This window comes from Streptomyces sp. 1-11, assembly GCF_007176755.1.
GTDB lineage: Bacteria > Actinomycetota > Actinomycetes > Streptomycetales > Streptomycetaceae > Streptomyces.
Map to the genome: position 1 here is coordinate 56,076 of NZ_BJTV01000002.1, position 57,671 is coordinate 113,746.

Annotated in this window: 37 protein-coding genes and 1 pseudogene (2 of these 38 cut by a window edge); 16 read left to right on the forward strand and 22 right to left on the reverse strand. The window is 74.5% G+C overall.

The features are described from left to right. Positions 1–834, forward strand: partial view of an RNA polymerase sigma factor SigF gene (locus tag TNCT1_RS04590; protein ID WP_143628480.1) — the 3' portion only. It extends 54 nt beyond the left edge of the window; the window shows 834 of its 888 coding nt (coding positions 55–888); the start codon falls outside the window, past its left edge; its stop codon occupies positions 832–834. A gap of 132 nt (positions 835–966) precedes the next feature. Here TNCT1_RS04590 and TNCT1_RS04595 read toward each other — a convergent pair whose 3' ends face one another. Next, entirely contained in the window at positions 967–1,419 is a 453-nt protein-coding gene (locus TNCT1_RS04595) for an ATP-binding protein (protein WP_143628483.1), read from the reverse strand. Between the two features lie 217 nt (positions 1,420–1,636). On the opposite strand from TNCT1_RS04595, the gene TNCT1_RS04600 reads away from it, so the two are divergent. Then, positions 1,637–2,950 carry a streptophobe family protein gene (locus TNCT1_RS04600; protein ID WP_143628485.1) on the forward strand — a complete coding sequence of 438 codons (1,314 nt, stop codon included), beginning with the start codon at positions 1,637–1,639 and terminating at the stop codon, positions 2,948–2,950. Positions 2,951–2,953: 3 nt separating this feature from the next. Here TNCT1_RS04600 and TNCT1_RS04605 read toward each other — a convergent pair whose 3' ends face one another. Together TNCT1_RS04605 and TNCT1_RS04610 are read right to left on the reverse strand one after the other, a co-directional pair. After that, the gene (locus tag TNCT1_RS04605; protein WP_143628487.1) at positions 2,954–5,365 is read right to left on the reverse strand and encodes an FHA domain-containing protein; all 2,412 of its coding nucleotides are present in this window, start codon (positions 5,363–5,365) and stop codon (positions 2,954–2,956) included. A 97-nt stretch (positions 5,366–5,462) separates the two neighbouring features. Beyond that, the gene (locus TNCT1_RS04610) at positions 5,463–5,873 is read right to left on the reverse strand and encodes a hypothetical protein (RefSeq protein ID WP_143628490.1); all 411 of its coding nucleotides are present in this window, start codon (positions 5,871–5,873) and stop codon (positions 5,463–5,465) included. 311 nt (positions 5,874–6,184) lie between these two features. Here TNCT1_RS04610 and TNCT1_RS04615 point away from each other — a divergent pair, with 311 nt between their 5' ends. Then, a complete protein-coding gene (locus TNCT1_RS04615; protein WP_143628493.1) occupies positions 6,185–6,556 on the forward strand; it encodes a nuclear transport factor 2 family protein in 372 nt (123 codons plus the stop codon). A gap of 290 nt (positions 6,557–6,846) precedes the next feature. On the opposite strand, the gene mgrA is transcribed toward TNCT1_RS04615, so the two are convergent. Further along, positions 6,847–7,839, reverse strand: a complete 993-nt coding sequence (mgrA, locus tag TNCT1_RS04620) for an L-glyceraldehyde 3-phosphate reductase (RefSeq protein ID WP_143628496.1) — start codon at positions 7,837–7,839, stop codon at positions 6,847–6,849. A 111-nt stretch (positions 7,840–7,950) separates the two neighbouring features. Between mgrA and TNCT1_RS04625 the strand changes: the two genes are divergently transcribed. Continuing rightward, positions 7,951–8,841, forward strand: a complete 891-nt coding sequence (locus TNCT1_RS04625) for a LysR substrate-binding domain-containing protein (RefSeq protein WP_143628499.1) — start codon at positions 7,951–7,953, stop codon at positions 8,839–8,841. 71 nt (positions 8,842–8,912) lie between these two features. Continuing rightward, entirely contained in the window at positions 8,913–9,428 is a 516-nt protein-coding gene (locus TNCT1_RS04630) for a DinB family protein (protein ID WP_143628502.1), read from the forward strand. Here TNCT1_RS04630 and TNCT1_RS04635 read toward each other — a convergent pair. The 6 genes from TNCT1_RS04635 to TNCT1_RS35760 all read right to left on the reverse strand — a co-directional run bounded on the left by TNCT1_RS04635 (position 9,410) and on the right by TNCT1_RS35760 (position 13,799). Next, entirely contained in the window at positions 9,410–10,480 is a 1,071-nt protein-coding gene (locus tag TNCT1_RS04635; protein WP_143628505.1) for an adenosine deaminase, read from the reverse strand. The genes TNCT1_RS04630 and TNCT1_RS04635 overlap by 19 nt on opposite strands. A gap of 53 nt (positions 10,481–10,533) precedes the next feature. Continuing rightward, complete coding sequence (locus TNCT1_RS04640) at positions 10,534–10,926, reverse strand: VOC family protein (RefSeq protein WP_143628508.1); 393 nt, start codon at positions 10,924–10,926, stop codon at positions 10,534–10,536. 119 nt (positions 10,927–11,045) lie between these two features. Continuing rightward, positions 11,046–11,975 carry a M48 family metalloprotease gene (locus TNCT1_RS04645; RefSeq protein ID WP_143628511.1) on the reverse strand — a complete coding sequence of 310 codons (930 nt, stop codon included), beginning with the start codon at positions 11,973–11,975 and terminating at the stop codon, positions 11,046–11,048. After that, the gene (locus TNCT1_RS04650) at positions 11,972–12,343 is read right to left on the reverse strand and encodes a BlaI/MecI/CopY family transcriptional regulator (RefSeq protein WP_143628513.1); all 372 of its coding nucleotides are present in this window, start codon (positions 12,341–12,343) and stop codon (positions 11,972–11,974) included. The genes TNCT1_RS04645 and TNCT1_RS04650 overlap by 4 nt, the downstream gene beginning before the upstream one ends. Positions 12,344–12,519: 176 nt before the next feature. Then, complete coding sequence (locus TNCT1_RS04655; protein ID WP_143628515.1) at positions 12,520–13,425, reverse strand: aldo/keto reductase; 906 nt, start codon at positions 13,423–13,425, stop codon at positions 12,520–12,522. A gap of 206 nt (positions 13,426–13,631) precedes the next feature. Further along, entirely contained in the window at positions 13,632–13,799 is a 168-nt protein-coding gene (locus TNCT1_RS35760) for a hypothetical protein (RefSeq protein ID WP_174266149.1), read from the reverse strand. 177 nt (positions 13,800–13,976) lie between these two features. Between TNCT1_RS35760 and TNCT1_RS04660 the strand changes: the two genes are divergently transcribed. Next, positions 13,977–15,509 carry an SDR family oxidoreductase gene (locus TNCT1_RS04660; RefSeq protein ID WP_143628518.1) on the forward strand — a complete coding sequence of 511 codons (1,533 nt, stop codon included), beginning with the start codon at positions 13,977–13,979 and terminating at the stop codon, positions 15,507–15,509. An 85-nt stretch (positions 15,510–15,594) separates the two neighbouring features. Next, positions 15,595–16,971, forward strand: coding sequence for a deoxyribodipyrimidine photo-lyase (locus TNCT1_RS04665; RefSeq protein ID WP_143628520.1), 1,377 nt, complete (start codon positions 15,595–15,597; stop codon positions 16,969–16,971). Positions 16,972–17,342: 371 nt separating this feature from the next. Here the strand turns inward: TNCT1_RS04665 and TNCT1_RS04670 are convergent, their stop codons facing one another. After that, positions 17,343–18,815, reverse strand: coding sequence for an APC family permease (locus tag TNCT1_RS04670; RefSeq protein WP_143628523.1), 1,473 nt, complete (start codon positions 18,813–18,815; stop codon positions 17,343–17,345). A gap of 241 nt (positions 18,816–19,056) precedes the next feature. On the opposite strand from TNCT1_RS04670, the gene TNCT1_RS04675 reads away from it, so the two are divergent. Next, entirely contained in the window at positions 19,057–21,783 is a 2,727-nt protein-coding gene (locus TNCT1_RS04675) for a sugar-binding domain-containing protein (RefSeq protein WP_143628525.1), read from the forward strand. A 40-nt stretch (positions 21,784–21,823) separates the two neighbouring features. Here the strand turns inward: TNCT1_RS04675 and TNCT1_RS04680 are convergent, their stop codons facing one another. Further along, positions 21,824–23,278, reverse strand: coding sequence for a hydrolase (locus TNCT1_RS04680; protein WP_143628527.1), 1,455 nt, complete (start codon positions 23,276–23,278; stop codon positions 21,824–21,826). A gap of 214 nt (positions 23,279–23,492) precedes the next feature. Here TNCT1_RS04680 and TNCT1_RS04685 point away from each other — a divergent pair, with 214 nt between their 5' ends. Next, a complete protein-coding gene (locus TNCT1_RS04685; protein WP_143628529.1) occupies positions 23,493–23,756 on the forward strand; it encodes a GlsB/YeaQ/YmgE family stress response membrane protein in 264 nt (87 codons plus the stop codon). Between the two features lie 8 nt (positions 23,757–23,764). Here the strand turns inward: TNCT1_RS04685 and TNCT1_RS04690 are convergent, their stop codons facing one another. Next, on the reverse strand, positions 23,765–24,541 hold the full coding sequence (locus TNCT1_RS04690; RefSeq protein WP_143628531.1) for a GNAT family N-acetyltransferase: 777 nt from the start codon (positions 24,539–24,541) through the stop codon (positions 23,765–23,767). A gap of 119 nt (positions 24,542–24,660) precedes the next feature. Between TNCT1_RS04690 and TNCT1_RS04695 the strand changes: the two genes are divergently transcribed. Then, entirely contained in the window at positions 24,661–25,143 is a 483-nt protein-coding gene (locus TNCT1_RS04695) for a nucleoside deaminase (protein WP_143628533.1), read from the forward strand. A 152-nt stretch (positions 25,144–25,295) separates the two neighbouring features. Here the strand turns inward: TNCT1_RS04695 and TNCT1_RS04700 are convergent, their stop codons facing one another. Further along, positions 25,296–26,150 carry a GNAT family N-acetyltransferase gene (locus TNCT1_RS04700; protein ID WP_143628535.1) on the reverse strand — a complete coding sequence of 285 codons (855 nt, stop codon included), beginning with the start codon at positions 26,148–26,150 and terminating at the stop codon, positions 25,296–25,298. Between the two features lie 210 nt (positions 26,151–26,360). Beyond that, a complete protein-coding gene (locus TNCT1_RS36780; protein ID WP_235902338.1) occupies positions 26,361–27,023 on the reverse strand; it encodes a chaplin in 663 nt (220 codons plus the stop codon). Between the two features lie 307 nt (positions 27,024–27,330). On the opposite strand from TNCT1_RS36780, the gene TNCT1_RS04710 reads away from it, so the two are divergent. Both TNCT1_RS04710 and TNCT1_RS04715 read left to right on the forward strand, forming a co-directional pair. After that, positions 27,331–29,004, forward strand: coding sequence for an alpha/beta hydrolase (locus tag TNCT1_RS04710; RefSeq protein ID WP_143628540.1), 1,674 nt, complete (start codon positions 27,331–27,333; stop codon positions 29,002–29,004). Between the two features lie 105 nt (positions 29,005–29,109). Then, a complete protein-coding gene (locus TNCT1_RS04715) occupies positions 29,110–29,628 on the forward strand; it encodes a DUF4232 domain-containing protein (RefSeq protein ID WP_143628542.1) in 519 nt (172 codons plus the stop codon). Between the two features lie 228 nt (positions 29,629–29,856). Here the strand turns inward: TNCT1_RS04715 and TNCT1_RS04720 are convergent. The 5 genes and pseudogenes from TNCT1_RS04720 to TNCT1_RS04740 form a co-directional block, all read right to left on the reverse strand. Continuing rightward, a pseudogene (locus TNCT1_RS04720) lies at positions 29,857–30,621 on the reverse strand (alpha/beta fold hydrolase); the annotation flags it as partial. A gap of 96 nt (positions 30,622–30,717) precedes the next feature. After that, positions 30,718–31,857: an alpha/beta hydrolase gene (locus TNCT1_RS04725; protein ID WP_143628546.1), complete on the reverse strand. Its 1,140-nt coding sequence runs from the start codon at positions 31,855–31,857 to the stop codon at positions 30,718–30,720. Continuing rightward, a complete protein-coding gene (locus TNCT1_RS04730) occupies positions 31,854–34,625 on the reverse strand; it encodes a thioester reductase domain-containing protein (RefSeq protein WP_143628548.1) in 2,772 nt (923 codons plus the stop codon). Before TNCT1_RS04730 ends, TNCT1_RS04725 begins: the two co-directional genes overlap by 4 nt. Before the next feature lie 33 nt (positions 34,626–34,658). Further along, positions 34,659–48,908 carry a type I polyketide synthase gene (locus tag TNCT1_RS04735; RefSeq protein ID WP_143628552.1) on the reverse strand — a complete coding sequence of 4,750 codons (14,250 nt, stop codon included), beginning with the start codon at positions 48,906–48,908 and terminating at the stop codon, positions 34,659–34,661. A 145-nt stretch (positions 48,909–49,053) separates the two neighbouring features. After that, positions 49,054–50,775 (reverse strand): fatty acyl-AMP ligase, encoded by a 1,722-nt coding sequence (locus TNCT1_RS04740; protein ID WP_143628556.1) that lies wholly within the window; start codon positions 50,773–50,775, stop codon positions 49,054–49,056. Positions 50,776–51,217: 442 nt separating this feature from the next. Here TNCT1_RS04740 and TNCT1_RS04745 point away from each other — a divergent pair, with 442 nt between their 5' ends. Beyond that, positions 51,218–52,312 carry a chemotaxis protein gene (locus tag TNCT1_RS04745; protein ID WP_143628559.1) on the forward strand — a complete coding sequence of 365 codons (1,095 nt, stop codon included), beginning with the start codon at positions 51,218–51,220 and terminating at the stop codon, positions 52,310–52,312. A 146-nt stretch (positions 52,313–52,458) separates the two neighbouring features. Then, on the forward strand, positions 52,459–53,484 hold the full coding sequence (locus TNCT1_RS04750; protein WP_143628563.1) for a Gfo/Idh/MocA family protein: 1,026 nt from the start codon (positions 52,459–52,461) through the stop codon (positions 53,482–53,484). An 8-nt stretch (positions 53,485–53,492) separates the two neighbouring features. On the opposite strand, the gene TNCT1_RS04755 is transcribed toward TNCT1_RS04750, so the two are convergent. After that, positions 53,493–53,906 (reverse strand): SsgA family sporulation/cell division regulator, encoded by a 414-nt coding sequence (locus TNCT1_RS04755; RefSeq protein WP_143628566.1) that lies wholly within the window; start codon positions 53,904–53,906, stop codon positions 53,493–53,495. Positions 53,907–54,258: 352 nt separating this feature from the next. On the opposite strand from TNCT1_RS04755, the gene TNCT1_RS04760 reads away from it, so the two are divergent. Beyond that, complete coding sequence (locus tag TNCT1_RS04760) at positions 54,259–55,689, forward strand: PP2C family protein-serine/threonine phosphatase (protein ID WP_143628568.1); 1,431 nt, start codon at positions 54,259–54,261, stop codon at positions 55,687–55,689. A gap of 21 nt (positions 55,690–55,710) precedes the next feature. On the opposite strand, the gene TNCT1_RS04765 is transcribed toward TNCT1_RS04760, so the two are convergent. Further along, positions 55,711–57,204 carry a hypothetical protein gene (locus TNCT1_RS04765; protein WP_143628570.1) on the reverse strand — a complete coding sequence of 498 codons (1,494 nt, stop codon included), beginning with the start codon at positions 57,202–57,204 and terminating at the stop codon, positions 55,711–55,713. A 265-nt stretch (positions 57,205–57,469) separates the two neighbouring features. Between TNCT1_RS04765 and TNCT1_RS04770 the strand changes: the two genes are divergently transcribed. Then, positions 57,470–57,671 carry the beginning of an aminoglycoside phosphotransferase family protein gene (locus TNCT1_RS04770; protein WP_143628572.1) on the forward strand. Its footprint extends 944 nt past the window's final position, so the window shows 202 of its 1,146 coding nt (coding positions 1–202); the start codon lies at positions 57,470–57,472; its stop codon lies beyond the right edge, outside the window.

The following is a 57,671-nucleotide window of genomic DNA, read 5'->3' on the forward strand; positions in this document are numbered from 1 at the left end:
GACAGGACGGCAGAGGGGTCGCTGCCCGGTATCGCGGATCCCGCTGCCGTCGCGCCCCGTGACGCCCGGGAGCTGTCCCGCCAGTTCTTCCGCCGGCTGACGGAGCTGGAGGAGGGCACGCACGAGTACCAGTACGCGCGCAACACCCTCATCGAGATGAACATGTCGCTCGTGCGGTTCGCCGCGGGCCGTTTCCGCAACCGCGGCGACGACATGGAGGACATCGTCCAGACCGGCATGATCGGCCTGATCAAGGCCATCGACCGGTTCGAGCTCGCGCGCGAGGTCGAGTTCACCTCCTTCGCGCTGCCGTACATCGTGGGCGAGATCAAGCGGTTCTTCCGGGACACCACCTGGGCGGTGCACGTCCCGCGGCGGCTGCAGGAGATGCGCGTCGAGCTGGCGCGGGCCCGCGAGGAGCTGTCGAGCCGGCTGGACCGGGACCCGACGGTCGCCGAGCTGGCCACTCTCATGAACATCTCCGAGGACCAGGTGGTCGAGGCCCAGCTCGCCTCCAACGGCTACAACTCCGCCTCCCTGGACGCCGCGCTCACCGGCGACGGACCGGAGGACGGCGAGGCCGTGCTCGCCGACTTCATCGGCGTGGAGGAGGAGGGCCTGCGGCTCGTCGAGGACTTCCACGCGCTGGCCCCGCTCATGCACCAGCTCAGCGACCGGGACCGGCAGATCATCCACATGCGGTTCGTCGAGGAGGCGACCCAGGCGGAGATCGGGGAGCGGCTGGGCTGCTCCCAGATGCACGTGTCCCGGCTGATCAAGCGGATCATCACCCGGCTGCGCCAGGGGATGCTCGGCGAGCTCGGTTGCGCCTGACAGAACGCCACTACGTGAGCCCGGGCGCCTGGCGCCCGGGCTCACGTTTGTCATCCACCGGGACCGTCGCGGGGGCCCGTGTCCGAGGGGGTGTCCGGGGGTCCAGGGATCCGGGCCGGGGGCGCCGGAGGTTCACCGCTTCAGCTCGACCCGCGCGCACACCCGCTTGCCGACGGGTACGCGCTCCACGGTGACCTGCGCCGCCACGGCGTGCACGATCTCCAGACCGTGCCGGCCGACGCGCTCGGGGTTCTTCGGATAACGCCGGGGCAGGGTCGCGCTGCTGTCGTAGACCGCCACCGTGACCGCCGCGTCCGTGCCCTCCAGCTCCAGGATGTACGGGCCGCTGCTGTGCCGGTCCGCGTTGGTGACCAGCTCGCTCACGACGAGGAGCAGCTCACCGTCGGTGCGGCCGTCGATGCCCGCGCACCACTCGTGCCTGAGCTGCTCCATGAACTGGGCCGCGAAGGCGCGGGCCTCTGCGATGCAGCCGGGTTCGCCGGTGTAGTGCGCCGCCCGTCTCAGCGGCTCCACGGGTACGTCGAAACCAGTCGGTATCACTGCCCCGCCCAGGTGCTCGGTCATGCATGTCTCTCTCGGAAGGCCCGATCCGGCCGGTCAATGGTGCACATGTCCTCGTACCCAGAGCCGGGCCCGGCAGTCCCCCGGATGCGTTCGCCCACCGCGCACAGCCTGTCATGCCCGCTGATCACACCGCCGCCCGGGCCCCGGCGGGCCGTGAGGGCGCCGGACGGCTCATGCCGGCGGGCGGAGCGTGGCGGTCGTGCCTAGCCTGGCAAGGGTGAGCCCTGTGACCGCCGACGCGCCGCCCGCCGCCCGGCACGGCTGGCTGCGGGCGCTGCTGACGGTGCTGTCCGGGCTGGCCGCCATGTTCGTCCTCGCGGCGCTCGGGCTGTGGGCGGCCGGCGCCTCGCACCTGCCCGACGGCGCGTTCGCGCGGGTCGTCGTCGCGACCGTGGTGACTGCGGTCGGCGGCACCCTCGACCTCACCGGTGACGCGGGCCCGCTGGCGCGGACCCGGGCCGGCCTCACCGTCATGCCGCTCTCCGTCACCCTGGCCGGCGCCCTGCTGATCGGCGCCGGGTTCCTGCGTCCGCTGCGGCACCGGGCGGTCGCCTCGGCCAGGGAACTGGCCGGCTGGGCCGCCCGGCTCGCGGTGCTGTGGCTGCTCGCGCTGGTCGGCCTCGGCCTCGCCGCCCGCCAGACCTTCGCCGTGAACGTGGGCAACGGCGTGCTCAGCGACCTCACCGACCTGTTCGGCGGGGCGCCGACGATCGGCTTCGCCGCGAACGTGCCGCTGACCGTGCTGTTCGGGCTGCTGTGGCTGGCCGGCGTGCTGCTGCTCGCCCTGCTGGCCGCACCCGGCGCGCCGCTGCCCGCACGGCTGCTGCGGCTGAGCGGACCGGTGCGCCCGGCCGCCCACGCCATGATCCTGCTGCTGCTCGGGTACGTCGCCGTGGCGCTCGTGGTGGCCCTGGTGTCGGCGGCGACCCGCGGGCATCCCGCCGAGACGTTCGCGGTGATCCTGCTCGGCCTGCCCAACCTGGCCTGGCTCGCCCTCACCCTGGGCCAGGGCGCCACCTGGCACGGGCGGGTGGACGGCCCGTTCGGACTGCCGATGCCCCCGGTGCTGGACCACGTCCTGCGCACGCCGGACATCTCCACGCTGAACCTGCGCACCCTCACCGAGTACGACAGGGGCATGTGGTGGCTGCTGGTCGCCCAGGTGGTGCTGACCTCGGCGGTGGCCGTCGTGATGGCGGCACGGTGCCCGCCCGGGGTCCGGGCCTGGCAGCACGCGGTGCGGCTGGCCGTCGCTCTGGCCCTGACCGTCCTGATGGTCTGCCTGCTCTGCCGGATCTCGGCGCATTACGGCCTGTCGCTGCTCGGCATCGGGGATCTGGGCGGCGGCCTGTCCGGGGAGCTGCTCCTCAGGCCCCGGCTGTGGCAGGCGGTGGGCCTGGGCGCCCTGTGGGGGCTGGTCCTCGGCTTCCTGGGCGCCCTGCCCACCCGGCGGACGCTCCGGCGGGGCCGGGTCGACACGCCCGGGGAGCCGGCCGGACCGAGCGCGTCACCAGGGCCGGGTCCGCCGTAGCCGTCATCGGGCCGCCCGTCTGCGCATCACGGCGGGTTCCTGCCGGCGCAGCAGCAGGGCGACCACCACGCCGTAGGCGATGGAGAGCACCAGCAGCATGCCCAGGTCCAGCAGCCAGATCCCGGTGGAGTGCCGGAACAGCGGGTCGGAGGTGGCGGTGCCGGGCGCGATCCGGGCCAGCCCGAGCGTGCCGGCCATGGCGCCGAGCGCCCAGCGGGCGGGCACCAGCCAGGACACTTCCTCGAGCCCGAGCACCCCGTGCAGCGGCAGCAGGGCGCCGCAGAAGACGACCTGGACGATGGCGAGCAGCACCAGCAGCGGCATCGTCACCTCCTCCTTGCGCACCACTGCGGAGATCAGCAGGCCGAGCATCATCGCCGAGAAGGCCAGCAGCGCGACGGCGACGGTGATCTCGGCGAGCGGTGGGAGCAGGACGCCCCGGCCGCCGGGGGCGTTCAGGTCGACGCCGAGCAGGGCGACCTGGGTGAGGACGACGGCCTGGACCACCGTGACCGTGCCGAGCACCACCACCTTGGACATCAGGTAGGCCGTTCTGGGCAGGCCGACGGCGCGTTCGCGCCGGTACACCGCCCTTTCCTTGACGAGTTCGCGCACCGCGTTGGCGGCTCCGGTGAGGACGGCGCCGACGCACAGGATGAGCAGCGTGTTCACCGCGGTGTTCTGGGTCAGCCGGCCGCCCGCCAGCGCCCGGGCCATGGCGCCCATGACGAACGGCAGCGCGATCATCACGGCGAGGAAGGTGCGGTCGGCGGCGAGGACGGCGGTGTAGCGGCGGACCAGGGTGCGCAGCTGGGCGCCCCAGCTGCGTGGGTGGAGCCCGGGCACGGGGACGGCCGGTGCGGCGGACGGCAGCGGGGGCTGGGGGGCGGCGTCGGTGACGTACTGCCGGTGGAACGGGGAGCCGCCGTACTCCCCCGCCCAGTCGCGGTCCTGGTCGCGGTCGAAGGCCTCGAAGGCCTCCGGCCACTGCTCGAAGCCGAAGAAGGCGAGGGCGTCGGCGGGCCGGCCGTAGTAGGCGACCCGGCCGCCGGGGGCGAGCACCAGCAGGCGGTCGCAGACGTCGAGGCTGAGCACGCTGTGCGTGACGACGATGACGGTGCGGCCGTCGTCGGCCAGGCCGCGCAGCATGTGCATGACCGACCGGTCCATTCCCGGGTCCAGTCCGGAGGTCGGCTCGTCGAGGAAGAGCAGCGACGGTTTGGTCAGCAGCTCCAGTGCCACGCTGACCCGCTTGCGCTGGCCGCCGGACAGGCTGTGCACCGACTGACCGGCCCGCTTCTCCAGGCTCAGCTCGCGGATCACCTCGTCCACCCGGGCCCGCCGTTCGGCCGGCGCCGTGTCCCCGGGGAAGCGCAGCTCGGCGGCGTAGGACAGGGCGGCGCGCACGGTGAGCTGGGGGTGCAGGATGTCGTCCTGCGGGACGAGGCCGATGCGCCGGCACAGTTCGGCGTAGTCGTGGTAGAGGTCGCGGCCGTCGTAGAGCACGGTGCCGTGGTCGGCGGGCCGCTGCCCGGTGAGGGCGCCGAGCAGCGTCGACTTGCCGGAGCCGCTCGGCCCGACCACTCCGAGCAGGCACTTCTCCCCCACCGGGAAGGAGACGTGGTCGAGGATGACCTTTTCGCCGCCGTCGACGGTGACGGTGACCGTGAGGTCCTGCACGTCGAGCGAGACCTCCCCGGTGTCGACGTACTCCTGCAGTTCGTGGTCGACCAGGCAGTAGGTGACGTGGCCGATGCCGACGAGGTCGCCGGGGCCGATCGTGGCGCGGGTGACCGGGGTGCCGTTGAGGTAGGTGCCGTTGTGGCTGCCGAGGTCGGCTATCTCGTAGCTGCCGTCGGTGTGGTGCCGCAGCTCGGCGTGGTGGCGGGAGACGGTCAGGTCGTCGACGACGAGGTCGTTGTCCTCGCCCCGGCCGATGCGGACGGTGCGCACGGGCAGCGGACGGACACTGCTCGGGGCGCGGTAGGTGTGGGTGAGCTCGGGGTGCGACACGGTGGCGGGGCCGTGCTCGGCGTGCTCGTCGTGTTCCCCGTGTTCCTCGCGTTCGTCGCGCCCGGCATGCCCGGTGTTTTCGGACGGGCCCACGGGGACCGCGCGGGGGCCGTCGGAGGGGTTGCCGAAGCGGATGACGGTGCCGGGGCGGACGTCCCACTCCTCGATGCGGCGGCCGTCGGCGAAGGTGCCGTTGGTGCTCTGCGCGTCCCGCAGCGTCCAGCGGTCGCGGTCGCAGTGCAGCACCGCGTGGTGCCACGAGACCCGGTCGTCGTCGAACACGATGTCGCTCAGCGGGTCACGCCCGACGAGGTAGTCCTGCCCCGGGTTCATCACCGTGGAGCCCACGTCGGTCTCGAGCACGAGTTCGGGCGCCGTCGGGGCGATTGGCCGCTCCGCCATGTCCAAAATTGTACCGATTAGCCCATCCGTGTGCCCGGGCGGCCCACCCCCTCGACCCGGGCGGCCGGCGTCGCACGGGCGGGCGCCCCGGCACGGGTCAGGCGACGGGCATGACGAGCGCCGGGAGGGTGCGCTGCATCCGCAGCGCGTCCACCGACTCGGCGAGCAGTTCGTACTCGGTGGTGTCGTCGCTGGCGGCGATCCGCACCAGCCGCCCGCCCGCCAGTTCGTCCGCGATCAGCTCCTGCCGGGCGTCGTCCGCGCACCAGGCGCGCAGCAGGGCCGGCACGTCGGCCACCGTGTCCGCCACGGGGACCAGCGCGGCCGCCGGGAAGGCGGAGTCCTGGGGGCTCGGGTCGAGCCGCTCGGCGATCCAGGACGCCCGGTCCCGCAGCCACCACAGGGCCAGTGCCAGCGTCGGCGCGCGATAGGTGCCGAGCGGGACGCCGATGCGCCGCCCGTCGCACATGCCGTACGCGGTTACGTGGCACAGGAATTCGTCGTGCACGATCACTCCCCCGTCGCCTCGCTGGTGTGCCGGCCGGCCCTCGCTCTCCGTGCGGCTCCTGTGCGGTGAAGTGCCCCTGACATTCGAGTATCGCCACTCATGAAACACTGTCACCATTACTTTCCGGCCAGTCTCCTGGCATATTCACCGCGTTCTCTGGCCGAAATACCACGGGTATACGAAGGCTCGTCATTACCCCGCAGGTAATCGACCCGCCACGCGCCGCTCGGGCATGGTGGTCACACCGGATCGGCGAATCCCGGATCCGGTTCCTGACCAGCGATTACGACCTCGATGGAGGCTGATTCACCATGTCCGCGAACTACGAGAGCGCCGTCGCCCGTTACTTCGAGGCCTGGAACGCCACCGAGCCGGAGGCGCTGCGCAAGGCGGTCGCCGCGGCCTGGACGGAGGACGGCGGCTACACCGACCCGCTGGCCGAGGTGCGCGGTCACGAGGGGATCGCGGCCGTGATCACGGCGGTCCACGAGCAGTTCCCCGGTTTCGTGTTCCGTCCGCTCGGCGCGGTGGACGGGCACCACGACATCGCCCGCTTCGGCTGGGAGCTGGTCGACGAGGCGGGCTCGGCCCCGGTGGCCGGGTTCGACGTGATCACCCTGGACGGCGAGGGGCGCATCCGGCAGGTGCTGGGATTCCTGGACCGGGTGCCCCCGATGGCCTGAGACTGGGCCGGTCACGACATCAAGCGGAATTCGGTGCCCGGAATTCACGGACGCACCGCGGCAGCGTGCGCGAAAAGCGCGGAAGCGGCGGCCGGACCCGTCAGGTCCGGCCGCCGCTTCCGGCGTTCCCAGCCATTGACCAACGGCTGTCTTCAGCCGCCCGTCACAGCTGTCTTCAGCCGTTCACCACGGCTGTCTTCGGCCGTTCACCACCGCTGTCTTCGGCCGTTCACCACGGCTGTCCTCGGCCGTTCGCCGCGGCTGTCCTCGGCCGTAGCGAACCGCTGTTCTCAGCCCTTCGTCAGGGCGTCGATGCGCGCCAGTTCCTCGTCGTCGAAGTCGAGGCGGCGCACCGCCCCGACACTGTCCTCGAGCTGCCCGGGGCTGCTGGCGCCGACCAGCGCGGAGGTGACCCGGCCGCCGCGCAGCACCCAGGCCAGGGCGAGCTGCGCCAGGGTCTGGCCGCGGGACTCGGCGATCTCGTTCAGGGCGCGCAGCCGGCCCACCAGGTCCTCGGTGACGGCGTCGGAGTTCAGGAACGGGCTGTCGCTCGCGGCCCGGGAGTCCTCCGGGATGCCGTCGAGGTAGCGCCCGGTGAGCAGGCCCTGCTCCAGCGGGGAGTAGACGACGGAGCCGGCCTGGAGTTCGTCCAGGGCGTCCAGCAGGCCCTCGTCCTCGGGGCGCCGGTCGAGCATCGAGTAGCGCGGCTGGTGGACGAGCAGCGGGGTGCCGAGACCGGCGAGGATCCGGGCGGCCTCACGGGTCTGCTCGGCGGAGTAGTTGGAGACGCCGACGTAGAGCGCCTTGCCCTGCTGCACCGCCGTGTGCAGGGCGCCCATCGTCTCCTCCAGGGGAGTGTCCGGGTCGAAGCGGTGCGAGTAGAAGATGTCGACGTAGTCCAGGCCCATGCGCTGCAGGCTCTGGTCGAGCGAGGACAGCAGGTACTTGCGCGAGCCCCATTCGCCGTACGGGCCGGGCCACATCAGGTAGCCGGCCTTGGTGGAGATCACCAGCTCGTCGCGGTACGGGGTGAAGTCGGCCTTCAGGGCCTCGCCGAGCGCGGACTCGGCGGCGCCGGGCGGCGGGCCGTAGTTGTTGGCCAGGTCGAAGTGGGTGACGCCCAGGTCGAAGGCGCGGCGCAGGATGGCGCGCTGGGTCTCGGCGGGCCGGCCGGGCCCGAAGTTGTGCCACAGGCCGAGCGACAGCGCGGGGAGCTTCAGGCCGCTGCGTCCCGTGCGCCGGTAGGGCATGTCGGCGTAGCGGTCGGGGTGTGCGGTGTACAACGCGACTCCAGAGGGGTTGGCACAAGATCTACCAGTTCCACTCTTCACCGAACGGCGGGCAGCGGTCCAACAGGAGAATCCGATGGTATTCAGCGGATAGGGTTCTCAATCATGGAACTGCGCCATCTCCAGCACTTCGTCGCGGTCGCCGAGGACCAGCACTTCACCCGGGCCGCCGAGCGGCTCATGGTGTCCCAGTCCGGCCTGTCGGCCTCGATCCGGGCGCTGGAGCGGGAGCTGCGGGCGCCGCTGTTCGTGCGGACCACCCGCCGGGTGACGCTCACCGAGGCGGGGCGTGCGCTGCTGGCGGAGGCCGAGCGGATCCTCGCGCAGGTGCGGTCGGCGCACGAGGCGGTGGCGGCGGTGCAGGGCGTGCTGCGCGGCACCCTGGCGCTGGGCACCGAGCAGTGCATCGCCGGGGTGCATGTGGCGGGGCTGCTGGCGGCCTTCCGGCGCCGGCATCCGGACGTGGAGATCCGGCTGCGGCAGGCGGGGTCGGGGGAGCTGGCCGAGGAGGTGGCCGCCGGGCGACTGGACCTGGCCTTCGCCTACCGCACCCAGGCGGACAGCGACCAGCTCCGCTCGGTGTCGCTGACCAGCGAGCCCATGACGGTGCTGTGCCACCCGAGCCACCGGCTCGCCACGGCGGGCGCGGTGCCCGCTCCCGACGACCTGTCCGGCGAGGTCTTCGTGGACTTCCACCCGGACTGGGGCCCGCGCCGCACCACGGACGCCGCCTTCGCCGCGGCCGGTGTCCGGCGCACGGTCGCGCTGGAGGTGAACGACGTGCACAGCCTGCTGGACCTGGTCGACGAGAACCTCGGCATCGCCGTCGTCCCACGGCACTTCCGGCACAAGCGTCCCTCGCTCGCCGCACTGCCGGTGAAGGGGGCGGTCGAGGCCGAGTACGAGACCGTCGCGCTGCTCCCGCCGGAGCGGGCCACCAGCCCGGCGGCCCGCGCCCTGGTCGCCCTCCTGGAGCCGGACGGCGCGACTGACTGAGGGCGGCGCGCCGGTGCCCGGCCGGCCGGTAGCGGGCGCGTGGACGGGCGCGATGCGCGATGGTGGACGTCATGCATGCCAAGGACATCCTCATCGACGGCTACGGCCGCATCCAGGAAGAGGTCCACGCCGCCCTCGAGGGGCTGGGACCCGACGAGCTGCACTTCCGTCCCGCGCCCGACGCCAACTCCGCGGCCTGGCTCGTCTGGCACCTCACCCGGGTGCAGGACGACCACGTCGCCGACGCCTTCGGCCTCGACCAGGTGTGGCTCTCCCAGGGCTTCGAGAAGCGCTTCGGCCTCGACCTGCCCGCCCACGACACCGGTTACGGCCACGGCCCGGCGGAGGTCGGGAAGGTGCGGGTCGAGTCGGCCGGAGCGCTCACCGGGTACTACGACGCCGTGCACGAGCAGACGCTCGGTGCCCTGCGCGGCCTGGCCGCCAAGGACCTGGAACGGATCGTGGACGAGCGCTGGGACCCGCCGGTCACACTCGGCGCGCGCCTGGTGAGCGTCCTGTCCGACGATCTCCAGCATGTCGGACAGGCCGCCTACCTGCGGGGGCTGAGTCAGAGCGCGGCCGCGTAACCGGGCAGGACCACGTCCTCGATGAGCGCCCTGCGCTCGTCGAACGGGATGAACGCGCTCTTGACCGCGTTCACCGTGACCGTGCGCAGGTCCTCCACCGTCCAGCCGGCCTCCTCGACCAGCAGGGACATCTCCCGGGTCATCGTCGTCCCCGACACCAGCCGGTTGTCGGTGTTCAGGGTGACCCGGAAGCCGAGGTCCTTGAGCGCGGTGATCGGGTGCTCGGCGATCGAGGCGGCGGCGCCGGTCTGGAGGTTGGAGGTCGGGCACATCTCCAGCGGGATCCGCCGGTCGCGCACCCAGCCGGCCAGCCGGCCGAGCTTGCCGTCCACGATGTCCTCGGTGATGCGCACGCCGTGCCCGATGCGCTGGGCGCCGCACACCTGGAGGGCCTGGTGGATGCTGGGCAGGCCGTGCGCCTCGCCGGCGTGGATGGTGAACGGGACGCTCTCGCGGCGCAGGTGCTCGAAGGCGTCCAGGTGGTCGGCGGGCGGGAAGCCGTCCTCGGCGCCGGCGATGTCGAAGCCGACGACACCGGCGTCCCGGTAGGCGACGGCGAGGTCGGCGGCCTCGCGGACGCGGTCGAACATCCGCATGCCGCAGAGCAGGGTGCCCACGCGCACCGGGGTGCCCGCCGCGGCCGCCTTGGCCATGCCCGCGGCGAGGCCCTCCTGGACCGCCTCCACGACCTCGCTCAGCGACAGCCCGCCCCTGGTGTTCAGCTCGGGGGCGTAGCGGACCTCGGCGTACACGACGCCGTCGGCGGCGAGGTCGAGGACGTACTCCTCGGCGACCCGCAGCAGGCCCTCGCGGTTCTGCATGACGGCGAGGGTGTGCTCGAAGGTGGCGATGTAGCGGACCAGGTCGCCGGAGTTGGCGGCCTCGAAGTACCAGGCCGCCAGCTCGTCGGGGTCGGTGGCGGGCAGGGTGTGGCCGACCGCGGCGGCGAGTTCCACGACGGTGGCGGGGCGCAGGCCGCCGTCCAGGTGGTCGTGCAGGACGGCCTTGGGCAGGCTGCGGATGACGTCGGCGTCTACGCGCGTAGCGGTCATGGTGGTTCTTTCCTCGGGCGGATGGTTCGAAGTGCGGGGAGGCGGGCGGCGGGTCAGCCGGCGGGCTGCAGCAGGTCCCAGCGGTTGCCGTACAGGTCCTGGAAGACGGCGACCGTGCCGTACGCCTCGTGCCGCGGCTGCTCCAGGAAGGTGACGCCGGCGGCGGCCATGCGGGCGTGGTCGCGGGCGAAGTCGTCGGTGTGCAGGAAGAAGCCGACGCGGCCGCCGGTCTGGTCCCCGGTCCGGGCGCGCTGCCGCTCGTCCTTGGCCCGGGCCAGCAGCAGGCCGGTGCCCTGACCCGGTGCGTCCGGCTCCACGACGACCCAGCGGGAGCCGTCCGGCCGGGGCTCGTCCTCGGCCAGCCGGAACCCGAGGGCGCCGGTGTAGAAGCGGATGGCCTCGTCGTAGTCGTCCACGACGAGGGTGACCAGGGCAACGCGTCGCATCGGGGCCTTCCGGTGGGGTGGACTGGCGGGTGAGGTTATACGTAAAACCCAGCGAGCGCCAGTCACCGCCGCACAGGCGGGGGAACGCTGCCCGGCGGGACCGCCGGCCGGCGGTGCGGTTACGGGCTCTGATCGCCCTGGGCGACCTCGACCCGGTGGTGGACGTCGGCCAGACCGGCCGCCGAGGCCACGCAGGAGACGGCGGTGCAGGCGAGGAGCAGCGCGGCGACCGCGCGGCCGGCCCGGCCGGGGGCGCGCCCGTCGGCCAGCAGGGCCCGGACCCGCAGCGGGACGGGTCCCGCCGTCGCGCCCGCGGCGAAGGCGGGCCGCTCGGAGCGGCCGGCCTGGCCGGCGAGGGCGGCGCGGGCGATGGCGCGGGCGATCAGCCGCCGGTCCCCGACCCGGACCGCGGCGGCCTCGTCGGCGGCGCGCTCCGCGGCGAGCCGGATGGAGTCGCGGACCGGGCGCAGGGCCGGGTGGCAGTGTGCCGCGAGCTCGGCTGCGGCCAGGAAGTAGTGGTGGCCGCCCTCGTTGTGCGCGCGCTCGTGCGCGAACAGCGCCTCGCGCTCGGGGGCGTCGAGGCAGCGCAGCATGGCGGTGGTGACGACGATGCGGTGCGGGCGGCCGGGCAGCGCGTAGGCGTCGGGGCGGACGGAGTCCACCACGCACAGGTCGCCCGCCGCGGGCCCGCGCCCGGCCTCGGTGCGGGCGGCCCGGAAGGCGCGGGTCTGCCGCAGCACGGAGCGGGCCAGATTGTGGGCGCACACCGCGAGGGCGCCGACGGAGAGCGCGGCGGCGGGCAGGACCAAGAGGTCGGAGGCGGTGTGCAAGGGGTGGATCAGCTCGCCGAGCGCGGCGAACAGCGGCAGCTTGAGCAGGCCGGTCAGCAGGAAGAGGCCGAGCGCGCCCACCGAGCAGCCCGCCAGGACGACCGCGGACGCGGTGACCGCCCACAGCGCGGCGACCGGGGCGAGCCGGTCCAGCGCCCGCCGGGCGAGGGCCGGCAGGGCGAACGGCAGCAGCAGGGGCAGCAGCAGCAGTACGGTCATCGCTCGCCGGGTTCGAGCAGGTCCCGCAGGATGCGTTCGTCGTCGGGGCTGAGCTGGGCGACGAAGCGGGCGAGGACGGTCTCCCGGTCGCTGTCCCGGTCGAGTTCGGTGTGCATGCGGCGCGCGGTGAGGCCCTGGGCGTCCTGCACCGGGAAGTAGGCGTAGCCGCGCCCGTGGCGGTGCCGGGCGACGACGCCCTTGTCGTGCAGCCGGGTCAGGATGGTGGTGACCGTCGTGCGGGCGAGGCCGGTGCCGAGGCCGCGCTGCACCTGACCGGGGGTCTGGGGCGTGCCGGCGGCCCACAGGGCGGCCATCACGCTCGCTTCGAGTTCGCCGGCCGGCCTGCGCGCGTCCCTGGCGTCGGTCATCGGATCGTTCCTCACCCCGTCCTCCTCCGCGGCCCACAGGACCGGCGACGTCATTGTAGTCAACGGCCCTCGCACCCGTACCGTGGCCGCCCGCGCGCGGCCGCCGCCACTGGCGCCGAGGCGCCGGCGGCGCCGAGGCGCCGGCGGCGCCGAGGCGCCGGCGGCGCGTCCCGCGGTCAGGCGGCCCGGTCGCGGGCCGCGCCGAGCCGGGCGGCCTGCTCCCCGGTGAGGCGCAGCGCGCCGGCGGCGACGTTCTGCACGAGGTGGGCGGGGTCGCCGGTGCCGGGGATCGCCAGCACGTGCGGGCCCTGGTGCAGGGTCCAGGCGATGCGGATCTGGGCGGGGCTCACGCCGTACGCCCGGGCGGTGGAGAGGACCGCGTCGTCGTGGGCGGCGGTCGCGCCGTGCTCGCCCGCCGCGCCGGCGACCGCGTAGAACGGGACGAAGGCGATACCGCGCTCGCCGCACAGGCGCAGCACCTCGTCGCCTGCGGGGTCGGGCCGGTCCACCGCGTACCGGTTCTGCACGCACACCACCGGGGCGATCTCCAGGGCCTCGGCGAGGTGCCGCGGCTCGACGTTGGAGACGCCCAGGTGGCGGACCAGTCCCGCCTCGCGCAGTTCGGCGAGGGCGCCGAAGTGCTCGGCGATCGAGTCCTGGCTCTGGCGGCGGTAGTTGACCACGTCGAGGTGGTCCCGGCCGAGCTGGCGCAGGTTCTCCTCGACCTGTCCGCGCAGCTGGTCGGGGCGGGCCGCGGTGCCCCACTCGCCCTGCGGGTCGCGGTGCGGGCCGACCTTGGTGGCGACGACCAGGCCGTCGGGGTACGGGGACAGCGCGGTGTTGATCAGCTCGTTCGCGGAGCGCAGGGAGGAGAAGTAGAAGGCCGCCGTGTCGATGTGGTTCACACCCAGTTCGACCGCCCTGCGCAGCACGGCGAGCGAACGCTCACGCTCGCTCGGGGTGCCGTGGTGGAAGGCGGCGCTGCCCGTCAGGCGCATCGCGCCGAGACCGATGCGGTGGACGGGCAGGTCGCCCAGGCGGAAGGTGCCCGCGGCGTCGGCGGTGATCGTTTCGGGGGTCATCGGCGGAGTCTCGCACGCGGCGGGCTCCAAGGTCACCGCGATTCCGCGCCACCGCCCGCCCCCGGGCTCCGCCGCAGCGTCCGGGGTCCGGGGTCCGCGGTACGGCGCGGTCCGCGGTTGCGCCGGACGGGTGCTCCGCGGTCGCCGGGCGGGCCGGGCCTCTGCGCCCGGCGCCCGCCGCGGGCGGCCGCTGCGGGCGGCCCGGGTCAGTCCTCGTCCTGGCCCGGCACCACGACCAGGAAGGCGTCCGACTTCAGGTCCATCACCACGGTCGCGGCCTCGCCCTGGGCGCGGCGTGCTGCCGCGTACTCCTCCGCGGGCCACGATCCGCGGGGGGATCCAGCGGGAAATCGCTCCAGTACCTGCGCGCTCATGGCGGCTCACACCTCCTGCGTCGGGGCCCGGTCCGGGCTGTCAGCGGCCCGTACTGTGCGCCTGCCCGGGAAGGGCGCCCTCATGTCCGCGCATCCGTGCGGCGTCTCCGCGTCGAAGAGCCGGACGGGGGGAACTCGGTAGCACCCCCCGACCGGCGGCACGAAGGGCGGAGACGAATGGACGGCGACGACGTGAAGGGCGGTGCCCGCTGCCTGGTGACGGGCGGCACGGGGTACATCGGCGGCCGGCTCGTCCCGGAACTCCTCGCCGCCGGGTACCGGGTCCGCTGCCTCGCCCGCTCCCCGGGCAAGCTCCGCGACCATCCCTGGGCCGGCGACATCGAGGTGGCGCACGGCGACGTCACCGACGCCGGCTCCGTCGCGGAGGCCATGCGGGACGTCGACGTGGCCTACTACCTGGTCCACGCCCTCGTCACCGGCGCCGGTTTCGAGAAGACCGACCGCGAGGCGGCCCGGATCTTCGGCGAACAGGCCCGGGCGGCCGGCGTGAAGCGCATCGTCTACCTGGGCGGGCTGACCCCCGAGGGCGTGCCGGAGCACGAGCTCTCCCCGCACCTGCGGTCCCGCGCCGAGGTCGGCCGCATCCTCATGGACTGCGGGGTGCCCACCGCGGTGCTGCGCGCGGCCGTGATCATCGGTTCCGGCTCGGCCTCGTTCGAGATGCTGCGCTACCTCACCGAGCGGCTGCCCGTCATGGTCACCCCGAGCTGGGTGCACACCCGCATCCAGCCCATAGCCGTACGGGACGTGCTGCGCCTCCTGGTCGGAAGCGCGCATCTGCCCGCGGAGGTGAACCGGACCTTCGACATCGGCGGCCCCGACGTCCTCACGTACCGTGAGATGATGGTCCGCTACGCGGAGATCGCGGGGCTGCCGCGCCGGGTGATCCTGCCCGTGCCGGTCCTCACCCCGACGCTGTCCAGCCACTGGGTCGGCCTCGTCACACCGGTGCCCGCCTCCATCGCCCGGCCGCTGGCGGAGTCGCTGCGCCACGAGGTGGTCTGCCACGAGCGCGACATCGAGGGCTACCTGCCGTACCCGCCGGGGCGGCCGCTGCCCGTCGACGAGTCCGTACGGCTGGCGCTGCAGCGGGTGCGCGACGCCCAGGTGGTGACCCGCTGGACGTCGGCCTCGGTGCCGGGAGCGCCGAGCGACCCGCTGCCCACCGACCCCGACTGGGCGGGCGGCAGCCTGTACACGGACGTCCGGGAGGCCTCGGTGGACGCCCCGCCCGAGGCGCTGTGGCGGGTCGTCGAGGGGGTGGGCGGCGAGAACGGCTGGTACTCCTTCCCGCTCGCCTGGGCGCTGCGCGGCTGGCTCGACCGGATGGCGGGCGGGGTCGGACTGCGCCGCGGCCGCCGGGACGCGCAGCGACTGCGGGTCGGCGACTCCCTGGACTTCTGGCGGGTGGAGGAGATCGTGCCGGGGCGCCTGCTGCGGCTGCGCGCCGAGATGCGGCTGCCGGGGCTGGCCTGGCTGGAGATGTACGTGGAGCCGGAGGGCACCGGACGCAGCCGGTACCGGCAGCGCGCGCTGTTCCATCCGCACGGGCTGCTCGGCCAGGCCTACTGGTGGGGCGTCTCGCCGTTCCACGCCGTGGTGTTCGGCGGGATGGCGCGCAACATCGCCCGCGCCGCCGCCACCACCGCCCCGCTCCCCCGGCGTCGGGAACGGACGCCCGCGCGCTGACGCCCCGCATCCACCGGGCGCCGCGGAACGGAAGCAAGCAGCGTCCGCTGCCCGACCCCACGCCCCGACGCCCCGGAGCCGCACCATGAACGTCTCGGTCGTCCTGTTCACCGCCGACCTGCGCCTGCACGACCATCCGCCGCTGCGGGCGGCGCTGGACGGCACCCGGCACGTGGTGCCGCTGTTCGTGCGGGACCGGGGAGTGGACGAGGCCGGATACGCGGCGCCCAACCGGCTGGCGTTCCTCGCCGACTGCCTGCGCGACCTGGACGCGGGGCTGCGCCTGCGGGGCGGCCGGCTGGTGCTGCGCTCCGGCGACCTGGTCGAGGAGGTGTGCAAGGTGGTCACCGAGGCCGACGCCGACGAGGTGCACATGGCCGCCGACGTGAGCGCCTACGCGCACCGCCGGGAGGAGCGGCTGCGCCGGGCCCTGGAGGCCGACGGACGCCGGCTGCACGTGCACGACACGGTGACCACGGCGCTGACCCCGGGGGCGGTGACGCCCGCCTCCTCGGACCACTTCGCGGTGTTCACGCCGTACTACCGGCAGTGGTCGAAGGCGCGGCTGCGCGACCCGCTCGGCGCGCCGCGCGCGATCCGGGTGCCGGAGGGCGTCGGGTCCGAGGAGCTCTTCTCCCGGGCGGGGGTGGCGGGCGTGTCCGAGGGGCTGGCCGAGGGCGGGGAGGTGCTCGGCCGCAAGCTGGTCACCGCCTGGCTGCGCCGCGGTGTCGAGCGGTACGAGGAACGGCACGACGACCTGGCCGGCGACGGGACGAGCCGGCTCTCCCCGCACCTGCACTTCGGCACCCTCTCCCCCGTGGAACTGGTGCACCGCGCCCGCCGGACGGGCGGGCCGGGCGCCGAGGCGTTCGTACGACAGCTCGCCTGGCGCGACTTCCACCGCCAGGTGCTGGCGGCCCGGCCGGACGCCTCCACCGCCGACTACCGGCCCAAACACGACCGCTGGCGAACCGAGCGGACGGCACGGGAGGACATCGAGGCGTGGCGGGAGGGGCGTACGGGTTATCCGATCGTCGACGCCGCGATGCGGCAGCTCCGGCACGAGGGGTGGATGCACAACCGCGGCCGGCTGCTGGCCGCCAGTTTCCTGGCCAAGACGCTCTACGTGGACTGGCGGGTGGGCGCCCGGCACTTCCTCGCGCTGCTGGTCGACGGGGACGTGGCGAACAACCAGCTCAACTGGCAGTGGATGGCCGGCACCGGCACGGACACCCGTCCCAACCGCGTCCTCAACCCGGTCACCCAGGGCAAGCGGTACGACCCCGACGGGGCGTACGTGCGTCGCTGGGTGCCCGAACTCGGGCCGCTGCGCGGGGCGTCGGCGCACGAGCCGTGGAAGCTGACCGGGCCGGACCGGGCCGCGCTGGACTACCCGGACCCGGTCGTCGATCTCTCCGAGGGCCTGGCCAGGTTCAGACGGGCCCGCGGCCGTGAGGACTGAGGACGCGGCGGCCGCCGGGTCCGGCGCGTGCAGACCCTACACATCAGGAGAAAACGGGGGCAGAATGCGGAGGAGTGGCGCATATCGACCTAGGTGTGATCGTGAACCATGTGTGATCGGCACGCCGGCGGTCTTCCCCGTGGCAGCGGGTGCCGGTACCGCCGCGAGGAGCGCCCCGCGAGCGTAGAGAGGCCGGCCACAGAGAGACCGGCCGTTGGGAGAAGGGTTCCCCGAGTACGGACGCGAGGGAAGGAGGACCAGGCGAAAAGCGAAGGACACGAAGAATGCGGGGCCGGTCCGCCCGGGCGGACCGGCCTCCCCATGTCACCGGCCTCCCCATGTCACCGGCGGCTCGCGCCGCCCGGTGGCGTTCAGCCCGCTTCCAGGGCCGTGCCCTCCTCGGCGGTCCGGTCCGTGGCCTTCTGGGCGTCGTCGGGCTCCTCGGCCTCCTGGGGACCGAACGGCCACGCCCGCTCCAGCCGTGCCCAGACGAGGAAGGCGGCGCAGCCGAGGGCCAGCCACGCCAGGGACCATTCGACGGGATGGCGGCCCGGTGAGTTCTCGTCGGCGTAGCCGTAGATGACGCACCAGCCCGTGAAGGCGATGACGGCGGGCAGCGGGTAGAGCCACATCCGGTAGGGGCGGCTCAGTGCGGGCCGGCGTCTGCGCAGCACGGCCAGGGCGATGATCTGGGCCAGCGCCTGGACGATGACCATCACCGTGGTGAGGAGCTGGATCAGGGTCGCGAGGTCGGTGTGCCGGCCGATCAGGAAGCCGATCGCGGTGATCACGCCCATGGTCGCCAGACCCAGCGCCGGGAACCGGTGCCGGGCGTGCAGCCTCGCGTACGGCCGGAAGAAGACCCGGTCGCGGGCGGCGTCGCAGGGCACCCGGGAGCCGCCCAGCAGGCCGGTGAAGACCGACGCGAAGGCCGTGACGAGGATCAGCACCGTGACGGCGTCGGCGGCCCCCCTGCCCCAGGTCCGCTCCAGCACGGCGGAGGCCACGGAGGTGGAGGCGATGTCGTGCGGATCGGTCATGCGGTGCCAGTCGACGACGCCCAGGGTGCCGATCTGCAGCAGCAGGTAGATGGCCATGATGCCGAGGATCGACAGGACGATGGAGCGCGGCAGGGTGCGGCCGGGGTCCTTGATCTCGGCGCCCATGTAGGCGGTGGTGTTGTAGCCGAGGTAGTCGTAGATGCCGATGGTCAGGCCCGCGGCGAAGCCCGGCCAGAAGTGGCCGGAGGTGACGTCGAGGGCGTGCCCCGGATAGGTGAAGGCGAGGTGCGGACTGAAGCCGGTGGCCGCGGCGGCGATCACCAGGAGCACCGAGGCGATCATCACGGCCCACATCACGGCGGTGATGCGGGCGATGTGCTCGATGCCGCGCCAGAGCAGGGCCACGACCAGGGCGATGACGCCGAGACCCACGAGGTCGCCGGAGGTTCGGCCGAGGCCGGGGGCGAGGTAGCCGAGGTACTGGACGAAGCCCACCACGCCGGTGGACATGATCAGCGGGACGAAGAGCATCGCCGTCCAGACGAACAGGAACGGCAGCAGCCGGCCGGTGCGGTGGCGGAAGGCCTGGCGGAGGTAGACGTACGTGCCGCCCGATCCCGGCATGGCGGCGCCCAGTTCGGCCCAGACCAGCCCGTCGCACAGGGCCAGCACGGCACCGGCGACGAAGCCGAGGACCGCCTGGGGTCCGCCGAACGCGCTCACCATCAGCGGGATGGTCACGAACGGCCCGATGCCGCACATCTGGCTCATGTTGATGGCCGTGGCCTGGAACGGGCCGACACGGCGGACGAAGCCGCCCGGGGGCCGCGGACTGCCGGACATGGGGACTCCTCACGCGACGGGCGTGCGGACCGCGCGGCAGCGGCCCGCCCGGCCGGGCCGGCCGGCGGATGAAGTTGTGCGGCCCCGCGACGCCGGACGGGCGACAGCCGAGCGGTTCGCGCCGTCCGCCGGGGCGGGCGGGGCCTACGGTCGTCGACGCGGCCCGTGCCGCGCACGACCTCGAGCCAGGTTAGTGACGTTTCCTCACCGGGCTCCTGACTTCACGAGGCTGGAGACCGCCGTGTTCCCTCGCCCCGCCCCCGGACGCCGCCCGGTCACCGCGGCCCTGCTGCTGAGCCTCGTCGCCCTGCTGCCGCCCGGCGCGCGGGCCGCGGCGGCGGACCGGAGCCCGGCGCCGCACCAGCCGCCGGCCGCGGTCACCCAGGTGCCCTCGGCGGCCGGCTCCGCCACCCCGCTCGCCGGGTACGCGATCCAGTCGACGGCGAAGGTGAGCGACCCGGCGGCGGCCGTCTCCTCCCCCGGCTACCCGGCCGCCGGCTGGCACCCGGCGGGCCCCCGCTCCACGGTGCTGGCCGCCCTGCTCGCCGACGGCGTGTACCCGGACCCCTTCCACTCCACGAATCTGCGGAAGATCCCGCGGAAGGACTTCGACGTCTCCTGGTGGTACCGGTCCGATTTCACCGTCGAGGACACCGCCCGCCGCACCCATCTGGACTTCAGCGGGGTCGTCTCGGCGGCCGACGTCTACGTCAACGGCCACGCGGTGGCCGCGGCGGCGGACGTGACCGGCGCCTACACCCGCCACGAGCTGGACATCACCTCGCTGGTGCGGCCCGGCGCCAACACCGTCGCGTTCCGGATCCGGCCCAACGATCCGGACGCCGACCTCACCATGGGCTGGCTGGACTGGCTCCAGCCGCCGCCCGACCGGAACATGGGCATCGTCCGTGACGTCCTGGTCCGCCGGGGCGGCCCGGTGGCGCTGCGCGACGCGCACGTGGTGACCCGGCTGGACGTGCCGTCCCTCGCCACCGCCGACCTGACCGTGAAGGCGCGGGCCCGCAACGACTCCGCCGAGGCGGTCACCGCCGAGGTGACCGGGCGCGTCGCCGGGGCGGTCCTCACCCGGAGCGTGCCGCTCGCCCCGCACGAGACGAAGACCGTCACCTTCTCCCCCGCCGACACCCCCGGGCTGCGCCTGGCCTCCCCGCGGGTTTGGTGGCCCGCCGGCATGGGCGGCCAGCCCCTGTACGACCTGGACCTCACCGCGTCGGTGTCCGGCACGGCCTCGGACACCGCCCACGAGACCTTCGGCATCCGCGACGTGCAGGCCCCGCTCGACGCCGACGGCGCCCGTGCGTACCGGATCAACGGCCGCCGGCTGCTGATCAGGGGCGGCGGCTGGTCCCCGGACGAGTTCCTGCGCTGGGACCCCCGCTACGTGGCGGACCGGCTCGACCAGGCCCTCGACCTCGGGCTGAACACCCTGCGCCTGGAGGGCCACCTCGAGCCCGACGAGTTCTTCGGCCTCGCCGACCGCAAGGGCCTGCTCGCGCTGCCCGGCTGGGAGTGCTGCGACAAGTGGGAGGGGAACGTCAACGAGGACGGCTCCGGCGAGAAGTGGACCGAGGCGGACCACCGGGTCGCCAAGGCGTCCATGGCCGCGGAGGCCGCCCGGCTGCGCGGCCACCCGAGCGTGATCTCGTTCCTGATCGGCAGCGACGCGGCCCCCGACGCGACGATCGAGCGGGAGTACCTGGACGCCCTGAAGGCCGCCGACTGGCCCGACCCGGTGATCCCGGCCGCCTCCGAGAACTCCTCACCGCGACTCGGCCGCTCGGGGATGAAGATGACCGGGCCGTACGACTGGGTCCCGCCCGGCTACTGGTACGCCAAGCGCGAGGGCGGGGCCACCGGCTTCAACTCCGAAACCAGCGCGGGCCCCGACATCCCGACGCTCGACACCCTGCGCCGGATGATGACCCCGGCCGAGCTGGACACCCTCTGGAAGGACCCGGGCGCCCCGCAGTACCACCGCTCGCCCTCCTCCGTCTTCGGCACCCTGAAGATCTACGACGCCGCCCTCACCGGCCGCTACGGCGCGCCGAAGGACCTGGCCGACTACGTCCGCAAGGCGCAGCTCGCCCAGTACGAGAACGTCCGCGCCCAGTACGAGGCCTACGGGCGCAACGCCACGGACGCGGACAGGCCGGCCACCGGGGTGGTCTACTGGATGTTCAACAGCGGCTGGACGTCCCTGCACTGGCAGTTGACGGACCGTTATCTGGACCAGAACGGCGCCTACTTCGGCGCGAAGAAGGCGAACGAGCCGCTGCACATCCAGTACTCCTACGACGACCGCTCGGTCGTGGTCGTCAACGGCCGACATGGTCCGGCGGGCCGGCTCACCGCCCGGGCCACCCTGTTCGACCCCGACGGCACACAGCGGTACGACCGGTCCGCGGGCGGGGTGTCGGTGGACGGCGACGGCGCGCGCCGCACCGCGTTCACCCTGCCCGCGTCGGTGAGCGGCCTGCCCCGGACGTATCTGCTCAGGCTGACCCTGACCGACGGGGACGGCCGGGAGGTGAGCCGGAACGTCTACTGGCTCTCCACGGCACCGGACACGCTCGACTGGGCGCACACCGACTGGTACCATACGCCGGCCACCCGCTACGCCGACCTCACGGGACTCGCCGCGATGGAGCGGGCGCCGGTGGAGGCGACGGCGGCGACGACGTCGTCCGGCGGCACGTCCACGACGACGGTGACCCTGCGGCGCCCGGGGAGCGGACGCACGCCGTCCCTGTTCACGGACGTCCACCTGGTCGACGACCGGGGCCGGCCCGTGCTGCCGGTGCGGTGGTCGGACAACGAGGTCGGTCTGTGGCCGGGCGAGTCGGTGACGCTGACCGCCGTCTACCGGACCGCGGACCTCAGGGGCTCGGCGCCGCGTGTGCGGGTGTCGGGCTGGAACACCCCGGAGCGGACGCTGCCGGCCGGCTGACCGGGCGGGGGCGGACCCGGACGGGCCCGCCCCCCGGGGTTCAGCTCACGTCGAGCGCGGTGTCGTCGATGACGAACGACGTCTGCTTGGTGGAGCCCTCGGTGCCGGTGAACTGGAGCTTGACCGTCTGGCCCGCGTAGCCGGTGAGGTCGAAGGTGCGCCGGGTGTAGCCGCTCGCCGCGTTCAGGTTCGAGTAGGTGGCGAGGGTGGAGAGCACGGTGCCACCGCTGTTGAGGACCTGGGCCTTCAGGGTGTCGTAGGCCGTGGAGGTGGTGGTCTCGGCGGTGTCGATGTGGAGGTAGAGGCTCAGGGTGGCGTTCGCGCATCCGGCGGGGACGGTCACCGTCTGCGCGAGGGTGTCGGTGTGCGCGGAGCCGTAGCCGCCCAGCCAGGCCTTGTAGGAGCCGGTACGGGCGGCCTCGCCGGAGTCGTTGGTGATGACGCCGCTGGACGCGGTCCAGGAGGTGGCGCCGGACTCGAAGCCGTTGTTGCCGAGGAGCTGGGCGGCGGTGCAGGTGCCGGTGCCGCCTCCGCCTCCGCCTCCGCTGGTGCCGGAACCGGCCAGCCAGGCCGTGGCGTTGAGGGCGAGGGCCGCGTTGGTGGCGCCGGTGTCGTTCCAGCCGTCGTACAGGGTGTTCCCCGACTGGCCGGTGCCGTCGTCGATGGGCGAGCTGTCGCCCCAGAAGGCGACCCGGCCGCTGCCGAAGGTGCTGGTGAGGAAGAAGGCGCCGGTGTTGCCCGAGTAACCGGTGCGGTAGAGCAGGCCCTTGACGCTCGCGTTGTCCGCGGGCTTGAGGGTGGCCGTCGTGCCGCTGGCGATCAGGCTCTTGCTGACCGTGCCGAACGAGCCGTGCAGGACGGGGTCGGTGCTGTCGCTGATCGCCGAGGGGTAGTCGGAGCTGATGCTCAGCGAGTCGATGGAGAAGCCGAACGGGTCGGTGGAGTCGACGCTGTTGTTGGTCATCAGGTCGTTGAGGATCTCGACCGCGTCCTGGCCGTCGTTGTTGCGGTCGGCGCCGGTGTGGTCGGAGATCATGAACAGGCCGCCGCCGTTCTTCACGAAGTTCATGATCGCCGTCTTCTCGGCGGTGGTGAACAGCGTGTTGGGCTCGGGCAGCACCAGGGTGTCGAAGTTCGACAGGTCGGTGGCCGACGACCCGCCGTAGCTCAGGCCGGAGCCGGAGGGCAGGGTCTTCAGGCTGTACCCGCCGGCCTTCTGCAGGGCCACGCCCCAGGAGGACAGGGCGCCGGTCCAGTCCGTCTCGGCGGACGGGGTGGCGTCCTGGCCGAGCGGGTCGGGCTGGCTGGTGGAGATGATCCAGTCCGCGTTGCCCGCCGTCTCGGCGTGGGCGTTGTCGAACAGGATCCGGTGCGTGGTGGCCGCGTGGGCGGGGGCGGGTGCGGCGCCGATCTGCCAGGCCGCGGCGGTCACGAACAGTCCGAGTCCGGCCAGGGCGGTGGTGAACGGGCGGAGGGATCTCCTCGATCCGAACATCCGGCGAACCTCCATGGGAGTGGGGAGAGGCGGTGGGGGCGCCTTGTCTGCGCGCGTAGAGCACGCATGAGGGTTCTACACGCGTCGATCGATTGAAAGGTACATGGCACAAAGGTCCGGTGAACAGAAAGTCCCGGCAATGACCGCGTCGGCGTGCACGCGGTCGCAGCGGGCAGACGGCCCTTCGGCGGGGGACGGGAACGGAGGGGTTGACATGGAGATCTCAGGCATCCTCAGTGCCGTCGTCATCGGCATCGTCATCGGCGTGCTGGGCCGGCTCGTCGTACCCGGTCGCCAGCACATCGGCATCCTGTGGACCATCGCGGTGGGCATCGTCGCCGCGCTGGTGGGCTCGGCGATCGCCGCCGGGATCGGGGTCGCGGACACCAAGGGGCCGGACTGGATCGAGTGGTTCATCCAGATCGCCCTGGCGGCCGTGGGCGTGGCCGCGCTGGGCCGGGCGATGGCGCGTCGCTGAGCGGCGGTTCAGCCCTCGTACAGGTAGGGCGTCGTGGTGGTGAGCGCGTGGAAGCCGAGGCGCTCCAGGATCGGGCGGCTCATCGGCGAGGCGTCGACCTGGAGGTAGCGGCAGCCGTGGGCGGCGGCCACGCGGGCCCGGTGGGCGACCAGGGCGCGGTAGACGCCCCGGCCCCGCCAGGCCGCCACGGTGCCGCCGCCCCACAGACCCGCGAAGCGGGCGCCGGGCAGCAGTTCCATGCGGGCCGAGGCGACCGGCTCGGACCCGGCGAGCGCCACCACGGCGACGACCGTGCCCGGGTCGTCGGCCAGCCGGGCCAGCAGGCGGTGGCGCAGCCGGGTGCCGTCGGTGCCGAAGGCCGACTCGTGCGCCCGGACGACGAGGTCCACGCCCGCCGCGTCGGTGGCCTCGACGATCTCGATCCCGTCCGGTGTGCCGGGGGCCGGGGCCAGTCGGCCGGTCTCGGCGACCAGCAGCGTCTCCTCGGGCTCGGCGCGCAGGCCCGCCGCGGTGAGGCGGGCGCCGAGATCCGCCGGCCCGTCGTGGCCGTACAGCTTCCACTCGAAGTCCAGGCCCAGGCCGGTGAAGTGGGCGATCTGCTCGCCGATCACCCGGTCCGCCGTCGTCTCGTCCAGGGCGGACCACAGCACGCCGTTCCAGGCGTGCGCGTCACCGGTCTGGCGCACCACGGCGCCGACCCGTTCGATCCGGCTCGCCGGCCCGTCGGGGCGGGCGCCCTCGCGCATGTCCCGGTCGTACAGGGCGAGCACCGCGGCGTGATCCATGATCTCAGTCCAGCATCGGCCCTCACCCGGGGGCAACGGGATTTTCCGTTCGCCCGGAAGCGGCGCGGCCCGTAACCTGCGACGCCGGGGGCTGTCGGCACAGGAGGTTCCGGAGGGTCATGGTGAAGGACAGTGAGCTGCGCCATCTGCGCCGCTGCGTGGAACTGGCGCGCGAGGCGCTGGAGTCCGGTGACGAGCCGTTCGGTTCGGTGCTCGCCGCGGCGGACGGCACGGTGCTCGCCGAGGACCGCAACCGGGTGGCCTCCGGCGACCGCACGCGTCATCCCGAGTTCGAGCTGGCCCGCTGGGCGGCCGCCCGGATGAGCCCGGCGGAGCGCGCGGCGGCGACGGTCTACACCTCGGGCGAGCACTGCCCGATGTGCGCGGCCGCGCACGCCTGGGTGGGGCTCGGCCGCATCGTCTACGTCGCCTCGTCCGAGCAGCTCACCTCCTGGCTGGCCGCCCTCGGGGTACCCGCGCCGCCGGTACGGGCGCTGCCGGTGCGGGAGGTCGCCCCGGAGGTCGTGGTCGAGGGACCGGTACCCGAACTGGCCGACGAGGTACGCGAACTCCACCACCGCTTCCACGCCGCACGCGGCTGAGCCGGGCCGCCGCGCCGCGCTCACCCGGCCCCGCGCTCATCCGGCGCCGCACGCGGGCCGGGTGCCGCTGGGGCCGGGTGCCGCTGAGGGCGGATGCCGCTCAGGCCGGGTGCCGCTGAGGGGCGGGCGGAACGCCGGGCGGGGGCCTCGGGTCAGCCCAGTTCCAGAGTGGTCACGCCGAACACGCGTTCCTGGGCGTGGGCGCGGACCGGGCCGGTGTACATGCGGGCCGTCTCGAACGAGGGGCTGAAGCCGGCCTCCTCCACCAGCGCGAGCGCGGCGGTGTTCGGCTCGGGCACGTCGACGGCGACCTCCAGGCCGGCGGCGCCGGCGGTGAGCGCGGCGAACAGTGCCCGGGCGTCGTCGGCGGTGTCGGCGAACAGCGGGCCGATGCGCAGGGTGTCGTGGCCGGGGCGGATCACTCCGTAGCCGGTGAGCCGGTCGCCGTCGTGCCGGACGAAGGCGCGGTGGCCGGGGCCGGTGAGCCACGCGGCGAGGAACCGGGGGCGGTCGGCGGGCGTGCAGAGGGCGTCGTACGCGGTGACGGCGGGCAGGTCGGCGGGGCCCGCGGGACGGACGCCGGCCGCCGGTCCGCCGCCGGACGCGACGCCGGTGAACCGGACGGTGCGGTGGGCGAATTCGAAGCCGGACCGACGGTAGTTGTCCTGCTGGGCGACGACTCCGTCCAGGCCGACGGTGCGGTTCCCGGCATGGGCGAGGGCGGTCTTCCAGGTGGTCAGACCGTGCCCGTGGCCGCGCAGGTCCGGGCGGACGAGGTAGCAGCCGAGGAAGGCGTAGTCGGGGCCGTGATTGACGACGGAGACGGCCGAGACGGGCTCCCCGTCGATCTGGCCGAGGAAGAAGCCCTCGGGGTCCTGGGCGAAGAAGGCGGGCCCGTCGGACAGCCCGGGGTTCCATCCCTCGGCCGCCGCCCACCCGCTGATCACCGGCCAGTCGGCGAGCGTGGCCTGGGTGACGACGAGGTCCTGCGGGGCCGGTGAGGTCATCGGTGCGCTCCACTGTCCGTGAGGTCGGGCTGCCGTACGGCGCGGTGCTCGGCCGCGCACCGGGCATCCTTGCCCATCGCCACGGGCCCGCGCCATGCCGGGACCGGCCGGTGCGCGGTTCCCGGCACGCTTTCGGACAGCGGCGCTCGGGCCGGGACAGCGGTGAGCCCCACCGGGCCGGCGTCCGGTGGGGCATGCCTGCCGCTGGGGTCAGCGCATGCGGCTCGGCCGGAAGCGGCGGTACAGGACCGTCCCGGTGAGCAGCAGGGCCGCGCTGCCGGCGACCGCGGGTGCCGTCATGTCCGCTCCGGTGTGGGCCAGGGTGGCCACGGACTGCGCCGGGGCGGCCTGCCGGGTGTGCGGGGCCGGGTGGGACTTGACCGGCGTCGTGCGCACCGGCTCCGGCGTGGTGGTCTCCGGCGTGTCCGAGAAGTGGTTGCCGGAGTGGTTGTCCACCGCCGGGTTGCCCACGCCCACCACGTTCACCGAGTTGCCGGTCACGTTCACCGGCACGTGCACGGGGAGCTCGATGGTGTTCCCGGAGATGACTCCCGGCGAGTCCTTGCTGCCGCCGTGCGCGTAGGCGCCGCCGTGGGTCGAGGAGGAGCCGGCCCTGTGCGAGCCGCTCTTCTTGTCCCCGTGACCGCCGTTCTCGCAGGCGTTGCCCGCCGAGGGGTTGAGCAGCCCCACGACGTTCACGGTGTTGCCGCACACGTTCAGCGGGATGTGCACCGGGACCTGGATGGTGTTGCCGGAGATCACCCCGGGCGAGCCGGTCGCCGCGCCGTCGGCGGAGGCCCCGTCGGCCGCGAACGCAGCGGACACCGGCATCGCCACGGCCATCGCACCGGAGGCGGCAACGACAGCGATCACACCGTTTCGGGTAGCCCGTCTCATGGATTTCCCTGCTTTCTAGACATCGTCGCGGGCACTTGCCCACACCGGATAGAACGCAGCCGGACCATCGGGGTTATGGCGTATCAGTCTTTCACCCCATTGGGCGACATGATCTTTCGAGTCGCACGTAAAGTTTCGAATGGGCATCGATCAGCGCGAAAAGTGCGAACAATAGATCATCGACAGTGGTGCCGCTCGCCCGGAGGCGGCCCTTCCGTACCCCGCTTATGGTGAGCGAGGGCGCCGCCCGGTCCCCGTCGGGTCGCCCCCCGGGAGGCGAACGATGCTGGCCAAGCTGTCCACCCGGCCCGCCGTGCGCAAGTGCGCGGGCGCCGGCGCGCTGACCCTGACGCTGCTCGGGTCCGGGCTGCCCGCGGCGGCGGCCGACGAGCCGCGGCCCGGGCTGTCCCGCTTCTACAAGCAGAAGATCGCGTGGACGGCATGCGACGGCGCGGGCGTGCCGCGAGACCTGCAGTGCGGAAAGGTGACCGTTCCGCTCGACTACGCCCACCCCGGCGCCGGCACCCTCGACCTGGCGCTGGCCCGCTACCGGGCGACGGGCGCCTCGCGGGGCTCGGTGCTGTTGAACTTCGGCGGCCCGGGCGGCTCCGGCGTCCACGAACTCGCGACGGGCGGCAAGCAGTTCATGGACCTCACCAACGGCTACGACGTCGTCACCTTCGACCCGCGGGGCGTCGGCCGCTCCTCCCCCGTGAGCTGCGGCGAGGGCGGCGACCAGACCTCGGTGGCGACGGGCCAGAACCTCGACATCAGCCGGCCCCTGCCGCTGCTGAAGCGGCTGCGGCAGGCCGCCGACCAGTGCGCCCGCAACTCCGGCCCGGTGCTCGCGCACATAGGCACCGTGGACGCCGCCCGCGACCTGGACGTGATGCGCCAGGCGCTCGGCGACGGCAAGCTCAACTACCTGGGTTTCTCGTACGGGACGCGGCTCGGCGCGGTGTACGCGGCGCAGTTCCCGCACCGGGTCGGCCGGATGACCCTGGACGGTGTCGACACGCTGACCGAACCGCTGTCCGAACAGGGCGTGGCGGGCGCCGAGGGGCTGCAGACGGCTCTGGACGACTTCCTGGACTGGTGTACGACCGACATAGCCTGTCCGTTCGGACGGGACCGGCGCATGGCCGGAAGCCAGGTGGTCCGGCTGGTGCGCTCGCTGGACCGGGACCCGGTGCCCACGGACTTCGGCGGCTCCTTCTCCGGCCAGGACCTGGCGGGGGCCATCGGTTCGGCCCTCTACAGCGAGGAGCTGTGGCCCACCCTGGAACGCGCGCTCGCCTCGCTGGTGGACGACGGCGACACCCGGGGCGTGCTCGGCTTCTCCGCCGGCGCCTTCTGGCCGGGCGGCGGCTTCACCCCGCCCGTCCGGCGGCCCGGCGGGGACGGGATACGGGCGGCGGGCGGCCGGCACGGCGGCCTCGTGGACTCCGCCGACGTCCCGGCCGACAACCTGCCGGCCGCGCTGCTGGCGATCAACTGCGCGGACGACCCCGACCGGCCCTCCGACACGCAGCTCACCAAGGACCTGAAGAGCCTGCGGGCCGCCTACGACCAGGCCTCACCGGTCTTCGGCCGGTTCAAGCTCACCCAGCTGCTGATGTGCTACGGCCGCCCGAAGGGCACGTCCTACATCCGCGACCGGGTGAAGGACGTCGACACCGCGAAGCTGCTGCTGGTCGGCACGCGCGGCGACCCGGCGACGCCGTACCGCTGGACCGAGGAGACCGCCCGGCGGCTCGGTGCGGCGGCCGTCGTGCTGGACAACAGGAGCGACGGGCACACCGGTTACTCGTCGTCCAGGTGCGTGCACCGCAAGGTCGACGACTTCCTGCTGTACGGCTCGCTGCCGGCCGACGGCAGTTCCTGCCCGGCGGACCGGCGGGTCCGCACCTCCACGCCCGGGCCGCCCGGTGACGGCGGACCTGCGGCGAACGGGTGACAGGGGCGGTCCGGGCGCAACCTCCGGGCCGCGCGGACCGTCACATCCGACGAGGCGGGCCCCGGCCCGCCGTGCCCGCACCTGACCAGGACAGGGGAGCCCGCCATGCGCATCCGAGCCGCCGCCGTACCCGTCGTCTGCGCCGCCGCCGCGCTGCTGTGCGCCGCGCCGCCGAGCCAGGCGGCCGCCCGCCAGGCCGGGCCCGCCCGTTGCGCGGAACGGGTGCTGACCGTGCGGGCGAAGGCCGCGCCCGCCGATCCCTCCGTGCTGCGGGTGTCCGTGACCAACCGCGGCGGCCGTGCCTGCGCGGTCGACCGGGTGCCCACCATCACGTTCGGTGATCTGGACGGGGCCGCGCTGCCGGTGCCCGTGGGCGGCAGCGGCGTCTACGCGCTCAAGGCGGGCAGGACGGCGTACGCGGCCGTGCGCACGATCGCCGACTTCGCCGACCCCGAGGCCCGCCGGACGGGCTCGGTGTCGGTGGCCGCTTCGGCCTCGCACTGGGGCCGCTCCTTCACCGCCGCCCAGCTCGGCACCGGCGGCGAGGTGCTGGTGTGGGAGCCGGTGACGACGTGGTGGCAGCCGACGGCCGCGGCCGCCGACCGCGCCCTCGGCGTCGGCTGAGGCGGCCCGGGCGCGCGCCCGCCAGGCGGTGACACCACGACCGCGTCACCGCCCCGGCGCCCGCACGCGCCCCGGCCCCGGCGACTAGGCGGACTCCGCGGATTCCGCGGGCTTCGCGGTGCCCTCGGGCGCCGGGGACGCCGCCGACTCGGCGGGCACCTCCGGCCCAGGCGGCTCCTCCTGCCCGGGGGACTGCGCGGGACGAGGGTTCCGCTTCGGGTCCGGGGCCAGGAACGCCTCCAGGGCCGCGGTGAGTTCGGCGGGCTTCTCCACGGGCAGTTCGTGGCCCGCGTCGATGATGCGGACGACCGCGTCCGGGTAGGCCTTCGCCAGCCGCAGCATCTGCCGTACGGGGAGCTGGATGTCGTGGTAGCCGTGCACCATCAGGGTGGGCGTGCGGATCTCGCCGGCCCGGTCCAGGACGTCGAAGGCGCGCATGGCGCCGTACAGCGTCATGACGACCTCGCGCGGGGTCGCGGCGGAGGCGCGGATGTACTCGCGGACCTCCTCGCGGGGATGGCCAGGCGCGAAGGCCCGCTGGATGTTGGCGGCGATGAACATTTTGTACGGCGCCAGCGTGGAGGCCGCCATGAGCAGTCCCCGGCCACGGCTGTACGTCATCCGGCCGATGGAGTTGACCAGCACCATCCGTTCCACCCGCTCGGGGTGGGACAGGGCGATCGTCTGCGAGATCATCCCGCCCATGGAGTGGCCGACCAGCACGAACCGCTCGACCCCGAGGTGGTCGAGGAGCGCCAGCACGTCCGCCGCCAGCTCCGCGACCGTCCGCACCCCGGCGCCGGTGCTCTCCCCGTGCCCGCGCAGGTCAAGCCGGATCACCCGCCGGGCGGGCGAGAAGTGCGCCGCCTGGTGGTCCCAGCGGTGCCGGTCCGCGGTCCAGCCGTGCACGAACACCAGGGGCACGTCCGCGCCGTCGCGGGGGCCCTCGTCGTCGTACGTCAGTACGGCGCCGGCGACGTCGAACTGCGGCATGGGGGCCTCCTGGGGCGCGGTCGGGGCGAGTCCGGTTACTGACGGGTACGGTAACCGGCCGTGCCGTCGGCCGTCACCGCCCTTCGCGGGTGAATGTCAGCGGTGTGCGCCGAGGAACTCCAGGACGTGCCCGAAGACGTCCAGCGCGGCGCCGCGGCCCAGGAACGGGTCGAGGTGGCCGTAGCCGGGGATCTCGGTGTAGGAGACGTCGAGCTGCGGCTGCCGCCGGGACAGCACCTCGTGGCAGAGCTTCTGGGAGTCCAGCCACAGCCCGTTCTCGCTGCCCGAGAGCAGCAGCACCGGGGTGTCGATACGGCCTGCCGCGTCCAGCGCGTTGGGCGGCAGCGCCCGGTAGCGGTGGTCGGTGTCGTGCCAGCGGACGACGGTGCGGGCCAGCTCGATCCGGCGCAGGTGGGGCAGGATCCACAGCGGGGCGGGACCGAGCAGTTCGGCGAGCCGGTCGTGGGTGGCCGGGTCGAGGTTCTCGTGGACGAACAGGGAGGCGCCGGTTCCCCAGGCCGAGTTGTGCAGGATCTGGCAGGTCGGGTCCGGGCAGGCCGCCTTGCGCGAGGCGAGCGCGAACAGCGGGGTGTACTTGGACCACAGACCCACCTTGCGGATGTCGACGGGGATGTGGTCGATCCGGGTCTTCAGCAGCTCCCCCGCCACGGACATCCGCAGCGAGGTGCGCCCGGCCAGCTTGGGCGTGAGGAAGACCCCCTGCGACACCACTCCGGCCAGCCCCGGCACGAGGCCGGCCGCCATGCTCATCGACAGGGTGAGCGAGCCGATGCAGTGCGCGACCACGAACAGCGGCCGGTCGCCGATGCGTTCACGGACGCGGGCGACTGCCCCGGGGATGTCGTACAGGGCCACGTCGTCGTAGGTGTAGCGGCCCCCGGTCTCGTTGTACGGGAGCCGGCAGCTTCCCCGCCAGTCCAGCAGCCAGGGCTCATAGCCCTCGTCGAGCAGGACGTCGACGAGGTTGCGGGTCTCGGGCAGCAGGAACATGTCGGCGGAGGCGGTGTGCCCGTGCAGCAGCAGAACGGCCGGCCGGCCCGGGTCGCCGGGACCGATCCGGGTCAGACCGAGCCGGACGCCGTCGTCGGCGCGGAACGGGATCTCCTCGACGTGGGCCGGGTCGAGGCGGTGGCGCAGCGGGCGCGGCGCCGCGCCGGTGCGGACCTTGCGGAGCGCCGGGCGGGCCGCCTTGGCGGTGGTGGTCCTGAAGATCATCGGTTGTGCTCCGTGGGGGTCGGGGTCCGGCGCAGGTCGAGCAGGTCGGCGGCGGCCCGGGCGAACGGGGCGACGAGTCCGCGGCCCATCTCCAGGCCGAACCAGGCGAGCCAGGTGAGCTTGGCGGCCCGCTTCTCCTGGCCGGTCAGGCGCGGGTCGACGCGGATGCCGTCGATCTGGTCGCGGACGTAGGAGCCGGCGGGCACGACGACCTCGCCGAGCAGGCTCGCCGCCTCACCCTCGCGGCCGATCTCGACGGTCAGCGCCCGGGTCTGGCGCCAGAGGTCCCGGCGGGCCCGCGCGTACTTGCGGCCCTCCAGCCACCACCGGCCGCCGTCCGCGTCGCGCAGCCTGAGCCGGTAGCGCAGGAGCTGGTGCCGCATGCCGTGCTGCTGCGGGATGCCCTCCTCGGGGCGCACCCACAGGTCGCCGCGTTCCACGGTGAGCGGTTCGGGGTGCAGGGCGGAGCAGGTCACCTGTCCGCTGACGTCCACCCGGCGCTCCTTGACCAGTTGGTACATGCTCGCGATGGACAGCGTGAGCGCCATCGAGCAGGGGGTGGCGGCGGTGGCGCCGACCGGTCCGACGGTCCCCTCGGTGGTCTCGGAGAACCACAGGTAGGGCTGGTCGTCCTTGTGCGGCAGCCGGGCGAGGCCGTCGCCGGCGAGCTTCTCGAAGGTCTTCAACTGGTCCTGCGCGTCGTAGCGGGCGGCGGGTGCGAGGCCGAGGGCGGCGACCAGGGCGTCGGTGCGGGCGGCCTCGGCGGCCGGGCCCTTCAGGGTGGCCTCGCACAGCTTCAGGGCGGTGGGGCTCTGCAGCACCCGGGAGAGGAAGCCGAGTTCGGGTACGGGCTCGGCCTGGAGGCGGGCGAGGGTGGCGGTGCGCCACTCGTCCCAGTCCTGGACGCGTACGTGCATGCCGCCGAAGGCCATGTCCCGTACGACGTCGTCGAGGGTGTTGGGCACGCCGGTGAGGTTGTAGTCGAAGCCCCACGCGTCGGGTTCGCAGATCGCGGCGACGGCGACCCGGCTGACCCAGTCCACCGGGGCGGCGTTGAGGTGGCGGAACGCCGGCACGGTGCGGAAGCGGCCGAAGGCCGATATCAGGCCGCTGCTGAGGTCCTGCGCGTTGTAGGCGCCGGTCTTCGTGTGGCCGCCGATGCCGCCGGGGCGGAGCGCGGTGACGACCAGGCCGTGGTCGCGGGCCCGGCGCAGGGCGACCTCGGCGGCCCACTTGGACTGGTCGTAGCCGGAGACGAGCCGGTCGATGTGGGCGAGCGGGTCGTCCTCGCCCATCGAGGTGATGCCCACCTCGTTGAACACCGCGATCGACGAGATGTGGTGCAGCGGCTTGGGGCGTCCGGTCGCGGCGAGTTCGGCGAGGGTGAGCGCGCCAAGGACGTTGCTCGCGCGCAGCGACTGGTAGCCGCGCAGGAAGTCCACGGCGGCCGCTACGCCGACGACGCTGTCGAGTTCGTGCGCGAGGGTGTGCCAGCGCTCGTCGGTGAGGCCCAGACGCGGGCGCCGGATGTCGCCGGGCAGCACGGTGATCCGGCGGCGGACCTCGGACGACCACGGCAGCCGGTAGCCGCGCAGCTGCTCGCCGAGCCGTGCGGTGGCCGCCGCCTCGTCCTCGGCGCGGACCAGGCAGTACACGTGGGCGTCGCTGTGCCGCAGCAGGTCGAGCAGCATGTGGCTGCCGAGGAACCCGGTCGCTCCGGTCAGCAGGACCCGGCGGGGCGGCACCGGCTCGGGCACGTCGGTGAACGGCAGCCGGTCGGCGAGGGCGAGGTCGGCGAGTATCTGCTCGAGGTCCTCCGGACGCGCGCGGGAGTACCGGTCGCCGTCGGCGCGGTACCCGCCGCCGGGCAGGGCGGGCGGGGTCCGGTGTGCCGGGACCGGCAGGGGGCGGCTGGCGGGCGTACGGGCCGGCGCGGTCCCGGCGCCCGTGCTGGGCGCGGCCGCGCGTGCGGTACGGGCGGCCTCGGAGGCGGCGGAGGACGGGGCTGCCCCGGCGGGGGTGCCGTCGGGGGCTGCCCCGGGGCCGGCGGCGGGGACGCTGAGAGCCCGGGCGTCGCCGGAGGGCGTACCCGGGGCGGCGGGGGCGGCGTCGGGGACGGCCATGGATCCGGCGGGGGCGCCCGGGGGCTCCGTGGCGGCCGAGGGCATACCCGGCGCGGCGAGGGCGGCATTGGACACGGCCATGGCGGAGGGCGTACCTGGCGCGGCGGGGGAACCGTCGGGGACGACCATGGTCCTGGCGGGGGCGCCCGGGGACTCCGTGACGGCGGAGGACGTGCCCGGCGTGGGCAGTTCGGCGGCTTCCGCGCCGGGTGCCGGTGTGGGGACGCCCGGTGTGGTGGCCGGTGTGCTGCCGGGGGCTTCGGTGGTGGGCGATGGTGTGGGCGCGGTGCCCAGGAGCGGCAGCCAGCGGCGGGCCAGGCTGCGCGGGCGGGCGTCGGCGAAGACCTCGTCGAGGTCGACCTCGATGCCCAGTTCGCCCTCGAGTTCGGCGATCAGTTCCACCGCGCCCACGCTGGTGCCGCCCGCGTCGAAGAAGTCGGCGTCCGGGTCCAGCCGGCCGGCGGGCAGATGGCGGCCGGCCGCGTTGGCGACGGTGGCGGTCAGACCGTCCAGGTCCGGCGCCGGGGCCGGCGGCGGCTCGGACCCGGCGCCCGCCGCGCGCACCTTGGCCAGCAGGCCGGGCACGTCGAGTCCGCCGCCGCCCCGCTCGATCGACTCGGCGATCGCCTCGTTCACGTCACGCATGAGAGTCCTTCGCGTTGTGCTCGGTCTTGTCGCTCACTGCTGCTCCCAGGAGCGGAACGCCCGAAGGTGCTCGGGCGTGACGACGACGTCCAGCCGTGCGTCGTCGGGGTCGCCGCCGCCGAGTGCGGCGAGCAGCCGGCGGGCGGGTGCGTTGCGCGGGGTGCGCTCCGCGGTGAGCCGGACCTTGGCGCAGCCCAGCTCGCCGGCCCGGTCGGCGAGCCAGGCGAGCAGCCGTTCCTCGACCCCGCGGCCGAGGGCGCGGCAGCTCATCGGCCAGCCGAGGACGTCGAGCAGGTCGCCGTCGACGGCGACCGCGAGCAGCGCGATCTGGCCGTAGTCGCCGAACCGGTCGCGGGCCGCCGCCGTCCACACCTCGCCCCGTTCGCGCCACCGGGTGAGGTCCCCGCCGTCGGCGGAGCGGGCGCGCAGGGTGAACTGGTTGGTGCGGCGCACCAGTTGTTCGCCGCGTTCGACGTCGGCCGCGGTGAGTTCGCGGATGTCGACCTCCAGCTCCAGCCGGTCCAGGAACTCCTCGAACCCGGCGCCCGCCCGTACGGCGTCCCTGGCGCGTTCGGCCTCGTAGAACCCGGACCTGAGCGTGTCCTCCGCCGTCGCCGCGGCCGGGACGAGGGGCCACAACCGGTCGAGGAACGCGTCGAGTTCACCGGCCGGCGGGCAGGTCACCGACAGCACCTGCGGGAGCGCCGAGCGCATCCTGGCGATCTCGGCCGGGTTGTCGTCGAGGAACAGGAAGCTGTCCAGACCGAGGCTCAGGGTGCGGGCCGCGTCGGCGAGGCGGGCGGGCTTGGGCTCCCAGGCGGCCGAGATCACGCTGAAGTGCTCGGCCTTGAGCGGGCTCTCGGGCCGGTCCAGGACCGCGCGGACGGTGGCCTCGTCGTTGTTGCTGACCAGGGCCAGCAGCGCGCCCGCCGCCCGCCACCGCAGCAGCCTGCGGGCGAGCGCCGCGCGGGGGCCGGTGAGGTCCACCGCGTCCGGGCCGGCCTCGCCCGCCACGCCGCCCCACAGGGTCTCGTCGCCGTCCACGGCGATCACCTTGGGCGCGGGCCGCAGGGCGACCCGGACCACCTCCGCGAGGCGCAGGGCGACCGCGGCCTGGAAGTCGGGGGTGAAGGGCAGGTGGGCGAGGCGTTCGGTGCGCTCGTCGAAGCGCCGCTCGACGGCGTGGTGGCGGGTCCACTCGTCGGGGCCGAGCACCGCGATCCCCGGCGACCCGGCCAGGTCGGCGACGACGCCGCGCTCCCATTCCAGGAGCCGGTCGGCGCCGCGGGCGCTGGGCAGGATGCCGACGACGAGGGGCCGGCGGGTGCGCTCGGCGAGGGACTTCAGGGCGGCCGGGTAGGCGTGGCGCAGTTCGGCGAGGAGGGTGTCGTCCACCGGGCCGAAGCGTTCCAGGTCGGCGGCGCGCAGCAGGACGACGCCCACCGAGGTGGCCGGGTCGGCGAGGACGCCCGACGGGTCCTGCAGGGCGGCCAGCACCTGGTGGTACGGCGCCTCGGCGGCACTCGCCCGCTCGTCCTCCAGGGCCGCCTCGCACATCAGGGGCAGATGGCCGAGCGCGAAGGTGGCGGCCAGGGCGAGACGGGGTCCGGCGGGCGGCTCGCACTCGCGCCCGCGCACCGGCTCGGTCCCGCTCTCGCGCGACGGGTCGGGCCAACTCCCGTGCTGCGGCTCGGTCCCCTTCTCACGCTGCGGTTCAGGCAGAGTCCCGTGCTGCGGCTCGGGCCGCCGCTCGCGGACCGGGCCGGTGGCGTCCTCGGTGGTCCGGGTGAGCAGGCGGAGGAAGTCCTCGCCCAGCCGGGCCGCCGTGTCCGCGTCCAGGATGTCGAGGTTGTGGTCGAGGCGTACGGTGCCCGCGTCCGGGGTCATGGTGACCATCAGATCCAGGTCGGTGTGCCCGACACCGGCGGGCAGCACCTCCAGGTGCTTCAACTCGCCCGAGAAGCGCACGTAGTTGAAGTAGACCTCGACGAGCGGCGCGTTGGCCCGGTGCAGGCCCTGCCGGGCGAGGGTGGCGAGCGTGTCGGAGAACATGGCGCCCTTCGCCAGGAGTTGCCGGAGCCTGCGGTCGGTGCGCAGCAGCACGTCCGCGATCCGCTCCCCCGCCTCCGCCTGCGCGGGGAACGGCACGGGGACGCCGAAGAAGCCCACCGCGCCGAAGGCGTCGGCGTGGATGCGGGTGTCCACCGGCACCGCGAGCACGAACCGCTCCCGCTCCCGCAGCCGGGCCAGCAGCACGGTGAGGGTGCCGAGGCAGTAGGCGGCGGGGGTGACGCCCAGGCCGCCGGAGGCGTCCGCGACGCTCCGCATGAGCCCGTCGGGGATGCTGACGGTGACACTGCCGGACCGGTAGGAGCGGGTGTCCGGGCGCGGACGCGCGAGGGTCAGGTCGAGCCGTTCGGCGCCCCGGAAGGCGGCGCGCCACTCGTCGCCGGGGCCCTCCCCGCCGCCCTGCTGGGCCTCGATCAGCAGGTCCACGTCGCGGTTGGTGACGGTGCCGTCCAGCGGGCCGCCGGACAGCTCGGCGTCGATCTCCGCGGCCACCAGCAGCAAGGACTGCAGATCGCTGACCGCGTGGTGGGCGCCGAACAGCAGGACCTGGCCGCGCGGGCCGCCGTCGGCGAGCTCGAAGCGCCACAGCGGCGGAGCCGCGAGGTCGAACCGGGGCTCCAGCAGCAGCCGCAGCCGCTCGGCCGCGTCGATGTCCGTGCCCTCGGTCCAGCGCAGCGGCGGCGCGGGCAGTTCCCGGTCCACGCGGAGCTGCCGTCCGCCCTCGGCGCCGGTCACGACGGCCGTGCGCAGGGCGGCGTGCCGGGCGACGAGGCGGTCCAGGATGCCGGTGAGGTGCTCCCGGGTGACCGGGGTGGTGAGCCGGACTGCGAGGCCGACACCGTGGGCCGCGTGCGGCATGCCGGGCTGGGCGCTGCGCAGGAGGCGTACGACGTCCCGGGTGGCGGGCCGCAGTTCGGTCTCCGGCACCGGCCGCGCGGCGGCGCCCTGTTGCGCACCGGCCGGTGCGGTGCGCTCGGGCAGTCCTTCGCCGAGGGCGCGGGCGAGGCCGCGGATGTCGGCCGCGGAGAACACGTCGGCGGCGGGGAGTTCGACGCCCAGCTCGCGGGCGAAGGCGTTGCGCAGCCGGACCAGCATCAGCGAGTCGAGGCCGAGTTCCTTCAGGGCGGTGGTGGCGAACACGTCCACCGCGCCGCCGGAGACCTCGCCGACCCGGGCCCTGACGTAGGTCTCGAGCCACTCGGCGCGCTCCTCCCCGGTGGCGGCCGCGAACACCCGCCGTACGAGGTCGTCGCCGTCCGCGCCGGTGGCCGGGACGGTCACCAGGTCGGCGAGCAGGGGCCGGCCGCGGGTGGCGTCCGGGTCGAGCGCGAGCAGTTCCATGTCGAGTGCCATCGGGGCGAGTTGGCGGCGGCCGGTGTCCAGCACCCGGTCGAACAGTTCGCCGCCGTCCTGCGGGGAGAAGGCGATGAGGCCCGAGCGGCCGGTCTCGGCGGCCCGGGTGCCGGACCCGGCGACCATGCCGACCCCGCTCCAGGCTCCCCAGTCCAGGCTGAGCGCCCGCCGGCCGCTGCGGGAGAGGTGGTGCGCCCAGGCGTCCAGGAAGGCGTTGGCCGCCGAGTACGGGCTCTGTCCCGCCGAGCCGAGCAGCCCAGCGGCGGAGGCGAACAGCACCAGGCTGCCGGCCTCGGGGACGAGTTCGGTGAGCAGGGCGGTGCCGAGCACCTTGGGCGCGAGGACGCGCAGGACGCGTTCCTCGGTGAGGTTGGCCAGGGTGGCGTCGTCGAGGACACCGGCCGTGTGCACCACGGTGGTGATCGGGCCGGCCGCACGGCGTACGGCGTCCAGGGCGGCGGTGAGCCCGTCGCGGTCGGCGACGTCGGCGCGTGCCAGGTGGACAGCGGCCCCGCGCTGTTCGAGGCCGGCGATCCAGGCGCGGGCGGCCGCGTCCGGGGTGCCGCGGCCGAGCAGGGCGATCCGCCGGACGCCCCGGCCGACCAGGCGTTCGGCGACGACCCGGCCGAGCCCGCCGAGGCCACCGGTGACCAGGTGGACGCCGTCGGCCTGTCCGCGGTGGCCGCCGTCGTCGGGCCGGGTGCGGGCCAGCCGCGGCACGAGCCGGCCGGTGTCGCGCAGGGCGACCAGGCGTTCGTCGTCCGCGTGCCACAGCTGCGTCCACAGCCGGTCGGCGCCGCCTTCGGCGGGCAGGTCGACCAGGGTGATGGCGAGTTCCGGGTGCTCCTGGGCCACGGCGAGGGCGAACCCCCAGGCGAGGGCCTGCTCCGGGTGGGTCACGGCGGTGCTGTCACCGGCAGTGCTGTCACCGGCGGCCTGGCTGCCGCGTACGACGACGAACAGGCGCGGGGTGCCGCCCCGCGGGCGGTCGCGGCCGGTGACGGCCCGGACCAGGTGCAGTGTGGTCAGGCAGCACAGCCGGGCCGCTTCCTCGGCGTCGCGGCCGTCCGTGACCGGCGGGGCGTCGAGCGCGGAGAGCTGGACGATCCGCTCGGGCGGAACGCCCCCGAAGGCCTCGTCCAGGAGCCGGGCGAGCTGCGCGGGGTCGGCCGGGTCGAGGACGTGGCGGCCGGGGGCCTCGACGGCGTACTCGGCGCCGCGGCGGGCGACGACGCAGGGCGCCCGGCCGTCCAGCCGGGAGGCGAGTTCGTCGGCCGTTCCGCCGTCGTCGGCGAGGATCAGCCAGCCGCCCTCGCCGGGCGGTTCCTGCGCCTCCGGGCGGGGCTGCCACCGGGTCTCGAAGAGGGCGCCGTCCAGCGGCGACAGCGCGGCGAGCCGGAACTCGTCGACGGCCAGGACGAGTCGGCCGTCCTCGTCCCACAGGCGCAGGTCAAGGGTGGCCGTGTCGCCGTCGACCGAGCGCAGGTCGCAGCTCACCCAGGCGGGCGCGGTTCGCGTACCGCTGTGGTGCACGAGGCCGGCGCCGGCGGGGACGAAGGCCCGGCCGGCGGGCGCCGCGGCGGGCAGGGCCGCGCTGTGGAAGGCGGCGTCCAGGGTGGCCGGGTGCAGCAGGTGTCCTGCGGCGGGCCGGGTGGCGAGGCGGGCGAGGGCTGCCGTGCCGCCGTCCCGGCGGCCGTCCTCCAGGCCGCGGAAGGCGGGCCCGTACTCGATGCCCAGGGCGGCGAGGCCCGCGTAGAGGGCGCTCACGTCGACCCGCTCCGTGCACCGGTCGCGCAGCGCGGCCAGTCCGGGACCGTCGGCCGGCGCGGTTTCCGGGGCGAGGGCGACGCGGCCGGTGACGTGCCGCTGCCACTGCCGCCGGCCGGCCGGGGCGGAGGAGACCGTGAAGTCGCGGTGGCCGTCCTCGGCCGGGCGCAGCGCGAGTTGCAGCCGTACGGGCCGGCCGGCGTCCAGCCGCAGCGGCTGGACGAAGCGGACGTCGGTCAGCCGCACGCCGTCGTCCTCGGCCGCGAGGCCGGTCGCGGCCTCCAGCGCCATGTCCAGGAGGGCGGCGCCCGGCAGCCACACCTCGCCGGTGATGCGGTGGTCGGTGAGGTAGGCGAAGCGGCCGTCGTTCAGGTCGATCTCGGTCTGGAAGAGGTCCCGGCCCGGCTCGTCGCTGGCCTGGACGTGGGCGCCGAGCAGCGGCGAGCCGCCCGAGGCGGCGTCCGACCGGATGGGGGCGAGCCAGTGGCGTTCCCGGGCGAAGGCGTAGGTCGGCAGGTCGGCGCGGCGGCCGCGCGGGTGCAGCGCGGTCCAGTCGGGTTCGTACCCGGCCGTGTACAACTCCCCGAGCCTGCCGAGGAGTACGTCGTCCCCGTCGCGGCCGCGGCGCAGCGAGCCGATGCCGGACGCGCCGGCGCCGGCCTCGGCCGCGACCGACTCGATGGCCGCGGTGAGCGAGGGGTGCGGGCTGAGTTCGACGAAGTGGCGGTAGCCGTCGTCCAGCATCCGCCTGATCGTGTCCGCGAAGCGGACCGGCCGGCTCAGGTTGTCGTACCAGTAGGCGGCGTCCAGGCGGTCGCCGGGGACCGGTCCGGCCAGCACCGACGAGTAGAAGGGGGTGGGCGCGAGGGCGCCGCGGACGCCGGCGAAGCGGTCGAGGAGTTCCGCGCGCAGGGGTTCCATGAGCGGGGTGTGGGAGGCGAACGGCGTGCTCAGCACCCGGGTGGCGACGCCTCGTCCGGCGAGTTCCCCGCGCAGCGCGGTGAGCGCCTGCGACTCGCCGGAGACGGCGGTGGCGGCGGGGCCGTTGACCGCCGCGACGAACAGCTTCCCGGCGTGCGGCCGCAGCAGGTCCTCGACGTCGGCGGGCGGCAGTTCCACGGCGAGCATGCCGCCGCGGCCGACGAGCGGCACGACCGCCTGGGCCCGGCCGGTCACCGCGGTCACGGCCTCCTCCAGGGTGAGGGCGCCCGCGACGTAGGCGGCGGCGATCTCCCCGAGGCTGTGGCCGACCACGGCGTCCGGGGTGACGCCGAGTTCGCGCCAGGCGGCGGCGAGGGCCGCGTTCACGGCGAACAGGACCGGCTGCAGGTACTCGGTGCGGTCGAGCGGGGAGAACTCCTCCGGTGCGCGCAGCACGTTGAGCACCGACCAGCCGGCCTGCCGTTCGACGGCGGCGTCGATCCGGGTCAGCTCGGTCCGGAAGGCCTCCGACCGGGACATCAGCCCCAGGCCCATGCCCGTCCACTGGCCGCCGTGTCCGGCGAAGACGAAGGCGACCTTGCCGGACTGGTCCTCGCGCGGCGCGGGCACCGGCTTGCGGCCGCTGCCCAGTGCCTTCAGCGAGGAGAGCAGTTCCTCCCGGCCGTCCGCGACGACCGCCGCGCGCCACTCGAAGTGGCTGCGGTGCCGGGCCAGGGTGTGGGCGACGTCCGGCAGGGCGGTGCCGGCGGCGACGTACCGGGCGAGCCGGGCGGCCTGTCCGCGCAGCCCGGCCTCGCTGCGCCCGGAGAGCACGAACAGCCGCCTGCCGTCCGGGGCTTCCGGTTCCCCGGCGGGCGGTGCCGGTGCCTCCTCCACGATGACGTGGGCGTTGGTGCCGCTGATCCCGAAGGCGCTGACGCCGGCCCGCCGCACCCGCTCCCCCGTCTCCGGCCAGGCCACCGGCTCCTGGAGCAGCCGCAGCCCGCTGTCCTCCCACTCCACGTGCCGGCTGGGCGTGCCGGCGTGCAGGGTGGGCGGCAGGGTCCGGTGCCGCAGTGCCTGCACCACCTTGATGAGTCCGGCGACGCCCGAGGCGGCCTGGACGTGACCGATGTTGGACTTCAGCGATCCCAGGTACAGCGGGCGGCCGCCGGGCCGGGACCCGGCGAAGACCTCGGCGAGCGCGTTCGCCTCGATCGGGTCGCCGAGGCCGGTGCCGGTGCCGTGGGCCTCGACGTAGTCGATGTCGGCGGGGCCGAGTCCGGACTGCTCCAGCGCGCGGCGGACGACCTGGACCTGGGCCGGTCCGTTGGGCGCGGACAGGCCCTGGCTGCGGCCGTCCTGGCCGACCGCCGTGCCGCGCAGCACCGCCAGCACCTCGTCGCCGTCCCGGCGCGCGTCGCCGAGCCGCTTGAGGACGAGCATGCCCGCGCCCTCGGCCCAGATGGCGCCGTCGGCGTCGTCGGAGAAGGCGCGGCAGCGCCCGGTCGGGGAGAGCCCGCGCAGCCGGCTGAACTCCACGAAGGTCTGCGGGGTCACCATCAGGGTCACCCCGCCGGCCAGCGCCAGGTCGCACTCGCCCGCGCGCAGCGCCTGGGCGGCGAGGTGGGTGGCGACCAGTGACGAGGAGCAGGCCGTGTCCACGGTGAGCGCCGGGCCGTGCAGGCCGAGCGCGTACGCCAGGCGGCCGGAGGCGACGCTGAGCGCCGAACCGGTGCCCACGTAGCCGTCGAGCTGGTCGAGGCGGGAGCCGGCCAGGTAGTCGCTGCCGAACATGCCGACGTAGACGCCGGTGGTGCTGCCCGCGAGCCGGGCGGGCACGATGCCGGCCCGCTCCAGCGCCTCCCAGGCCGTCTCCAGCAGCAGCCGCTGCTGGGGGTCCATGGCGGCGGCCTCCTTCGGGGTGATGCCGAAGAAGCCGGCGTCGAAGGACTCGATGTCGTCCAGGAAGCCGCCCTCGCGGGCGTAGGACTTGCCGGGGGCGTCCGGGTCGGGGTCGTACAGCGCGTCGACGTCCCAGCGTCCCGCCGGGAACGGCCCGACCGCGTCCCGGCCTTCGGCGACCAACCGCCACAGGCCCTCCGGGTCGGTCACCGAGCCGGGGAGCCGGCAGGCCATGGACACGATCGCGACGGGTTCGCCGGTGGCCGGTTCGGTCCGGTGCGTCCGCTCCGGTGCCGGTGCCGGCTTCGGGGCGGCGTCGCCGAGCGCGTGGGCCAGCAGGTACTCGGCCAGCCGGTCGGCGGTGGGGTGGTCGAAGAGCAGGGTGGCGGGCAGCCGGACGCCCAGCCGGGCGGCGAGGCGGTTGCGCAGTTCGACGGCGGTGACGGAGTCCATGCCGAGGTCGCGCAGCGGCCGGCCGGGGTGCACGGACTCGGCGGAGCGCAGTCCGAGGGCGCGGGCCGCCTCCTCACGGACCAGGGCCAGCACGCGTTCGGCGCGCTCGGGTGCGGGCAGCCCGGCCAGCCGGCCGGCCAGGGCGTGGCCCGCCGCGGCGCCGGTGCGGGGCGCGGGCAGCAGCGAGCGCCACAGGGCGGTGCCCGCGGCGTCCGTCGTGCGCAGGCGGGGCAGGTCCAGGGCCCAGGCGATCAGGTGCGGGGTGTCGCCGCGCAGGGCCAGTGCCACCAGGTCGCGGCCCTGCTCCGGGGTGAGGGCGCGGTGTCCAAGGCGGGCCATGCGGTCCAGGTCGGCGTGGGCGGCGGCGAGGCCCTCGCCGGCCCAGGCGCCGAAGGAGAGGGAGAGGCCGGGCAGGCCCGAGGCCCGCCGGTGGTGGGCGAGCTGGTCGAGGAAGACGTTGGCGGCCGCGTAGTTGCCCTGGCCCGGGTTGCCCACGACACCGGCGGCCGAGGACACCAGCAGGAACAGGTCGAGACGGGCGCCGGCGGTGAGCCGGTGCAGATGGGCGGCGCCGTCGGCCTTGGGGCGCAGCACCCGCTCCAGCCGCTCGGGGGTCAGCTCGTCGATCACGCCGTCGTCGAGGACGCCGGCGCAGTGGACGACACCGCGCAGCGGGAACTCCTCGCCCACCGCGTCGAGCACGCCGGCGATCGCCGCCGGGTCGGTGACGTCGCAGGCGACGACCTCGGCCCGCGCGCCGAGCGCGGTCAGCGCCGCGACGGCCTCCTCGGCGCGCGGGTCCCCGGCGCCGGCGCGTGCCGTCAGCAGCAGCCTCGGCACCCCGCGTTCGGCGAGGAGCCGGGCGATGTGGCCGCCGACGGCGCCCAGACCGCCGGTGACGAGGACGGTTCCGTCGGTGGGCACCGCGGCAATCCGGTCCCGGGCGGGTTCCCGCGTGCCCTCGTCCGGCCGCCGCCCGGGGCCCGCCGGGCGCGCCCGTACCAGCCGGGGCGTCAGCAACTCGCCGTCCCGCCAGGCGAGTTCGGGCTCGTCGGCGAGTCCGGCGGCGGCCCTGAGCGCGGGTGCGGGGTCGGCTGCGTCGTCGAGGCCGAGGTCGAGCAGGGTCAGTCCCAGGTCCGGGTGTTCGGCGCGCGCGCTGCGCACCAGGCCCCACAGCACCGACTGGGCGTACCCGGGCACCTGGTCGCCGTCGGCGGCGGCGATCGCGCCGCGGGTCACCCACATGGTCCGCGCGGGCGCCTCGCCCTCCGGGAGCGCGATGAGCCGCCGCAGTTCCGCGAGGGCACGGGCGGCCGTCTCGTGTGCGACGGCGGCCGGTTCGGCGTCCGGCGCGGGGCGCGGCCAGAAGCGTACGGCGAGGGGGGCGCGCCCCTCGGCGCCGGGCAGGGCGTGCCGGGCGGCCTCGGCCAGCGGGTCGGCGGGGTCGCCGGCCACGGCCCAGGTGAGGCCCGGCGGCTCGGCGGACCGCTCGCCGGCGGCCGTCCACGCCACCTCGTACAGGTGCCGCGCGCTCTCCGAGCCGGCGTCGAGGTCGGCGGGGTCGGCGGCGCGCAGGCGTACGGCCTCCAGGCGTCCGGCGGGGAGGCCGTCGGCGTCCCACAGGGTGACGTCCAGGGTGACGTCGGTGCCGGTGCCGCCGGTGCGCCGCACCCGCGCGGTCAGGTCGCCGGCGGCGCCGGCCGGCAGGGTGCAGCGGCCCACGGCGACCGGGAGCAGGGCTCGCCGTCCGGCCGGGCCGAGCGCGGCCGTCACCTGGAGGGCGGCGTCCAGCAGGGCGGGGTGCACGGGGTAGGGGTCGGCGGCGTCGCGGGCGTCGGCCGGCAGCGACAGACGGGCCAGGAGTTCCCCGTCGCCGGTGACGACCGCCGACCGTACGCCCTGGAAGGCGGGCCCGTAGCCGAGGCCGAGCCCGGCCAGCCGGTCGTAGGCCCCCTCGGTCCAGGCCTCTTCGGCGGTCTCCGGCCACGTGGGCGGCCGCTCCGGGGTGAGCGGGGCAGAGGGGGCGGCGGAGGCGGTGGCGTGCGGGGTCCAGCCGGGGGCGTCCTGGCCGCGTGGGCGGCTGTGCACGGTGATCTCGGGCGCCTCTCCGCCGGTGACGACCTCGACGGAGACCTCGACCGTGCCGGTGCCGGGCAGGACGAGCGGGCCGACCAGCAGCAGGTCGGTGATGTCGGCGGGCTCGTCCGGGCGGGCCACGGCGAGCGCGGCACGGCACAGCTCCAGCAGGGTGGTGCCGGAGACCACGGTACGGCCGAAGACGGTGTGGTCGGGCAGCCAGTCGGCGGTGGCCGGGGACCACTCGCCGCGGAAGGTCCAGCGGGTCTCGTCGGCGGACTGGAGCTGTACCCCGAGCAACGGGTGCGCGGCGCGGTCGAACAGACCGGGGCCGCCCGCGCCGGACTCCGGCTCGGTCCAGTGGCGCGGCAGGTCCCAGGCGTAGGTGGGCAGGTCGGCGGCGGCGCCGTCGGGGACCAGGCGGCGCCAGTCGATCCGGCGTCCGTGGACGTGGAGTTCGGCGGCGGCCCGGTCCATGCAGGCGGGGCCGTCCTCGTCACGGCGCAGCGAGCCGACGGCGGCCGGTTCCAGGCCGGTGTCCTCGCCGAGGGTGCGCAGCGCGGTGAGCAGGGCGGGGTGGGGGCTGAGTTCGACGAAGTGGCGGTAGCCGTCGGCGAGCATGCGTTCGACGGCGGGTGCGAAGCGGACCGTCTCGCGCAGGTTGGTGTACCAGTAGCCGGCCTCCAGTTCGCCGGTGACCGGTTCGGCGGTGACCGTGGAGTACCAGGCGATGTCCGTCGGGCAGGTGACGACGCCGTCGAGTTCGTCGAGGATCCGCGCGCGCACGGGCTCGACCCGGTCGCTGTGCGAGGCGTAGTCGACGTCGAGGCGGCGGACGAACACCTGGCGTGACTCGAGTCCGGTGAGCAGGGCCTCGAGCGGTTCCACGGCGCCGGCGACCACGGTCGCCCGGCCGCTGTTGACGGCGGCGACCGAGGCCCCGTCGCCGAGCAGGGGCTCCACCTCGGTGTGGGGCAGCGCGACGACGGCCATGCCGCCGGTGCCGGCCAGGCCGGTCAGGGCCTGGCTGCGCAGGGCGACCACGGCGGCCGCGTCGTTGAGGCTCAGGGCGCCGGCGACGCAGGCCGCGGCGACCTCGCCCTGGCTGTGCCCGATCACGGCGTCCGGGAGCACGCCCCGGGCCCGCCACACGGCGGCCAGCGACACCATCACGGCGAACAGGGCGGGCTGCACGACGTCCACGCGCTCCAGCGGCGGGGCGCCCGCCTCGCCCCGCAGCACGGCCGTCACCGACCAGTCGGTGAAGGGGCGCAGGGCGGCGTCGCAGCGGTCGAGTTCGTCGGCGAACACGGGGTCCCGGTCCAGCAGGTCGCGGGCCATCCCGCTCCACTGGCTGCCCTGTCCGGGGAAGACGAAGGCCAGCTTGCCGCCGGGGGCGGCCTGCCCGGGTCCTATGACGCGGTCGGGGTCGGGCCGCCCGCCGGCGAGGGCGCGCAGGCCGTCGAGGAGTCCGGCGCGGTCGGGCGCGTGGAGCACGGCGCGGTGCTCGAAGTGGGTGCGGTGGTGGGCGAGGGTCGCGGCGACCGCGGACAAGGACAGCCCGGGCCGCCCTTCGAGGGCCTCCAGCAGCCGCGCGGCCTGTCCCCGAAGCGCGGACGGGGTCCGGGCGGAGAGGGGGAAGAGGGCGGGCGCGGGGGGCTCGGCGGGGGTGGCGGAACCGGGCGGATCAGCCGGGGCGGGGGCGGCGGAACCGGCTGGATCGGGGGTGGCGGAACCGAGCGGATCAGCCGAAGCAGAACCGGCTGGATCGACCGGGGCCGGGGTGGCGTGTTCGGGCGAGGCGGGGGCGACTGAACCGGCCGCATCCACCGCGGCGGAACCGGCACGATCGGCCAGGGCGGAGTCCGCCGGATCAGCCGAGGCGGAGGCGGCCTGTTCGGCCGAGGCGGAACCGGCCGGATCGACAGCGGCGGAACCGAGCGGATCAGCCGAAGCAGAACCGGCTGCATCTGCCGAGGCGGGGGCGGCATGTTCGGCCGGGACGGGGGCGTCGGAACCGGCCGCAGCCACCGCGGCGGAACCGGCACGATCGGCCAGGGCGGATCCCGCCGGATCGGGCGAGGCGGGGTCGGCGGACCCGGCCGGATCGGTCGGGGTGTGCGGCGCCTCCTCGATGATCACGTGCGCGTTGGTGCCGCTGATCCCGAAGGCGCTGACGCCCGCCCGGCGTACCCGGTCCGGGTCGCGCGGCCAGGCGAGCCCCTCCGCCGGGACCCGCAGTCCGGTGCCGGACCAGTCGATGTGGTCGGTGGGCCGCTCGGCGTGCAGGGACGCCGGTATGTGCTCGTGCCCCAGCGCGAGGACGGTCTTTATGACGCCGCCGATGCCCGCGGCCGCCTGGGTGTGGCCCATGTTGGACTTCAGCGAGCCGATGCCCAGCGGCCGTCCGGCCGGGCGGTCCGGGCCGAACACGTTGGCCAGCGCCCTGAGTTCGATGGGGTCGCCGAGCCGGGTGCCGGTGCCGTGGGCCTCCACGTAGTCCAGGTCGTGCGGGCCGAGTCCGGCGGCGTGCAGGGCCGCTCGCAACACCCGTTCCTGCGCGGGGCCGTTGGGAGCGGACAGGCCCTGGCTGCGGCCGTCCTGGTTGATCGCCGAGCCCTTGACCACGGCCAGGATCCGGTCGCCGTCCCGGCGTGCGTCGGCGAGCCGCTTGAGCAGCACGAGTCCGCAGCCCTCGGCCCACACCACGCCGTCCGCGTCGGCGGAGAAGGGGCTGCACCGCCCGGACGGTGACAGCCCGCGCAGCCGGCTGAACTCGACGTGCCCGCGCGGGGTGACCAGCAGGGTGGCGCCGCCGGCGAGAGCGAGGTCGCACTCCCGGCTCGCCAGGGCGCGCGCCGCCAGGTGCAGGGCGACCAGCGAGGAGGAGCAGGCGGTGTCCACGGTCACCGCGGGCCCCTGCAGGCCGAGGGAGTAGGCGATGCGCCCGGAGGCCACGCTGGCCGCCGAGCCGGTGCCGACGTGTCCGTCGAGCTGGCCCAGCGAGGCGCCGGCGAGGTAGCCGCTGTCGTACAGCCCGAGGTAGACGCCGGTGAGGCTGCCGTTCAGCGACTCCGGCACGATGCCGGCGCGTTCGAACGTCTCCCAGGCGGTCTGCAGGAGCAGCCGCTGCTGGGGGTCCATGGCGGCGGCCTCGCGCGGGGAGATGCCGAAGAAGGCCGCGTCGAAGCGGTCGATGCCGCCGTCGAGGAAGCCGCCGCGCAGGGTGTAGGCCTTGCCGGCGGCCTCCGGGTCGGGATCGTGCAGGCCGCTGGTGTCCCAGCGGCCTGGCGGGACCTCGCCGACGGCGTCCCGGCCGGCGTCCAGCAGCCGCCACAGGGCCTCGGGGTCGTCGGCGCCGCCGGGGAAGCGGCAGGCCATGGCGACGATGGCCACGTCGTCGCCGGAGCCGGTGCGGCCGGGGCCCGGGACGGCGTCCGGGGCCGGAAGGTGTGCCCGAGACGGCGCGAAGACGGCCGCCGCCACGGCGTCGATCGTGGGGTGGTCGAAGACGAGGGACGGTTCAAGGGGCCGCCCGGTCAGCGCGCCGAGTTCGGCGGCCAGGGTGACCAGATGCCGGGATCCCAGGCCGAGTTCGGCGAGCGGCCGGTGCGGGTCGAGGTGGGCCGGGTCGGTCCCGGCGGCCTCGGCGACGGCCGACACCAGCCAGGCCCGGACGCCCTCGGAGGTCGTCAGGGACGGCTCGGGGGTGTGCTTCGGGGACTCGTTCGCAGGCATCTGGGCAGGTGTCCTCGTGAACTCGGGCTCAGGCTGGGCTCCGTACCGGCGCCGGGTGCGCGGTACGGCGAAGGGTGCGCGAGGGCGCGGCCGGCGGCGTGCCGGGCCGCCGGCGCCGCTGTGGACGCGCCGGCGGCGGGCGGTGTCACACGGCGGGCTCGGTCACCACGGCGAGCGTGCCCTCCAGGTACGCCGCCCGGGTGGCGCGGCGCTGGATCTTCCCGCTGGACGTCTTGGGGATGGTGCCGGGCCGGACCAGCACGACGTCGCGCAGCGACACGCCGTGGGCCTCGCCGACGGCGCCGCGGATCACGTCGGTGATCTTCTGCGACTCGCCGGCGTCGTCCGGCGCGACCTCGGCGACGATCACGGGCCGTTCGCCGTCCGTCCCGGCGTCCACGGAGAACGCGGCGGTGCAGCCGGGGCGCAGCGCCGGGTGGGTGAGTTCGGCGGTCAGCTCCAGGTCCTGCGGGTAGTGGTTGCGGCCGTCGATGACGATGAGGTCCTTCAGCCGGCCGGTGACGAACAGCTCGCCGTCGCGCTGGAACCCGAGGTCCCCGGTGCGCAGGAACCGGCCCTCGCGCCCGGCGAGTTCGGCCCGGAAGGTCTGGCGGGTGGCGAGGGCGTTGCGCCAGTAGCCCTTGGCGACGCTGGCCCCGCCGACCCAGATCTCGCCGGTCTCGCCCTCGGGCAGCTCCTGCCCGCTCTCGGGGTGGACGATCACCATGGTCACTCCGGGGCCGGGCCGGCCGCAGCCGACGGCGGCCGCGTCCGCCTCGCCCGCGTTCGGGGCTCCGTCGCCGGCGGCGAGCAGGGTCGGCGCGGTGCCCACGGTGGCGCCGGTGACCATCAGGGTGGCCTCGGCCAGGCCGTAGCAGGGGTAGAGGGACTCACGGCGGAAGCCGGCCGCGCCGAAGGTGTCGGCGAACCGGCGCAGGGTGGCCGCGCGCACCGGCTCGGCGCCGTTGAAGGCGACCCGCCACGAGCTGAGGTCCAGGCCGTCGAGCAGCTCCGGGTCCGCGTGCTTCAGGGCGAGTTCGTAGGCGAAGTTGGGGCCGCCGCTGGTGTGCGGACGGTAGCGGCTGACGGCGGTGAGCCAGCGCGCCGGCCGCTGCAGGAAGTGCAGCGGCGAGAACAGGGTGGCGGTGGCTCCCAGGTAGAACGTGTTCAGGACCGGTCCGATGAGGCCCATGTCGTGGTAGACCGGCAGCCAGCTCACGAACAGCTCGTGGTCGTGGGCGGCCGTCGCCTCGGGTGTGTGGCCCATGCGCTCGGTGATGACCGCCTCGTTGTCCAGCAGGTTGCCGTGGGTGACGGCGACCCCGCGGGGCGCGGAGGTCGAGCCGGACGTGTACTGGAGGAACGCGACGGTGTCCGGGGTGAGTTCGGGTTCGCGCCAACCGGCCGCCAGCTCGTCGGGGATGTCCTCGGTGGCGACGCGGGCGATCCGGCCGAGCTCGGGCAGGTGCTCCGCCATGCCGTCGAGGGCGGCGAGCACGCCGCGGTCGCCCAGCACGACCTTGGCGTCCGCGTCCGCCATCAGGCGCTTCATCCGGGTCAGCGCCCGGTGGTTCTGCGCACGGCCCTGCGGGGGCACTCCCGGTACGGCGATCACGCCGGCGGCGAGGCACCCCAGGTACGCGCAGACGAAGTCGAGGCCGGGCGGGTACAGCAGCATGGCCCGCGAGCCGGCCAGTCCGCGCTCCTGGAGCCAGGCGGCGACGGCGTGGGCGCGTAAGGCCAGCCGGTGGTAGGTGAGTTCCTGGATCTCTCCGTCGCAGTCACCGGTGACGAGGTGACGGTAGGCGGTGCGCTCCGGGTGGGTCGAGGCGTGCGTGGTCAGCAATTCGACCAGGGATCGTGCCATGGGACGAGTCTCACCTGTCTGAATAGGTGGCGAGGAGACAGGAGTTCGGCGCGCGGCGTCACGCGCACGTCCTTGAGCTCGCGGCAACCCGGCACCGTTGCCGGGTCGTTGAACTCGACCCTCCGCACAGGCCGTCGCGGTCCGACGGCTCCTCGCGGTCCCCCCGCAGCAGTTGCTACCGACGAGTCGCACCATAGCAAGTCTGTTCGGCCGAAATGCCGACTGTGCGTAAACGGTTCGTATCGAAGCCCGTCCGCCGGGACGGCGGCGACGGCGACCGCGTGAACGGACGCCACCGGAGGGCCGCGCCGCACACCACGGAGGCCGGCACGGCCGGCGACGAGGGCTTCTCACGATGCGCGCACAGCTCACCACACAGCGCCACCGGGATGACCCGTTCAGCCCAAGTGCCGGATATGTGAAACCGCCCTATCGTTCTGTCATGGAGCACGCACTGAGTCCCGCAACCCTCGCCGAACTGCGGCGCCCGCGTCCCTACCCGGCGGTGTCCGTCCTGACACCGACGCACCGCCGCGAACCCGAGAACGGCCAGGATCCGGTCCGGCTGCGCAATGTGGTCGCAGAGGCCAAGAAGCGGCTGGAATCCGACCCCTCGGTCACCCGGGAGCGGCGCGCCGAGGTCGTGGCCCAACTCGACCGCGCGCTGGCGGAAGTGGATCTGGCGCACGCCGAGGACGGCCTGGTGATCTTCGCCGCGCCGGGAGAGCACCAGGTCTGGTCGCTGTCCCGCACCGTCCCCGAGCGGGTGGTCCTCTCGGACACCTTCCTCACCCGCAACCTCGTCTCCGCGCAGGTCGCCGAGCGCCCCTTCTGGGTCATGTCGGTCTCCGCCGACCGCGTCACGCTGTGGAGCGGCGGTGAGGACCGGGTGGTAAAGAACCGCGCCGGCGGCTTCCCGCTGATCCGCAGACAGGAGAACTTCGACGCCGAGCGCGAGATGCGCCGCGGCGACCTGCCGAGCACCTTCACCGACGAGGGGACGCGCCAGTTCCTGCGCGAGGCCGACGCCGCGATGGCCACGATGCTGCGCGACGAGCCCCGTCGGCTGTACATCACCGGCGAGGACGCGGCGCTGTCGCTGCTGGACGAGATCGGCGGGGTCGCCAAGTGCGCCGTCCACGTGCCGCACGGCGGACTGGCGCACGCCGGGCCCGAGGCGGTGTGGCAGGCCCTGCAGCCCGTCCTGCGGGAGGAGGACTGGAAGGGCGCCGACCTGGTGGTCGGTGAACTGGTCGCGGCCCGGGGCCGGCGGGCCTTCGCGGCCGGGGTGGACGAGCTGTGGCAGAACGCCCGGGAGGGCCGCGTGCGGCTCCTCGCGGTGGAGGAGAACTACCGCACGGTCGTCCGCGACGACGGCGACCACCTCGTCCCGGCCGAGCCCGGCGACCTGGACGCCCGTGACGACATCGTCGACGAGATCGTCGAGCAGTGCCTGGAGACCGGGGCCGACGTGCGCTTCGTCCCCGACGGCACGCTGGGCGACGCCGGCGGGATCGCGGGGGTGCTGCGGTACTGAGGCGGGGCCGCGGTACCAGGCGGTGCCGCGGTACTGACGCGATGCCGCGGTGCCGAGGCGGTGCCGCGGCACACATTGGCGCCCCGGACAGCGCTCGTCAGGCGGCGTACGCTACGGCGTGATCGCCGGCGAGAGGGAGCGCGCGCATGGGGGACCTGCTGGGTGTGGCCGTACTGGGCGCCGGGCACATGGGCGCCGACCATATACGGCGACTGGATCGGGTGGTCAGCGGCGCCAGGGTGGCCGCGGTGGCCGACCCCGACGCCGAGCGGGCCCGGGATGCGGTCGCCGGCATCGACGGCGTCACCGTCCACACGGACCCGGCGGGGGCGCTGGAGGCCCCCGGCGTGGACGCCGTGCTGATCGCCTCCCCCGGGCCCGCGCACGAGGATGCGCTGCTGGCCGCCTTCCGGCGGGGCCTGCCGGTGCTGTGCGAGAAGCCCATGGTCCCGGATCCGGCGGGTGCGCTGCGGGTGGCGGAGGCCGAGGCCCGGCTCGGCCGCCGGCTGGCGCAGATCGGCTTCATGCGCCGCTACGACGCCGAGTACCTCCGGCTGAAGTCGCTCCTCGACGGGGGCTCCCTGGGCCGTCCGCTGATGCTGCACTGCACGCACCGCAACGTCTCCTCGCCCGGCCACTTCACCAGCTCCATGCTGATCAACAGCTCCGTGTCGCACGAGATCGACGCGGCCCGCTGGCTGCTCGGGCAGGAGCTGACGGCGGTGACCGTGCTGCGTCCGGCGCCTTCGGCGGGCGCGCCCGCGGGGCTGGCCGATCCGCAGTTCGTGATCTTCGAGACCGAGCGCGGCGCGCTGGTCGACGTGGAGGTGTTCGTCAACTGCGGCTTCGGTTACCAGGTGCGCTGCGAGGCCGTGTGCGAGGCGGGCAGCGCCCGGATCGGCGAGGAGCACACCATGGTCGTCACCACCCGGGGCACGGCGGGCGAGGAGGTGGCGCAGGACTACCTGGTCCGGTTCGCCGGCGCCTACGACCGCGAGGTGCAGGCGTGGGTGGACGCCACCCGGCGCGGCGAGGTCACCGGTCCGGACGCCTGGGACGGCTACGCGGCCTCCGCCGTCGCCGAGGCCGGGGTGCGGGCGCTGGAGACCGGTGGCCGGGTGGCCGTCCCGCTCGCCCCGCGCCCGGACCTGTACGCCGGCGCCGGCCGCTGACCCGGCGTTCAGACCCCGTCGAACAGGCTGCTCAGTCCCCGCTCCACGACCGCCGCCAGGTCCTCCTGCCCGGCCGGCACCAGGGCGTGGCTGTCCAGCAGGAAGCGGCGCAGCGCCGAGGTCGGGAACTGCACCAGGGCGAGGCCGCTCGGCGAGTGGAACTCCAGCACCGTCCGGCCGCGGCCGTGCGGCCATATCCGGACGTCGCCGTGGCCCGCCGGGGCCCGCAGTCCCTGCTCCAGCAGCGAACGCGCGAAGGTCCAGGTGACCTCGTCGCCCACCAGGGTGGCCTCGGGCGGGAAGTCCACGAAGACGGCCAGTGGATCGTCCGCCGTGTAGCGCAGGGTGGCCGACACCGGCAGCTCCCGGTCCTCGGCCGTGATGAGACGGGCGTGGGCGTGCTGTTCGACAATGAGGTCCATGCAATTAAGGAGTCCGCGAGGGCCTTTCACAGGACGTCAATTCCGGACAGAATTGATGCGCGTCGAACAGCGTGCGCCGCGTTGGAACACCAGAACGTCGAACACCCGGTTGAGCGCGACGCATGAACCCGCCGCCATGACACAAATCCCGTAGCCCGCCTACGACTTCGGCTTCCGTTCGTGTACGCGCCGCATGGCCCCGGAACAGTCCGGGAAGACTCTGGCATATGCCGGAAGCACCACCGTATCGTGTGTTGCCAAATCCCTTACAGGGCGTCGCGGGCTGTGCAACAGTCATAACGGTCCCTCCGTCCTCCCCGGCCGTACCGTCCCCTCCCCATCGGAGTGCGTCATGCCGTCCCCAGTCTCCGCGGACCGCTCAGCCGCCCAGCCGCCAGGGCGCGGCTCGGTCGAGGCGTTGATCAAGCAGACGCGGCGGCTCAAGGGCGACATGGTCGCCGTGCGGCGGGACACGCGCGACGACGGATCGGACCCCGAGGACCGCTGGCAGCGGGCGCTGTACGACCTCGCGCTGCACCAGCTCGACGACCTGGACGCGCATCTGGCCCAGCTCCGGGACGGGCCGGAGACCGCCGAGGCGGAGCCGGCCGAGGTCCCGGCCCCGCGGCCCGCACCGGCCGGCGCCACGCCCGGCTCGCTGCTCAGCCGCGTCGGCAGCGCGGAGTGGAACTTCCTCACCGACGAGGCGAGTTGGTCCGGTGAGCTGTACGAGATCCTGGGCCGCGATCCGGCCGCCCCGGCACTCACCCTGGACGAGCTGCCCTCCCTGGTCCTGGACGAGGACCGGCCGAAACTGACCTCGATGGTGACCGACTGCCTGGTGGACGCGCGGCCCATCGACGGCGAGTTCCGCGTCGTACGGCCGGACGGCTCGGTGCGGACCGTGCACATGATGGGCGAGCCCGTGCTCGGCCCCGACGGCGGCACCACCTCGATGTGGGCCGTGCTGCGGGACGTCAGCGAACTCCGCCGGCACCGGCGGACGGTACGGGAGAGCCACGACTCGCTGCGGCACCACCGCAGGCGGGCGCAGACCGAGCGCCGGCTCGCGGTCGAGCTGCAGGAGGCCGTGCTGCCGCCCTGGCGGGGCTCGCTGCGCCTCCCGCACCAGGGGCCGCGCACCCTCGACCTGGCCGCCCACCATCTGCCCGCCACGACCGGCGCGCTGATCGGCGGCGACTGGTACGACGCGCTGGAACTGTCCGACGGCGCCACCCTGCTCAGCGTCGGCGATCTCACCGGGCACGGCGTCGCGGTGGCCTCCGGCATGGCGACGCTGCTCGGCGCGGTGCGCGGTATGGCGATGGCCGGCACCCGGCCCGGTGAACTCCTCAGCATGCTCAACCAGTTACTGGACGCCACCGTGCAACCGGCCCTGGGCAGCGCCGTCTGCTGCCGCTACCGGCCCGAGGACCGCTCCCTGGTGTGGGCGCAGGCCGGACACCCCGCCCCGCTGCTCTACCGCGACGGGACGGGGCGTTCGCTGAAGGCGCCGGACGGCGTCCTGCTCGGCGCCACCACGGGCGCCACCTACGGGCAGGCCGAAGTCACCCTGGAGCCCGGCGATCTCCTGCTGCTGCACACCGACGGACTCGTGGCGGGCCACGGCTCCACGAGCGCCGTGGATCGTCTGCTCGGCCTCGCACCCCGGTTCGACGCGGCGCGCACCGCCCAGGACTGTGTACGCACGGTCATGGAGGAGTTCGGCGCGACCGAGCGCGAGGACGACGCCTGTGTACTCGTGGCGAGGGTGACCGGCTGACCGGACGCGGTGCGCCGTGCCTCACGCCGGTGCGCCGATGTCGCCCCTGCCCCGGGGCTTCGGCAGGGCGAGTTCGATCTCCTCCCGCAGCTGGTGGATCTTCGGGTATCCGGCGTACTCGGCGGTGAGCCGGTACATCTCGCGCAGCCGGTCCCAGGTGCGCCGGGAGGAGTTCGAGCCCATCGACATCAGGGCCAGCCGTGCGTAGCGGTCGGCCTGTTCGGGATCGTCGGCGATGAAGCAGGCCGAGGCCATGGAGAGATGGTCGAAGATCTTCGACCGCTCCCGGCCGTCCACCCGCAGGGCCAGCGCCTTCTCCGCGTAGTGCTGTGCGTGCACGGCCGCGTCCGGGTCGAACTCCGCGAGCGTGCGGTAGGCGAGGGCCTGCATGCCGTACAGGTCCTCGTCCTTGAAGGTCTGCATCCAGCCCGGCGGTTCCACGTCCTGCCGGTCGGAGACGAACAGGTCCTCCGCCTGGCCGAGGGTGCGGCGCATCGCCTGGCCCTTGCCCATCGACGCCTGCGCCCAGGCCTCGATGGTGTGGAACATCGCCTTCGTGCGCGGCTGGAGCCGCTCCCCCGCCCCGGACTGGGCGAGCTTCATCAGGTCCAGCGCGTCGTCGGGCCGGCCGAGGTGCACCATCTGGCGGGCCGCCCGGGACAGCGCCTCCCCGGCTCGGGGCCGGTCACCACCCTCGCGGGCGGCGTGCGCGGCGATGACGAAGTACTTCTGGGCCGTGGGCTCGAGGCCGACGTCGTGCGACATCCAGCCCGCCAGGACGGCGAGGTTGGCGGCGACGCCCCACAGGCGCCGCTGCAGATGGGATGGGTGGTGGTAGGCGAGCATGCCGCCCACCTCGTTGAGCTGGCCCACGACCGCCTTGCGCTGCAGCCCGCCGCCGCGGGCCGCGTCCCACGCCCGGAACACCTCTACGGAGCGCTCCAGTTCCTCGATCTCCTGCGACCCGATGGGGGCGGCCTCGTAGCGGTCGAACCCAGCGGGGTCGGCGTGCAGGGGATCGGCGGCGACGGGGGCGTCGGCCTTCAGGACAGGGTCGGTGTGCAGCCAGTCGTGCATGGCGCTGCTGAGTGTGGATCCCGCGGCGAGCGCGGCACCCGCGCCCACCAAGCCGCGTCGGTTGAGCATGAGGTCCATTCCCGTGAATTCGGTGAGGACCGCGGCGGTCCGTTCGGGCGCCCACGGCACGCCGTCGGGATGTTCGTCGATCCCGTCGCCCTGCCGTCTTCCCGCGCGCCCGTGCCGTACCAGACCGAGGTCCTCGATGGTCACGACACGGCCGAGACGCTCGGTGAACAGGGCCGCCAGCACCCGCGGTACGGGATCGCGCGGGATCTCTCCCATGTCGATCCAACGCCGCACCCGGGAGGTGTCGGTCGACAACTGGGGGTGGCCCATGGCCGCCGCCTGCTTGTTGACCAGCCTCGCGAGTTCGCCCTTCGACCAGCCGGCCAGGCCGAACAGGTCCGCAAGGCGGGTGTTGGGTTGTCCGCTCACGTCAAGCCCCCAGGTTCTCGGCTGACTTGACAGTAGCCCCGTGCCGGTTGCCGGGCGACTATTCGCCACGGTTCGCCAGGGTGCGCCAGATGGTGTGCCACTGGCCGCCGGGTGTCGAGTAGGAACGCGCCACCCCGCCCCGGTCGTCACCATCCGATGCGGGCCCACTCCCCAGGGTGTGCCCGGGCGGCCGGGCCGGGTCGGCGCGGCACAGCGTGGATGTACAGGCAGGCACCGCAGGCACACGAAGGGATCTGTATCTCCCATGTACGCAGCATCGTCCTCCGTGTCCGCTCCGCCCCGGCCGCTGCGTCCCCGCCCGGCGGGCGGCGGACCCTACCTCGACCCGGCGGCGCGGCCGGCGGCTCCCGTGCTGGGCGCGGGCCGGCCGCGGCGCGTTCCCGGGCAGCCCGGTTCCCAGCCGCTCAGCGGCAGACTGGACCTCTCCGGTCCGCAGGGCGCGCAAC

Bases quoted from the DNA above. Each gene is read 5' to 3' on its own strand.
- TNCT1_RS04625 (WP_143628499.1), top strand. From the start codon at position 7,951: ATGGAACTGCGCCATCTCCAGCACTTCGTCGCGGTCGCCGAGGACCAG.
- TNCT1_RS04695 (WP_143628533.1), top strand. From the start codon at position 24,661: ATGGTGAAGGACAGTGAGCTGCGCCATCTGCGCCGCTGCGTGGAACTG.
- TNCT1_RS04650 (WP_143628513.1), bottom strand. From the start codon at position 12,343: ATGACCGACGCCAGGGACGCGCGCAGGCCGGCCGGCGAACTCGAAGCG.
- TNCT1_RS04655 (WP_143628515.1), bottom strand. From the start codon at position 13,425: ATGACCCCCGAAACGATCACCGCCGACGCCGCGGGCACCTTCCGCCTG.
- TNCT1_RS04665 (WP_143628520.1), top strand. From the start codon at position 15,595: ATGAACGTCTCGGTCGTCCTGTTCACCGCCGACCTGCGCCTGCACGAC.
- TNCT1_RS04730 (WP_143628548.1), bottom strand. From the start codon at position 34,625: ATGCGTGACGTGAACGAGGCGATCGCCGAGTCGATCGAGCGGGGCGGC.
- TNCT1_RS04725 (WP_143628546.1), bottom strand. From the start codon at position 31,857: ATGATCTTCAGGACCACCACCGCCAAGGCGGCCCGCCCGGCGCTCCGC.
- TNCT1_RS04735 (WP_143628552.1), bottom strand. From the start codon at position 48,908: ATGCCTGCGAACGAGTCCCCGAAGCACACCCCCGAGCCGTCCCTGACG.
- TNCT1_RS04605 (WP_143628487.1), bottom strand. From the start codon at position 5,365: ATGGCGGAGCGGCCAATCGCCCCGACGGCGCCCGAACTCGTGCTCGAG.
- TNCT1_RS04680 (WP_143628527.1), bottom strand. From the start codon at position 23,278: ATGTTCGGATCGAGGAGATCCCTCCGCCCGTTCACCACCGCCCTGGCC.
- TNCT1_RS04635 (WP_143628505.1), bottom strand. From the start codon at position 10,480: ATGACCGCTACGCGCGTAGACGCCGACGTCATCCGCAGCCTGCCCAAG.
- TNCT1_RS04700 (WP_143628535.1), bottom strand. From the start codon at position 26,150: ATGACCTCACCGGCCCCGCAGGACCTCGTCGTCACCCAGGCCACGCTC.
- TNCT1_RS04645 (WP_143628511.1), bottom strand. From the start codon at position 11,975: ATGACCGTACTGCTGCTGCTGCCCCTGCTGCTGCCGTTCGCCCTGCCG.
- TNCT1_RS04640 (WP_143628508.1), bottom strand. From the start codon at position 10,926: ATGCGACGCGTTGCCCTGGTCACCCTCGTCGTGGACGACTACGACGAG.
- TNCT1_RS35760 (WP_174266149.1), bottom strand. From the start codon at position 13,799: ATGAGCGCGCAGGTACTGGAGCGATTTCCCGCTGGATCCCCCCGCGGA.
- TNCT1_RS04745 (WP_143628559.1), top strand. From the start codon at position 51,218: ATGGAGCACGCACTGAGTCCCGCAACCCTCGCCGAACTGCGGCGCCCG.
- TNCT1_RS04685 (WP_143628529.1), top strand. From the start codon at position 23,493: ATGGAGATCTCAGGCATCCTCAGTGCCGTCGTCATCGGCATCGTCATC.
- TNCT1_RS04715 (WP_143628542.1), top strand. From the start codon at position 29,110: ATGCGCATCCGAGCCGCCGCCGTACCCGTCGTCTGCGCCGCCGCCGCG.
- TNCT1_RS04630 (WP_143628502.1), top strand. From the start codon at position 8,913: ATGCATGCCAAGGACATCCTCATCGACGGCTACGGCCGCATCCAGGAA.
- TNCT1_RS04750 (WP_143628563.1), top strand. From the start codon at position 52,459: ATGGGGGACCTGCTGGGTGTGGCCGTACTGGGCGCCGGGCACATGGGC.
- TNCT1_RS04710 (WP_143628540.1), top strand. From the start codon at position 27,331: ATGCTGGCCAAGCTGTCCACCCGGCCCGCCGTGCGCAAGTGCGCGGGC.
- TNCT1_RS04740 (WP_143628556.1), bottom strand. From the start codon at position 50,775: ATGGCACGATCCCTGGTCGAATTGCTGACCACGCACGCCTCGACCCAC.
- TNCT1_RS04660 (WP_143628518.1), top strand. From the start codon at position 13,977: ATGGACGGCGACGACGTGAAGGGCGGTGCCCGCTGCCTGGTGACGGGC.
- TNCT1_RS04670 (WP_143628523.1), bottom strand. From the start codon at position 18,815: ATGTCCGGCAGTCCGCGGCCCCCGGGCGGCTTCGTCCGCCGTGTCGGC.
- TNCT1_RS04760 (WP_143628568.1), top strand. From the start codon at position 54,259: ATGCCGTCCCCAGTCTCCGCGGACCGCTCAGCCGCCCAGCCGCCAGGG.
- TNCT1_RS04615 (WP_143628493.1), top strand. From the start codon at position 6,185: ATGTCCGCGAACTACGAGAGCGCCGTCGCCCGTTACTTCGAGGCCTGG.
- TNCT1_RS04690 (WP_143628531.1), bottom strand. From the start codon at position 24,541: ATGGATCACGCCGCGGTGCTCGCCCTGTACGACCGGGACATGCGCGAG.
- TNCT1_RS04595 (WP_143628483.1), bottom strand. From the start codon at position 1,419: ATGACCGAGCACCTGGGCGGGGCAGTGATACCGACTGGTTTCGACGTA.
- TNCT1_RS04755 (WP_143628566.1), bottom strand. From the start codon at position 53,906: ATGGACCTCATTGTCGAACAGCACGCCCACGCCCGTCTCATCACGGCC.